The following is a 57,671-nucleotide window of genomic DNA, read 5'->3' as shown; positions in this document are numbered from 1 at the left end:
TGTGTCCCGGGTGAGTGCCCGCCGCTACCTGGAGCACTTCCACGGCACGGGCAGCGCGGAGGTGTCCCTGCGATACGGCGCCACCGGCCGGCCCGAACGCCGTTACGCCTGGCGGGCCTGAGCAGCCGCCCGCGACCCGGCGGCGGGGCCCGTCCCTTCGTGGTGGGCGTGCACGCGCCGCAGCAGGGAGGCGAGTTGCTCGCGTTCGGCCTCGTTCAGCGGCGTCAGGATGTCGTCGTCCGCGGAGGCGATGTCGGCGTTGAGGTGGTCGAGGGCACTCCTGCCCTCCGGGGTGATGCGGACGTCGACGCGGCGGCGGTCGGCGAGGCTGCGGACGCACTCGACCTGCCCGGCGTCGGCCAGATCCTTCACGATCCTCGCGAGGTCACTGGCGTTCATGTCCAGCCGGGCGGCCAGCACGCCCTTGGGCTGCGCACCGAGGTCGGCGACCAGGGTCAGGACGGTCAGATGCCACAACCGCAGCCCCCTCGCGGTGAGCTTCTCCGACAGGGTGCGGCGGGCGGCCTTTCCCGTCGCGTACATCAGGTACGCGCTGAGGTTCAGCACGCTGGGGGGCGTCATGCGTGAACGGTAGCCCGGCTGTGCCCACGCTGTGAACGCCGTTCGGAAATCGGCCACTTGGGAGCGGGAGGCGGGGGTATCGCGCGCGCGGTCACCGCCGCGCGGACCGGGTCCGCGCGGCGGTGACGTCGGCCGGCCCCGGGACCGTACCGGGGCCGGCACGTCAGGGGCGGTCGGTGAGGTAGCCGCCCATGGAGGTGAAGTACTCGGCCGCGGGCAACTCCCGGCCGTCCTCGGTGCGTACGCGCGTGATGGCGAGGCCGCGGTTGCGTCCGGTCCGGGCGTCGGCACCGGCGACGATCACCACACCGTCGCCCTCGCGGTAGAAGATGCGGCCGGGTGTGCCGCCGTAGCGGCCCTCGGAGACGAACGAGGCCAGGATCTCGAGCCGCTTGCCCCGGTGGAAGGTGTAGGCGCTGGGGTAGGGCTCGGACTGGGCGCGCACCAGGCGCTCCAGGTCCTCGGCCGGCCAGCTCCAGTCGATGCGGCTGTCCTCGTCGGCGCGCTTGTGGAAGAAGGACGCCTGGGAGCGGTCCTGCTTGGTGAACTCGGTCCGGCCGGAGGCGATGAGGCCGAGTGCGCCGATGGTGACGGGGGCGATGAGGTCGACGGTCTTGTGGAAGAGGTCGGTGGCCGTGTCCGTCGGACCGACCGGAACCGCCTCCTGCCGGACGATGTCGCCGGCGTCGAGCTCGTCGTTCATCATGTGCGCCGTGACGCCCACTTCGGGCTCGCCGTTGATGAGCGCCCAGATCAGCGGGGAGAATCCGGCGTACTTCGGCAGCAGGGAGTCGTGCACGTTCAGCGTGCCGTGCCGCGGCAGGCCGAAGATGCGCGGGGGGATCCAGGTGCGCCAGTTGTTGGCCACGATGATGTCCGGGTCGGCCTCCTTGAGGCGCTCGAACAGCTCGTCGTCGTCCGGGCGGTTGCGGATGAGCACCGGCACGCCGTGTTCCTCGGCGAGGTCGGCGACGGAGTCGCTCCAGATCTTCTCGTAGGCGTGCTCGCTCTTGGGGTGGGTGACGACCAGCACGACGTCGTGCTCGGACTCCAGGAGGGCTTGCAGGGTGCGATGCCCCCAGGTCTGGTAACCGAACATGACGACCCGCATGGGGTTCCTCCTCAGAGCAAGGTGTTGACCGACGCAAGTAAAGCAAGGCTTACCTTAGTCCGCAACGGGTGTGCAGGATGGCTCAGTTGACGGAACCCGATCCAAGGGGTGTCCGTTTTGCCCTGTCGACACCTCAACCCGTTTAGCTTAGGCTCACCTAAGTTCCTTGGCGTGCCGCCTCGTTGGCATGCCCGCCTTTCGTCCCCTCCACACCTGACACGCGGCTGCCCCGCACGATGGGAGTGACATGTCGCAGGTTCTTCCTGGTGACGCACCACCGGTCCACGACCTGATCGGTATCGGCTTCGGGCCGTCCAATGTGGCCATGGCGATCGCGCTCCGCGAGCACAACAACCGCGTCGGCAGGCACGAGGCGGTCACCGCTCACTTCTTCGAGCAGCAGCCCCGCTTCGGCTGGCACCGCGGCATGCTCATCGACGACGCCACCATGCAGGTCTCCTTCCTCAAGGACCTGGTGACGCTGCGGAACCCGGCCAGCGAGTACAGCTTCCTCTGCTACCTGCAGAGCAAGGGCCGGCTGATCGACTTCATCAACCACAAGAACCTGTTCCCGCTGCGCGTGGAGTTCCACGACTACTTCGAGTGGGCCGCGGCCCAGGTCGACGACATGGTCTCCTACGGCCACGAGGTCGTCGGCGTCGCGCCCGTCACCCGGGACGGCGTCGTGGAGCACCTGGAGGTGACCGTCCGCTCGGGCGGCGGCCTCGAGGTCCACCGCGCCCGCAACCTCGTCATCGGCACCGGCCTGCGCCCCCTGATGCCGGAGGGCGTGGAGCGCGGCGAACGCGTCTGGCACAACTCCGAACTGCTCGCCAGGGTAGATGAGTTGGAGGGTTCCTCGCCCTCCCGGTTCGTTGTCGTGGGCGCCGGTCAGAGCGCCGCCGAGAACGTCGCCTACCTGCATCGCCGCTTCCCCGAGGCCGAGGTCTGCGCCGTCTTCTCCCGGTACGGCTACAGCCCCGCAGACGACAGCAGCTTCGCCAACCGGATCTTCGACCCCCAGGCCGTCGACGAGTACTTCGCCGCCCCCGAGGACGTCAAGCGTCGGCTGATGGACTACCACGGCAACACCAACTACTCCGTGGTGGACATCGACCTGATCGACGACCTCTACCGGCAGTCGTACCGGGAGAAGGTGCTCGGCACCGAGCGCCTGCGGTTCCTCAACGTCTCCCGGCTCACCGGCGTCAAGGAGACGCCGTCGAGTGTCCGCGCCACGGTCACATCCCTCGTGACCGGCGAGGACACCCACCTCGAGGCGGACGTCGTCGTCTTCGCCACCGGATACAGCCCCGTCGACCCCACGAGCCTGCTCGGCGAGGTCGCCGACCGCTGCCTGCGCGACGACGAGGGCCGCGTCCGCGTGGAGCGCGACTGGAGCATCGCGACCGACCCCACCCTGCGCTGCGGTGTCTACCTCCAGGGCGGCACGGAGCACACGCACGGCATCACCTCGTCGCTGCTCTCCAACACCGCCATCAGGGTGGGCGAGATACTGGACTCGCTCCTCGGCCGCGTGGCCGGGCCCGCCGCGGACCAGGCGCGAACGCTCGCCGACGGTGGCAGCGCGGCCCGCTAGGCCGGAAGGAACCGTCCCGTCAAGTCGCCGACCGCGCAAGGGATAACGTACGTCGACATGGGCACGACTGCTGTAGTGGAGCGCCCCGCGACCAGGGGCTCGTCACCGGCCCGTCGGCGACGGGCCGTGGGTCTGGGCATCCTCGTGGCGCTCCTGGTGATCGCCGTGGTGATGTCACTGGCCGTCGGGGCACGCGCGTTGACTCCCACCGAGGTGTGGCACGGGCTGTTCGCGGACCCGGAGTCCGACCGGCGGCTCACCGAGATCCGGCTCATCGTGGAGACCGTACGGGTGCCCAGAACGGTGCTCGGGATCGTGGCGGGTGTCGCCCTGGGGGTCGGCGGGGCGCTGATCCAGGGATACACGCGCAACCCGATCGCCGACACGGGCCTGCTGGGGGTGAACACCGGCGCCTCGTTCGCCGTGGTGTCGGTGATCGCCGTGTTCGGGTTCTCCGACCCGTTCCAGTACGTCTGGTTCGCCTTCGCGGGCGCGGCGGTCGCCGGTGTCGTGGTGTTCGGTCTCGCGAGCATCGGCCGCGGCGCCGGCAACCCGTTGACGCTCGCCCTGGCCGGGCAGGGGATCACGGTGTTCCTCATGGCGATGACCACGGCGGTCGCGCTGTCGAACCAGGCGTCGCTGAACGCGCTGCGGTTCTGGAACGCGGGCTCCCTCGCCGGTGTCGGATTCGACGTCATCTGGCCGGTGAGCGCGTTCATCGGCGTCGGCCTGGTGCTGGCCCTGACCACGCTGCCCTCCCTCAACCTGCTCAACCTGGGCGACGACGTGGCCAGGGGCCTGGGCGTGAACATCGCGCTGAGCCGGACCGTCGGCATCACCGCCATCACCCTGCTGGCCGGCGCGGCGACGGCCGCGTGCGGCCCCATCGCCTTCCTCGGCCTGATGGTGGCCCACGTGGCCCGGTACCTGACCGGTCCCGACTACCGCTGGCTCGTGCCGTACGCCGGGCTGCTCGGGGCGGTCGTGCTGCTGCTCTGCGACATCGTCGGCCGACTGGTGGTGCGGCCGGGGGAGTTGGACGCGGGTGTCCTCGTGGCGCTGCTCGGTGCCCCCTTCTTCGCGGTTCTCGTCTGGCGCGGAAAGTTCAGGAACGCATGAACGTGACCGATGTGAAGCCGTCGCTGCCGTCCGGTGTGCGGCTCGGCCGGGTGTCGTTCGTCTGGCGGCCCTGGCTGCTGAGCGTCACACTGCTGCTCGCGGCGGCCACGTTCCTGCTGTTCTGCGTCTCCATCGCCGTCGGGGATTTCCCGATCGGCCTCCCGCAGGTGATCGCCACGATCCTCGGACGGGGCGAGCAGGTCGACCGGTTCATCATCATGGACCTGCGGATGCCGCGCGCCCTCGCCGGGCTCGTCGTGGGCGTCGCGCTCGGGGTGTCCGGAGCGCTCACGCAGTCCATCGCGCGCAACCCGCTGGCCAGCCCGGACGTCCTGGGCATCACCTCGGGCGCCAGCGCGGTCGCGGTGTTCCTGGTGACCGTCTCGGGCGGGACCGCCGCGGCGGTCGTCGACTCCGTGGGACTGCCGGCCGCGGCCCTCGCGGGCGGGCTCGGCACGGGCCTGCTGGTGTACTTCCTGGCGTGGCGGCGCGGCGTCGACGGCTTCCGGCTGATCCTCATCGGCATCTCGGTGAGCGCCGTGATGGAGGCCATCACGACCTGGCTGCTGGTCACGGCCGACATCCGGGACGTGGCCCGGGCCCAGGCGTGGCTGGTCGGCTCGCTGGAGGACCGTTCGTGGGGCGAGGTCTGGACGGCCCTGTGGTGCGGGCTCGCCCTCCTGCTCGTCGTCGCCTGCGTCGCCTTCCAGTTCAGGCCGATGCACTTCGGCGACGAGGTCGCCGCCGGGCTGGGCGTCCGGTACACGAGAGTGCGGGCGGTGCTGCTGCTGTGCGCGGTGCTGCTGGCCGGCGTGGCGGTGAGCGCGGCGGGGCCGGTGCCGTTCGTCGCGCTGGTGGCGCCGCAGGTGGCGATGCGTCTGGCGCGCTGCCCCACGCCGCCGATGGTGGCCTCGGGCCTGGTGGGCGCGCTGCTGCTGATCGGCTCCGACCTCGTCGCGCGCACGGCGCTGCCGGTCTCGCTCCCGGTCGGTGTGGTCACCGCCGCGATCGGCGGGCCCTTCCTCGTCTATCTGCTGGTGCGGGCGAACCTGCGGTAGATGTACAAGAGTCAGGTGAACCTAAGCAAGGGGGGACCCGTGGTCGCACAGTCCGTCACCGAGGCCGCGGTCGGCGGCACCTCGCGGCTGGCAGCCCGAGGCGTCACGGTCGGCTACGGCGCCCGGGCCGTCATCGACGAACTCGACGTGGCGATACCGCCTGGTGTGATCACCACGATCATCGGCCCCAACGGCTGTGGGAAGTCCACCCTGTTGAAGACCCTTTCGCGGCTGCTCAAGCCGGCCAGGGGGGCGGTGGTGCTGGACGGCGAGGACATCGGCAGGCTCCGGACGCGGGACGTGGCGAAGAAGCTTGGCCTGCTGCCGCAGGCGCCGGTCGCGCCGGAGGGGCTGACCGTGGCCGACCTGGTTGCCAGGGGTCGCCATCCGCACCAGAGCTGGCTGCGGCAGTGGTCGTCCGACGACGCCGAGGTGGTCGAGCGCGCCCTGGCCATGACGGGGGTCTCCGACCTGGCCGACCGCCCGGTCGACGCGCTGTCCGGCGGGCAGCGCCAGCGCGTCTGGATCTCGATGACCCTGGCCCAGGGCACCGATCTGCTGCTGCTGGACGAGCCGACGACCTATCTGGACCTGGCGCACGCCCTGGATGTCCTGGACCTCGTGGACGACCTGCACGAGTCGGGCTGCACCGTCGTCATGGTGCTGCACGACCTGAACCTGGCCACCCGCTACAGCGACAACCTCGTGGTGATGCGGGAGGGGTCGATCCTGGCGCAGGGGCATCCACGGGACGTCATCACCGCCGAACTGCTGTACGAGGCCTTCGGGTTGCGTGCCCGGGTGATCGACGACCCGGTCGGGGACCGGCCGCTCATCGTGCCGATCGGGCGCACTCATGTGCTGCCCGACCACCTCCCGGCAGCGGAGCTCTAGTAAGGCTAGGCTAACCTCATTCTCTCGCGATAAGGTTTGCCTGCCCTTAGGCGAGGGTGCAGCGAACTAGCGCGAAAGCAAGGGGATTTGGATGCTCCTCCATCGAACGACGCCCGGGAAGCCTTGGCGGCGGCTGGCGGCGATCCTGTCCGCGGCCACCCTCGGCGTCGGTCTCCTCGCGGGATGCGGTTCCGGCTCGTCGGACACCGCAGGCGACAAGGGCGAGGGCACTCAGGCCGCGGCCGCCGGTGACTTCCCGGTCACCGTGGAGCACGCCTTCGGCTCCACCACCGTCGAGAAGGCACCCCAGCGGGTCGTCTCCGTCGGCTACACCGACGACCAGACCGTCCTGGCCTTCGGCATCAAGCCCGTCGGCATGGTCGACCAGTACCCGAACCCGCCCGGCAAGAGCCCCGACATCAACACCCAGTGGCCCTGGGTGAAGGACAAGTGGGGCGACACCAAGCCCGAGGTCGTCATGAAGAACGGCGACTCCGGCCCCAACTACGAGAAGATCGCGGCCCTTCGCCCCGACCTGATCGTGGCGGTGTACTCCGAGATCGACCAGGCCGCCTACGACAAGCTCTCCAAGATCGCTCCCACGGTGGCCCGCACCAAGGGCGAGAAGGAGCCCTTCAGCGCCCCCTGGCAGGACAACGCCCTGCACATCGCCAAGGCCCTCGGCAAGGCCGATGAAGGCCAGAAGATGGTCGACGACATCCAGGGTCAGCTGGACACGGCAAAGAAGGACCACCCCGAGCTCGGCAAGGAGACCGCGGTCGCCCTGTCCTGGTACAAGGACTCGGTGGCGCCCTTCACCTCCACCGACGTGCGCGGCCGGCTCGTCACGGGCATCGGCTACAAGTACCAGACCGAGATCGACAAGGTCGCGGGCGGCAACTTCTACACCACGCTCTCGCCCGAGCGCATCGACCTCGTCGACGTCGACCACATCTTCGTCATCAACGACAAGGCCGACACCGAGGCGCTCAAGAAGTTCAAGCTGTTCGCCAACCTCGACGCGGTGAAGAAGGGCAACGTGTCCTACCTGCTCGACAGCGAGGGACCCGCGGTCGGCGCGGCCATCTCCCAGGGCACCCTGCTGTCCATGCCGTACGCGATCGACGAGCTCGTCAAGTCGGTCGAGTAGGGAAGTGAGCACCACCGACACGCGCGTCGCCCCGGCGACGCTGCGCACGACGACCGGCCGTGAGGCCGCCCGATGGGTCGCGGACCATTGCCGCGCGATGCCCGGCCTGACCGTCGCGACCGTGCTCACCACGGTCGCGGGGGCGGCGCTCCAGGTACTCCCGGTGCTCCTGCTCGGCCGGGTGGTCGACGGGGTAGTCGGGGGCGAGGACCGTTCGGTCCTGGTCACGATCGGGGTGCTGATCGGTGCCGCCGCGCTGCTCGGCGCGGCGGCCACCGCGGTGTCGACCTACCTGATCGGACGGCTGGGCGCGGATCTGCTGGCGCGGCTGCGCGAAGGCGCCGTCCGGGCGGTGCTCGGCATGCCGAGCGCACGGATCGAGCAGGTCGGCCGGGGGGACGTGCTCTCCCGGGTCGGTGACGACGTGGCCGTCATCTCCAAGGGCATCCGCACGGCCGTCCCCACGGTGTTCTCGGCGGGCGTGCTGGTCGTCATCGCGACCCTCGGCATGTTCGGGCTGGACTGGCGGCTCGGCCTGGCCGGCGCCGGCGCGCTGCCCGCGTACGCGCTGGCGCTGCGCTGGTACCTGCCCCGCTCCGCCCCGCTCTACCGGAAGCAGCGCGTGGCCCAGGCCGACCGCGCCCAGGCGTTCATCAGCGGCCTGAACGGCATCGACACGGTCCGCGCGTACCGTCTGGAGGGGGCCTTCCGCGAGAAGGTCACCACGGAGTCGTGGCGGGTGCGCGAACTCGGAATCGAGGTGTTCCGGTTCTTCGGCCGGTTCGTCGGCCGGGAGAACCGCGCCGAGTTCATCGGTCTGGTCCTGATCCTCGTGGTGGGATACGCCCTGCTGGAGGCCGACGCGGCCACCCTGGGCGAGGTGTCGGCGGCCCCGCTGCTGTTCCACCGGCTGTTCACCCCGCTGGGCGCCATCATGTTCACCTTCGACGAGGCACAGAAGTCGGGCGCGAGCCTGACCCGTCTGGTCGGGGTGCTGGGGGAGTCCGCCGGGGAGCGGCTGGTCGGCGACGAGTCCGTCACGGCGGCCCGGGCCGGTGCGTACCCGGTGACGGTCGAGGGGCTGACGTTCCGTTACCCCGGTTCCGAGGAGCCCGTGTTGCGCGACGTCGACCTGACGATCCCGGCCGGCGGATCGCTCGCCCTGGTGGGCGCCACGGGAGCGGGCAAGACGACACTGGCCGCGCTGATCGCCGGCATCGGCACCCCGCAGGCAGGGTCGGTGCGCATCGGTACGACCGATCTCGCCGACCTGGACGAGGCCGGGGCGCGGGCCCTGGTCAGCATCCTGACGCAGGAGACGCACGTCTTCTCCGGCCCGCTCGCCGACGACCTGCGGCTGTCCGCCCCGGGGACCACCGACGCCGAACTGCTTCACGCCCTGCGCACCGTCGGTGCCGAGAGCTGGGTCGCCACGCTGCCCGACGGGCTGAACACCCCGGTCGGGGAGGGCGGTGAGCGCCTGGACGGCACCAAGGTCGCCCAGATCGCCCTGGCGCGGCTGGTGCTGGGCCGGGCGCCGGTGGTGGTGCTCGACGAGTCGACCGCCGAGGCCGGCAGCGAGGGCGCCGCCGAACTGGAGCGGGCCGTGGTGGCCGCGTGCGCCGGCCGGACCACGCTGTTCGTGGCGCACCGGCTGACCCAGGCGATGGCGGCGGACCGGATCGCCGTGCTCGACGCGGGACGCGTCGTGGAGCAGGGGACGCACGAGGAACTCGTGGCTCTGGGCGGCCGGTACGCACGCCTGTGGCGAGCCTGGCGAGAGGGTAGTTAGGCAACCCTAATTTAGGTTAGCCTAACTCCACATTCTGGAAGGGACGCTGAGTCTTCGATGATGGAACCGCGCGCTCGTCACGCACTGCTTTCTCCCACGCGCCTGGCCGATGTGCGCCGACGGATCGGCGACTACCCGGACAGGACCATCACCGAGGCCTGCGCCATCGGCCTGTCGTACTGGGCGACGGGCCGGAGCCCCGAGGGCATCGACCTCACCCCCGGCACGCTCTTCGCCGACGTCCTCGGCTGGGTCGACAACGGCGGTACGGCGCCCGGCGGTTGGGACATCACCCCGGACGGCCGCGGCATCATCGTCCCCGACGGCGTCACGCCCGAGGACGCGCAGCTCGCCCTGGACGACCTGGCCGACTTCCCGGACCGCCCGCTCGGCACCATCGGCCCCTCCAGCGTGGCGGCCCGGCTGCGGACCCTGGCCGAGTGGAACGACAACCGGGCCGACCGGGACCGCCCCACCATCGTGGAGATGTTCCGCGCCCAGGCGAGCGCCAGGCCCGACGCCGTGGCCGTCGTCGACGAGCACCGGTCGCTGACCTACCGCCAAGCCGCCGAGCTCTCCAGCCAGTTGGCCCATCATCTCCTCGCCCGCGGGCTCGGCTCCGAACAGGTCGTCGGCATCTCCCTGAGCCGCTCCGCCGACATGGTCGTCGGGCTGCTCGCCGTCCTCCAGGCCGGGTGCGCCTTCGTACCGCTCGACCCGCAGTGGCCCGCGGCGCGCCGCGCCGTCGTCATCGAGGACGCCCGGGTCGTCGTCCAGCTGAACGCCTCGGGCGAGCACGACCCGGCCGAACCGGACGCCGTGGCGGTCGACCTCGGTGACTGGCGGTACGACGCGTACCCGAAGGACGGGACCGGCGTCACCGTCCTCGGCGACGCGCTGGCCTACGTGATCTTCACGTCCGGTTCCACCGGGCGGCCCAAGGGCGCGATGATCCGCCACGAGGCGATCAGCGAGCGCCTGCTGTGGCAGGTGAACGAGATCCTCGGCTTCGGCCACGACGACGCCTCGCTGTTCAAGGCGCCCCTGTCCTTCGACATCTCCATCAACGAGATCTTCCTGCCGCTGGTCTGCGGCGGCCGGCTCGTCGTCCTGCGGCCAGGCGGCGAACGCGACCCGCACCACCTGCTGAGCGTCATCGCCGAACAGCGCGTCACCTTCACCTATCTGGTGTCGTCCATGCTGGACGTGCTGCTGGAGATGACCGGCGACTCCGGTCGCCTGAACAGCCTGCGGCACGTGTGGTGCGGCGGGGAAGTACTCACCCCCGAGCTGTACGAGCGGTTCCGCACCAAGCTCGACGGCATCCCCATGTACCACGGCTACGGCCCCGCCGAGACGACCATCGGTGTCTCGCACGTCATCTACCGGGGCGCCGCGGAACGCCTGTCGACGTCCATCGGCAAGGCCAACCCCAACACCCAGCTCTACGTCCTGGACGACGAACTGCGCCCGGTCCCGGTCGGCGTCGGCGGTGAACTCTACGTCGGAGGCTTCCTCCTGGGCCGCGGCTACGTGGGCGCCCCCGGCCTCACCGCCGCCCGCTTCGTCGCCAACCCCTTCGCGAACGACGGCTCCCGTCTCTACCGCACCGGCGACCTCGCCCGCTTCGCCCCGGACGGATCACTGGACTTCCTGGGCCGCGCCGACAACCAGATCAAGATCCGCGGCATGCGGCTGGAGATCGAGGACGTCGAGGTCGGTCTCGCCGAGCACCCCCGGGTACGGCACACCTGCGTCGTCGCGAAGAAGAACGCGGCGGGCGGCACCTACCTGATCGGCTACGTCATACCCGCCGCCGGCAGTGCGGACCTGCGGGCCGACGAGGTCAGGGCCTGGGCCGGCGCGCACATGGTCGAGTACATGGTGCCCGCCCACATCGTCGTCATGGCGGAGTTCCCGCTCACCGCCAACGGCAAGCTCGACCGCAACGCGCTGCCCGAACCCACGATCGAGACCGGCTCGCTCCTGCGCCCCACCACCGACGACGAGCGGGCGGTGTGCGCAGCGGTCGCCGAGGTGCTGCGCCTCGAAGAGGTCGGCGTCGACCAGGACTTCTTCCAGCTCGGCGGCGACAGCATCCTCGCGATCTCCCTGCTGAGCGCGCTGCGCGAGCGGGGCCTGCACGTCACGGCACGGCAGATCTTCACCCACGGCACGCCGGGCGCACTGGCCGCGGTCGCGAGCCGCGAGGACGTCTCCACCGTCGACCACGCCGATGTCGCCACCGGCACCGTCGTGGGCTCACCCATCGTGCAATGGCTCGGCGAGACCACGGACGCCATCGACGGTTTCGTCCAGTCGGTCGTCCTGAACACCCCGTCGGACCTGACCGACGACGCCCTCGACGCCGTCCTCACCGCCCTCGTCACCCGGCACGACATGCTCCGCGCCAAGCTGATGCGCGGCGACCGCTGGAGCTTCGACATCCCCGAGGCGGAGCGGGCCGAGCCCCGCTGGCAGCGCAGCGACCTGCCCCTCGAGGAGTGCGTCGCCCTCGCCACCGCCGGACTTGACCCCACGAACGGCGTGATGCTCCGCGCCGTCTGGCGCCCCGAGGCACACCAACTCGTCCTCGTCGCCCACCACGTGATCGTCGACGGCGTCTCCTGGCGCGTCCTGATGGAGGACCTGGCCACCGCCTGGCGGCAGTTCAACTCGGGCGAGTCCATCGAACTCCCGCCGGTGGGCACGTCGTTCCGGCGCTGGACCCAGCTGCTGGAACGCGCCGCCTTCGACGCCGACAGCTCCTGCTACCGGCGGCCCCTGCCCGGCGAGGACCGGCCGCTGGCCCGCCGCGCCCTGGCCGGAACCGACACCGTCGCGAACGAACGCCTGCGGACCGTCACGGTCGGCCCCGAGGTCACGGCCGCGCTGCTGAACGAGATCCCCGCGACGTTCCACGCCGGCGTCAACGACGTCCTGCTCACCGCGCTCGCCGTCGCCCTCGCCCGGTACCGCCGCGACCTCGGGCAGGACCAGACCTTCGCCCACATCGAACTCGAAGGCCACGGCCGCGAAGGGCAGTTCGTCGCGGGCTCCGCCGGCTTCGAGCCGGAACTGTCACGGACCGTGGGCTGGTTCACCACCCTCTTCCCGGTGACCGTCGACCCCGGAACGGCAACCGACTTCACCACCCCCGAGTACCTGACCGCCGCCCTCAAGGCGGTCAAGGAGGACCTCGCCCGGGTACCGGACAACGGCGTCTCCTACGGGGCCCTGCGCTACCTCACCCACAGCGAGTTCGACGCCCCCGCACCCCAGGTGCTCTTCAACTACCTCGGCCGCTTCGCCGCCGGCGCCCCCGGCGACTGGCAACTCGCCGGCACCACCGGCCAGCTGGGCGAGAAGCGCGACCCCCGGATGCGCCTGCCGCGCGCCCTGGAGTTCAACGCGATCGCCGAACCCGACGCCTCCGGCGCCTACGAGCTCGTCACCACCGTCTCCTGGCCCGACGGCCTGTTCACCGACGCCGACATCACGACACTCGGCGACTACTTCCGCACGGCCCTGACCGGCCTCGCCGCGCTCGACCGGGGCGGCCACTCGCCCAGCGACTTTCCCCTCGTACCGCTCACCCAGGCCGACGTCGACGCCCTGGACGGCCCGGCGCTGCGAGACGTCCTGCCGCTGACCCCGCTCCAGGAAGGCCTCTACTTCCACTCGGTCTTCGACGACGACTCCGCGGGCGCCTACGTCGAGCAGCAACTGCTCACCCTCGACGGCGAGGTGGACACCGGCCGGCTCGCCGCGGCGGCCACCCGGCTGCTCACCCTGTTCCCGAACCTGGCCGCGCGCTTCACGGCCCTGGCCGACGGCCGCGTGGTCTCCGTCCTGGAGAACGGCGTCGAAGCCCCCTTCACCACACTGGACCGCCCCGGCATCACCGACGAGGAGATACGCGACCTCGCCGAACGGGACCGCCGCACCGGCTTCGACCTGGCCACCGGCCCGCTCATGCGGTACACGCTCATCCGCACCGGCTCCGGCCGGAACGTCCTGGTGCAGACCGTGCACCACATCATCGCCGACGGCTGGTCCGTGCCGCCGATGCTCCGCGCGCTGCTCGCCGAGTACCACGCACCGGGCACCGTCCACCCGCTCGGCGGCTTCGCCGACTACGTGCACTGGCTCGCCGGGCGCGACGCCGACGAGAGCGACCGCGTCTGGCGCGAGGAACTCGCCGACCTGCCCGGCCCGTCGCTGGTGGCCGAGGGACACACCCCCTCCGACCGCTTCGACGACACCTCCGTGGAACCCGAGTCCGACATCGACACCGCCGTCCGCGAGGCCGGAGTGCCGCTGAGCGTCGCCGTGCACAGCGCTTGGGCCGTCACCCTCGGCGGCATCCTCCAGGGCCGGGACGTGGTCTTCGGCTCCACGGTCTCCGGCCGCGACGCCGAGGTGCCCGGCATCGGAGACATGGTGGGGCTCTTCATCAACACCATCCCCGTACGGGCCCGTTGGACCCCCGGGGCCACCGCCGCCGACCTGCTCACCTCGGTGCGTGACCACCAGAGCGCGGTCCTGCCGCACCAGCACGTCTCCCTGGCACGCATCGGCCGCCAGGCCGGCTCCGGTCCGCTCTTCGACACGCTCGTGGTCTTCGACGTGGCCACCGACCCGACCTCGCTCCGCAGGCCCGGCGACACACTGACCATCACGGCCCTCGTCAACGAGGGCGCCCCGCACTACCCGCTGACTCTCGTGGTCGAGCGCGCACCCGACGGCCGACCGCGCTTCAACCTCATCTACGACGGTGACCTGCTGCGCGAGACGACCGCCCGGACGATCCTGCACACGTTCAGCCGCACCCTGACCGGCCTGCTCGCGCACCCGGACACCCTGGTCGACGATCTGGCGGCGGGAGCCGAACGACGCCCCGCCCCCATCACCCCGACCACCCTGGGCGAACTGTTCGACACCGCGGCCCGCCGCGACCCGGCGGCAACCGCCGTCACCCAGTGCGGCCTGGACGGCGCCACCCGCTCCCTGACCTACGGCGAACTGTCCGACGCGAAGAACGACCTGGTCTCCGCCCTGCGCGCGGCAGGGGTCGGCCCGGGCAAGCGGGTCGCCGTCGCCGTCCCGCGCTCCCTGGAGCAGGTCGTCGCCCTCGTCGCCATCGTCGGCGCCGGCGGCGCGTACGTCCCCCTCGACCTGGCGTACCCGGACGAGCGGCTGGAGTACATCCTCGCCGACGCGGCCCCGCAGGTCGTCCTCGTGGACCGGGACCAGCGCGACCGCTTCACCGGCCTCCTGGCCCGGTCGGGGGTGCCGGCCCGGGTGCTGGTCCAGGGCGAGGAGCCCCCGGCCGCCCGCACGGAGCCCGCCCCCGCGCCCGACTGGCACACCCCCGCCTACGTGATCTACACCTCCGGATCCACGGGCCGCCCCAAGGGCGTCGTCGTCCCGCACTCCAGCGTCGTGTCGCTGCTCGCGAACACCAGGCCGGACATGGACTTCGGCCCACGGGACGTCTGGGTCCAGTTCCACTCCTTCTCCTTCGACTTCGCCGTCTGGGAGCTGTGGGGCGCGCTGGCGCACGGCGGTGAGCTGCTGGTGCCCGAGTACGGGCTGACGCGCTCCCCGGTCGACTTCCACCGGCTGGTCCGCGAACGCGGCGTCACCGTGCTCAACCAGACCCCGTCCGCCTTCTACCAGTTCATCGAGGCCGACCGGCTCGCCGGCGAACCGCTGCCCGCACTGCGCCGAATCGTCTTCGGCGGCGAGGCACTGGACCTCGGGCGGCTGCGCGGCTGGGTCGAACGGCACGGCACGGCCGCCCCCGAGCTGGTCAACATGTACGGCATCACCGAGACCACCGTCCATGTCACCCACCGGGTCCTCACCGACGAAGACTTCGGCCCCGGCGACGACGTCAGCCCCATCGGCGGCCCCATCCCCGGCCTGGTCACCCACCTGCTCGACGACCGGCTCCGCCCGGTGCCGCCGGGCCGCGAGGGCGCCATCTACGTCGCCGGCGACCAGGTGTCCCTCGGCTACCTGAGCCGGCCCGGCCTCACCGCGGGCCGCTTCGTGGCGAACCCGTTCACGGCCGACGGCTCCCGCATGTACCACACGGGCGACCTCGCCGTCCGCACCCTCGACGGCGAGCTGGTCTTCACCGGCCGCGCGGACGACCAGGTCCAACTCAAGGGATTCCGCATTGAGTTGGGGGAGGTGGAGTCTGCGATCAGGGATTTCGACGGCGTGACCGACGTGGCGGTGACGGTTGCGGACACCGGTGACCACTTGGTCGCACATGTGGTGGGCAGCGCGCCGACCGACCTGACGGCCCGTCTGTCGTCCAGTCTTCCCGTTCATATGGTGCCGGGCAGGGTGCTGAAGATCGATGCCCTGCCGCTGACGGTGAACGGCAAGTTGGACCGAACGGCCTTGGTGGAGCGCTCCCTAAGGGGCGCGGGGAACGGCGCGACAAGCCACAACGCACCCGCAGACGAAACCACCGCGGTAGCCGCACTCACCAAGATCTTCACCGAGACGCTGCCCGGCACGGAAGTGACCGCCGACACCGACTTCTTCCGCGCCGGAGGCGACAGCATCATCGCCATCACGGTCGTCAACAGGGCCCGCACCCTCGGCCTGCCCATCGCGCCGAAGGACGTCTTCCTGCTCAAGACCCCCCGCGCACTGGCGGAACACCTGGGCACGAGCACACACCGGGCCACCCCGGCGGACGCCCCACGCGAGGACGGCCCCCTCCTCCCCACCCCGATCATCCTCCGCCAGCGCCAACTCGGCGGCTCCCTCACCCGTTTCGCCCAGGCCAGGACACTCCGGGCCCCCGAGGGCACCGGCTTCACGGACGCCGTACGCGCCGCGAACGCCGTGGTCGCCGCGCACCCGACCCTCCGGCTGCGCCTCGACACCGCACACGGCGTGTGGACCCTCCGCACCGAACCCGCCCGCGAGATCACCGTCGTACGCCCGGACACCACCGACGCGACGGCCGTCGCGGACGAGGCCGCCGGACAACTCGACCCCGAGTCGGGCGAGGTGATCGCGTTCGCATGGCTGGAGGCGAGTCACACCCTCGTCGTCACCGTGCACCACCTCGCCGTCGACGCGGTCTCCTGGCTGATCCTGCTCGACGACCTGGCCACGGCCCTGCGCGGCGAGCCCCTCGCCCCGCCCACCACCTCGTACGCCGAGTACGCCGAAGCCCTGACGCTCCGGGCGGCCCAGGACGTCCACGACCTGGGCCGCTGGATCACCACCCTCCAGGCTCCCGAACTGCTCCCGGTCACGGGGGCGTTGCGCAAGACGACGGTGGTGGTCGCCCCGGACGTGAGCGACAGCGTCACCCGCACCGCCCCCGCCGCACTCGGCGTCGGCCTCACCGAACTGCTCTGCGGCGCCCTGCGCACCGCGCTCACCCGCATCCAGCCGTCGCCCACCGACCTCGCGATCGACCTGGAGCGGCACGGCCGCGTCCCGGCCCTCCAGCAGCACGACTACACCCGAACCGTCGGCTGGTTCACCGCCATCGCGCCCGTACGGCTCACCCCGCACACCGACCCCGTCGCCGCCGCCCGCGAGGTCGCCGAGCGCCAGCCGGACGAGGACGGGCACGTCGCCTACGGCCGGCTCAGGTACCTCGACCCGCAGACGGCGCCGCTGCTCACCGCCCGCCCGCAGGTGCTGTTCAACTACCTCGGCCGGGGCAGCGAGTCCCAGGCGCTGCACCTCACCGGCGGCGACCAGGGCAGCCCCTACGCCGTCGAGGTCAACGCGTGGACCGACGAGGCCACCGGCAGCCTGCTCGCCGAGTTCGTCCTCGCCGAGGGCATCCCCGATGCGATCACCGAGCACTGGCGCGGCGCGCTGAAGCACCTCGCGGACGCCGCGACGACGGCCGAGCGCACCGCACCGGTCACCCCGCTCCAGCGCGGCCTGTTCTTCCAGGCCCAGATGGCGGGCTCGGCCGGACACTACGTCGCACAGAACTGGTTCACCTTCGACCGGCGCCTGGACACCGGCGCGCTGGCCGAGGCGATGGCCCACGTGATCGCGCGGCACCCGGTCGTCGGCGCCGGCTTCGGCACCGACGAGGACGGGAACCCGGTCCAGGTCCTCAAGGCCGGGCGACGGGTCGACGTCCGTACGATCGCGCTGTCGACGGACGCGGAGGTCGACGCCCTGCGGGCCCGGGACCGGGACACCGGCTTCGACCCGGGCGAGCCGCCGCTGATCCGGCTGACCGTCGTGCACCTGCCCGACGAGCGGGACGGCCTGCTGCTCAGCTACCACCTGCTGCTGTGGGACGGCTGGTCCCGCGAGATCGTCCTGCGGGACCTCTTCGACGCCTACCGCGCCGTCCTCGTGGGCGAGACGCTCGACCCGACGCCCGCCACGCCGAGCTTCGAGGAGTACGCCCGGGAGCTCGACGCCAGGGACCCGGCGGTGTCGGAGCGCTTCTGGGCGGACCACCTGGCCGCTCTCCCCGGTCCGACGCTGCTCGCCGGACCGGCGCCGTCCTTCTCGGACGACCTGCCGAGCGCGCTCGTGCACACCCTGTCCACCGAGCAGTCCGCGCTGGTGCGCGAGGCGGCCCGGGTGCACGGCGTCACCCTGAACTCCGTGCTGACCGGCGCGTTCGGCCTGCTCCTCGGCGCGCACACCGGCCGCGCCGACGCCGTGTTCGGCGTGACCGTCTCCGGCCGGGACGGCGAGGGGCGCTCCGACATCGTCGGCGTGCTGCTCAACACCGTGCCGATGTGGACCCGGGCCCGACCCGACGACACGGTCGGCGCCTACCTGTCGGCCGTCCAGGCCGCCCGGGTCGAGGCGATGGAGCACGAGCACCTCGGGCTCGGCGAGATCCAGCGGGCCAGCGGGCACGACACCCTGTTCGACAACCTCTTCGTGCTCCAGAACTTCCTGGACATGGACGCGTTCGCCGAGATGAACGCCCGGCACGGCATCACCTCGGTGAAGGCCGACGACTCCACCCACTACCCGTTCACCTGGGTCGTCACGCCCGGGGACCGGCTCACGGTCAAGCTGGAGTACCGCGACGGCGACACCGGCAACGCCCGCCGTCTCCTCGACGACTACCTGGGCGTGCTCGAAGACCTGGCCCGTGCCACCGGGCCGGTCGGCGCGCTGCGGGGCCCGGGCCCGGTGCCCGGACCGGCCGCACGCACCGACGTCGGCACGGACACCGTCGTCGACCGCTTCGACCGGGCGGCGGACCGCGACCCGCAACGGGTGGCACTCGTCGCCCACGGCTCGACGATGACGTTCGCCGAACTCCGCGACCGCAGCCGGGCCGTGGCGGGCGTGCTCGCCGCGCGAGGCATCGGACCGGAGACGACCGTCGGGCTCGCGATCCCGCGCTCCCTCGACTGGATCGCGGCCCTGTTCGCCGTCCTGCGGGTCGGCGCCGCGTATGTGCCACTGGAGCTCGACCACCCGGACGAGCGGATCGCCGCGATCGTCGACGACGCCCGCCCGGACGTGATCCTCACCGTGAGCAGGGTCTCGCCCCGGCTGACCGGCGACCTGATCGAACTGGACCGGCCGCTTCCGGAGGCAGAGCCGTACGTGTCGTTCGCGCCGGACGACCCGGACCGGCTGCGCCACCCCGCGTACACGATCTACACCTCCGGCTCCACCGGGAAGCCCAAGGGCGTGGTGACCGAGTACGCCGGTCTCACCAACATGCTGATCAACCATCAGCGCAGGATCTTCGAGCCGGTGCTGGCCGAGCACGGACACCGCGTCTTCCGGATCGCGCACACCGTGTCGTTCGCGTTCGACATGTCGTGGGAGGAGCTGCTGTGGCTCGCCGACGGCCATGAAGTGCACATCTGCGACGAGGAGTTGCGCCGGGACGCGCCCCGGCTGGTCGCGTACTGCCTGGAGCACGGGATCGACGTCGTCAACGTGACGCCGACCTACGCGCAGCAGTTGGTGGCCGAGGGCCTGCTCGACAACCCGGAGCGGCGGCCGGCGCTGGTGCTGCTCGGCGGCGAGGCCGTCACGCCGACGCTGTGGCAGCGGCTCGCCGAGACCGAGGGCACGGTCGGCTACAACCTGTACGGGCCCACCGAGTACACCATCAACACCTTGGGCGTCGGCACCTTCGAGTGCGAGGACCCGGTGGTGGGCGTCGCCATCGACAACACGGACGTGTACGTCCTGGACCCGTGGCTGCGGCCGCTGCCGGACGGTGTGCCCGGCGAGCTGTACGTGTCGGGCATCGGCATCGCTCGCGGCTACCTCGGCCAGCAGGCCCAGACCGCGCACCGCTTCGTGGCCTGCCCGTTCGGCGAGCCCGGCGAGCGCATGTACCGCACCGGCGACCTGGTGGTCCGCCGCCCGGACGGCAACCTGATGTACCTGGGCCGCACCGACCAGCAGGTCAAGATCCGCGGTCACCGGGTCGAACTCGGCGAGGTCGAGGCGGCGTTCGCGGCGCACCCGGCGGTGCGGTTCGTCGCCGCGGTCGCCCAGCCCGACCCGCAGGTCGACGGGGCCCACAGGCTCGCCGCCTACCTGGTCCTCGAAAGCGCGGAACTCGCCGCCGTCGCCACCGAAGTGGGCGCCGGACTGCCGGACTTCCTGCGGCCCACGCACTACGCCCAGGTCGACGGCATCCCGCTGACGGTGAACGGGAAGGCTGACACCAAGGCACTGCCCGAGGCCAAGCCGCTGGGCGCGCTGACCACGGCGGGGGAGCGGGGCCCGCAGACCGAGACCGAGACCGTGGTGTGCGAGTACTTCGCCGAGGCACTGGATCTCGACGACGACGAGGTGAGCGCGGTGAGCGACTTCGTGTCCCTGGGAGGACACTCCATGCTGGCGGTGCGGCTCGTCGGGCTGCTCCGCCGCGAGTACGGTCCCGTGATCACCATCCGCGATCTGTTCACCCTGCGAACCCCGGAAGCGATTGCCCGCCACCTCGATGACAACTGACACCCAGCGGCCCCGCCACGGGACCGCCATCCTCCGGACCGCCCTGCGCCGCAACCTCGGCGCCATGGCCTGGGGCACCCTCCTCATGGGCCTCTACCAGGCCGGCGAGACGGCCTTCCCCATCGCACTCGGCCTGATCGTCGAGCACACGATGCGTGACGGCCGCAGCCTCCAGGCGCTCGCCGTGTCGATCGGGGCCCTGGCCGTGATCATCACGACGGTGTCGCTGTCGTGGCGGTTCGGCATGCGGATCCTGCAGAAGGCCAACACGACCGAGGCGCACCGCTGGCGGGTGAAGGTCGCGGCCTGCGGTCTGCAGCCCGTCGCACGGGACGTCGACCTCAAGTCCGGCGAGGTGCTGACCATCGCCACCGAGGACGCCGACCAGACCGCCGACATCATCGAGGTGGTGCCGCTGCTCATCAGCTCGCTCGTCGCGGTGCTGGTCGCGGCGGTCGCCCTGGGCCTGGCGGACGTCCGGCTGGGGCTGCTGGTGATCGTGGGCACCGTCGCGATCCTGTCGATCCTCAGCGTGATGTCCAAGCGGATCGGCAGCAGCACCCAGGAGCAGCAGGCCCGGGTGGCGCGGGCGGGTGCGAAGGTCGCCGACCTGATCACCGGCCTGCGCCCGCTGCACGGCTTCGGCGGCAACCACGCCGCGTTCCGGTCCTACCGCGAGGTCAGCACGGAGGCGAAGCGCCAGTCGATCACCGTCGCCAAGGTGAACGGCGCCTACGCGGGCACCGCCCTGGCTCTCAACGCGGTCCTCGCCGGCGCCGTCACCCTGATGGCGGGCTGGCTGGCGTTCGAGGGCCGGATCACCATCGGTGAACTCGTCATGGCCGTGGGCCTGGCGCAGTTCATCATGGAACCTCTCAAGCTGTTCTCGGAGATGCCCAAGTACGTGATGATCGCGCGTGCCTCGGCCGAGCGGATGGCTCTGGTGCTGTCGGCCCCGCCGGTGATGACCCCGGGCTCCGAACGCCCCTCCGAGGGCGGCGACCTGGAGATCGACCGCGTCCGCCACGGCACGCTGACCGACCTGTCCTTCCAGGTGAAGGCGGGCGAGTTCGTCGCCATCGCCTCGTACCAGCCCCGCGCGGCGGCCGACCTCGCCGCCGTCCTGGCCGTGCGCGTCCCGCCCACCGCGTACGAGGGAACGGTCCGGATCGGCGACAAGGACCTGGCGGACCTCCCCGTCGAGGCGGTCCGCGAGCACCTGCTGGTCAACCCCTACGACGGGGAGATCTTCGCGGGCACCCTGCGCACGAACATCGACCCGTCGGGCACCAGCCGGACGGTCCCCGAGGCGGTCGAGGCCTCCATGCTGACCGACGTCGTGGCCCTGCACCGCGAGGGCCTCGACTACGGCGTCCGCGACCGGGGCGCCAACCTCTCCGGAGGCCAGCGCCAACGCCTCTCCCTGGCGCGCGCCCTGGCCGCCGACACCGACATCCTCGTCCTGCACGACCCGACGACGGCGGTGGACGCGGTCACCGAACAACTCGTCGCCCGCAACGTGGCGAAGCTGCGCCGGAGCCGCACGACGATCGTCATCACCAGCAGCCCGGCCTTCCTGGACGCGGCGGACCGGGTCCTGATCCTGGACGCCGGAACAATCACAGCAGAGGACACCCACCGCAACCTCCTGGCAAGAGACCAGAACTACTGCTCGGCGGTGGCACGCTGACCCTTCAACGGGGCCCGGGGGAGATGCCTTCAGGGGAGCGGGGAACTGCGCGACGGGCCCCACGCACCCGCACCCGACGACGGCGCTGGGCGCGCTGCGCCGAGGCCGCGTGTGCATGTTCAGGGGGCCCGGGGGAGATGCCTTCAGGGGCGCGGGGAACTGCGCGATGGCCCCCATGCACCCGCACTCGACGACGGCGCTGGGCGCGCTGCGCCGAGGCCGCGTGTGCATGTTCAGGGGGCCCGGGGGAGATGCCTTCAGGGGCGCGGGGAACTGCGCGATGGCCCCCACGCACCCGCACCCGACGACGGCGCTACGCCCGAAGCGCCCACCCCACATCCCTCAGCAGCGCATGACGCCACCCGACCCGGTCATGCCCCGACGCCGACCGTGACACCCGCACGGCCGCCCCGGCCCGCTCCACCAAACCCTCGATCACCTCACAATGGGGCAGCATCCGCTCCTCGTGCTCCCCGACATCGAACGCGACCCGCAGCCCCGACAGATCAACACCGCCCCGCAACCGCTCGGCGATGACACCCCCCACCGAACCCCCCAACGGATCGGCCGCCCGCAGGGCACCCGGCGTCCACCAGAACGACCCCGACTGACACGCCACCCGCGACACCAGCTCCGGAAACTCCAGCGCCGCGTACACCGCACTCAGCCCCCCGAGACTCTGCCCGGCGACCACCAGCCGCTCCGGATCGGCGGGCACGCCCGACTCCGCCACCAGCGGCAGCAGTTCGTCCCGCACCGCCTTCCACAGCTCGGGCCGGCACGTGAACTCGGCGGCCCGGTCCTTGGCGGGCAGGAAGACCAGGGTGACCGGCGGCATGTCCCCCGCCGCCACCGCCGAGTCGAACGCGGTCACGGCCGGATGCAGATGCAGCCAGTCGTCGCCGTCGAGCAGCAACACCACCGGCCCACCGCCCCCCGCCGGATGAACCCGCACGGTCCGCCGCCCGCCCAGCCGCTCACTCGCCCACCGGACTCGGGTCCGCGGCAGGGGCAGCACCGCGTCCGCCCCGAGAATGGGCCAGTGCGGCTGCTCCGGGGCGTCCGGCGTCGCGGCGATGGACCGTTCGCCGCCCGCCCCGGCCGGGTTGAAGGGGTCGGCATGGGCGTCGTCCCCCGCCACGAACCGGTACGTCACCCGCAGCCGCTCGGGCATGCGCACCTCGGCGTACCAGCAGTCGGTGTCCTCCCAGCGCCGCAGGGCGACCGGATCCGACCAGCTCTCGAACTCGATGGTCACCGGCGACGACCCGCGCCACAGAAACAGGGTCACCCAGCCGCCGCCCTCGGCGGGCACCGAAGAGGGCGCCCCGACGGCGGCCCAGAACGCGGCACCGCCGGGCGCCCCCGGCAGCCCGAACCCGGCGAACACGTCCTGACTGTCGGCCGCGGCCACGCGCATGAACGTCTCCTTGTGAGAGGGAAGGGCAAAAGGCTAAGCTCCGTCAATTAGGCGAGCCTAACCTAATCTTGGCCTTCCGAGGAGGCACGACGCATGAGCACCAACCCCTTCGACGACCCCGAAGGCCGGTTCCTCGTCCTGGTGAACGACGAGGGCCAGCACTCCCTCTGGCCGTCCTTCGCCGAAGTGCCCGGGGGGTGGGCGATCGCCTTCGCCGAGAACACCCGCGAGGCATGCCTGGAGTACGTCGAGACCCACTGGACGGACCTGCGCCCCCGGTCCCTCGCCGCATCCCAGGACGCCTGATCCCGCCGATGCTGTGCACCAGGCTGACCAACGCCCGTTTCCTCACCATGGATCCGGACCACCCGGTCGCTCACGACCTGGGCATCTGGCAGGGCCGGATCGCGGGCCTCGACGAGGCCGTGACCTCCCTGCCCGCCCGGGAGGTCGTCGACCTCCAGGGCGCCACGGTGCTGCCGGGATTCATCGACGCCCATGTCCACCTCGCCTGGACCGGGTTCAAGCAGAACACCCCGAGCATCGCGGGCCGCACCCGCGTCGACGACGTGCTCGCGGCCGTGGCCGAGGCCGTCGCCCGCACTCGCGCACCCGGCGACTGGGTGAGCATCGCCGGCTACGACCAGCGCGCCCTGGGCCGCCACCTGACCGCCGCCGAACTCGACCGGGTCAGCGACGGACGCAAGCTCTACCTGCTGCACGACTCCGGACACGGCTGCGTCGTCAACACCGCCGTCCTGGACCTGCTTCCCGCGGACATCCCGCACGAGAACGGCTTCCTGGCCGAGCAGGCCATGGGCGCCGCCCGCGCCCTGCGCCTGCCGCACGCCCAGGAGGACCTGGCCGAGGCGATCGGCCGGGCGGCCCGTACCTGCCTCACCGAGGGCGTCACCGCCTGCGCCGAAGCGGGCATCGGCGGCACCCTCTTCGGTCACAGCCCCGTCGAACTCGGCGCCTATCAACTCGCCCGGGAAAAAGGCCTGTTGCCGCTGCGGGTGCAGCTCATGGTGTCCGCGGACCGGCTGCGCCCGGTCACCGCGCACGAGACCGACGGCATCCCGCGCGCCCTCGACCTCGGCCTGCGCACCGGGTTCGGCGACGACCGGCTCTCCGTGGGCGCGCTGAAGGTGTACACCGACGGCGGCATGATGGCCCGTACGGCCGCACTGACCCGCCCGTACGAAGGGCTCGACCACACCGGGCAGTTGCAGGACGCCCCGGACGTGCTCACGGACCTCATCGTGGACGGCCACCTCGCCGGCTGGCAGCTCGCCGTGCACGCCATCGGCGACCGGGCGGCCGACATCGCCCTGGACGCGATCGAGCGCGCCCAGCGGATCCGGCCCCGCCCCGAGGCACGCCACCGCATCGAACACGCCGGGCTGATCCGGCCCGACCAGCTCCCGCGCATGGCGCGACTCGGCGTCAGCGCGGTCGTCCAGCCCAACTTCCTGCGCTGCTTCGGCGACGACTACGCCGCGATCATGGGCGAGGAACGGGCGCCCTGGATGTACCGGGGCCGGGCCTTCCTGGACCACGGCATTCCCCTGGTGGGCAGCTCCGACCGGCCCGTCGCCGACGGATCGCCCTTGCGTGCCGTCCAGTTCATGGCCGAACGTGCCTCCGTCTCCGGGCAGCTCATCGGCCCGGACGAGGCCGTCACCGTCGACCAGGCCCTGCACGCGTACACCGTCGCCGGCGCCCACGCCTGCCACTGGGAGGACCGCCTGGGCTCTCTCACCCCGGGCAAACACGCCGACCTGGCCGTCCTCGCCGACGACCCTCGGAGCGTCGACATCTCGCGTATCGGCGACATCGAGGTCGTGGAGACGTACGTGGGCGGCCGTCCGAGTCGTCCGCGCGCTTGATCCCCGGTCCGCAACCGAGGAAGGAACCCCTTGCCCACGGCTTCGCCACGCCCTGCCGTGCTCCCGCACGCCCTTGCCGCACCGACCCCCGCGGTGCGTACCGCCCGTCCCGACGAGGCCGCCGCCCTCGCCGCGCTGTCCCGGCCCTTCGTGCGCTCGGGCGCACTGCGCGAACGCCCCGTCTCCCTCTACGCCGCCCACGCGGCCGACTTCCTGGTGCTCCGGGCTCCCGACGGCACTCTCGACGGCTGCGTGGGCCTGCGCGCCTACCCGGCGGACCCGGAGGAGGGCCGCGAACGCGCGGGCGTCGTCTACAACTTCTGCGTCGCCGCGCACCGGCAGGGGAGCGGGGCGGGCGCCGGGCTGTTACGCGCGGTGCTCGCCACGGCACACGCGCAGTCGCTCGACGCCCTGTTCACGGCGACCACCGGAGGCGCCGGACTGTTCCTGCGCTACGGCTTCACACCCACGACCGCGCACCGTGCGCCGCGGCCCTGGGCGGAGTCCCTGGACCCGAGGCGCGGCGCGCGCGTTCTCGTCAGGACGTGGTGACCGGGTCGGGAACCACGGTGGTCCCGGGGCCGGTCCCGGCAAGCACACTGCGCAGCACCGCGTGCGGCACGCGCCCGTCCACCACATGCGCCTTGCGTACCCCGCCGCGGACGGCCCGCAGACAGCCCTCCATCTTCGGCAGCATCCCGCTCGCCAGCCCGGGCAGCAGCCCGTCCAGCGCACGGGCCGTCAGATGCCCGATCACCTCGGTGCTGTGCGGCCAGTCCGCGTACAGCCCTTCGACGTCGGTGAGCATCACCAGCCGCTCGGCATCGAGCGCGACGGCGAGGGCGGCCGCGGCGAGATCGGCGTTCACGTTGTAGACCTGCCCGTCCGCGCCGCGTGCCACGGGGGAGACGACGGGGATGTGGTCCTGCTCCAACAGGGCGCGCACCATGGCCGGATTGACGTCCACGACGTCGCCGACGAGGCCGATGTCCACCGCCCTGCCGTCCACCCGGGCCGGCCGCCGCACGGCCGTCATCGTGTGCGCGTCCTCCCCGGTCAGACCCACGGCGAAGGGACCGTGGGCGTTGATGTGCCCGACCAGCTCCCGCTGCACGCGACCCGTCAGCACCATGCGCACCACGTCCATGGTCTCGGGCGTGGTCACCCGCAGCCCCGCCTCGAAGCGGGTCTCCAGGCCGAGCTGGTCCAGCATCGCGCTGATCTGCGGCCCACCGCCGTGCACGACGACCGGGCGCAGGCCCGCGTGCCGCAACTCGACGACGTCCTGGGCGAAGGTGAGTTGAAGCCCTGGGTCCACCATGGCGTTGCCGCCGAACTTGACGACGACCACACTGCCCCGCAGTTCCTCCGGCCAGGGAAGTGCCTGGACGGACGGATCCCCTTCTCGGGCGGCTGTCACGGTCACGGGGGCACTCCGTTTCGCAGCGAGGCCGGGCAGGCCCGCACCAGGGGAGTTCAATTCAGCTTAGCCTAGCCTAAGTTGTAGCGGTGTGTGATTCATTCCGGGACGGGCTACGGCAAGCGGAACGGGAAGGCGTCGCCGACGCCGCCGGTGAGCCGGGGCCGGACGACGGTGTACGGCCCGCCGAGGTCATGGCGGACTCGCGGCCCACGGGTTGAGCTGCCCGGCCGGGCGGACCGGAGGAGCGCGACGCGGCCGGAACCGGACGCGCGTGAGGGCCGCATCCCGGGAGTCTCCGGGGGTGCGGCCCTCACGCGTGCCTCTGGCGAGCCCCTTCGTTCCGGCGGATCCGGCCGAGCCGACCCGGTTGGAACCGAGCCCTTGACCCTCGGCGCACTCCTCCGCGATGCTCGGTTGCGTATAGCGGTGCGTGTATCGAATAAGGCAACGCACTCGCGAGGGTTTCCCGCTTGAGGAGCAGCTCATGGCCCACGAGGTTCGTGCCGTCGTCGCCCGTAAGAAGGGCGCTCCGGTCTCCGTCGAAACGATCGTCGTCCCCGACCCGGGCCCGGGTGAGGCGCTGGTCAAGGTCGAGGCGTGCGGCGTCTGTCATACCGATCTCCACTACCGCGAGGGCGGGATCAACGACGACTTCCCCTTTCTTCTGGGGCACGAGGCGGCAGGTCGCGTCGAGGCGGTCGGAGAGGGAGTCACCGGCCTCGAGCCTGGTGACTTCGTCATCCTCAACTGGCGTGCGGTGTGCGGCCAGTGCCGGGCTTGCAGCAAGGGCAGGCCCTGGTACTGCTTCGCCACCCACAACGCGACACAACCCATGACGCTGCTCGACGGCACCCCGCTCTCGCCGGCACTCGGGATCGGCGCGTTCGCGGAGAAGACGCTGGTCGCCGCCGGGCAGTGCACCAAGGTGGACCCGGCGGCCTCGGCTGCGGCAGCCGGTCTGCTCGGGTGCGGCGTCATGGCGGGATTCGGCGCGGCCGTGAACACCGGTACCGTCGGCCGGGGCGACTCCGTCGCCGTCATCGGCTGCGGCGGCGTGGGCATGGCCGCCGTCGCGGGGGCGAGGCTGGCCGGGGCGAGCAAGATCATTGCCGTCGACATCGACCAGCGCAAGCTCGACCGGGCCATGACCATGGGAGCCACCCACACGGTCGACGGAGCGAAGGGCGACGTCGTGGCAGCGGTGCGTGAGCTGACCGGCGGCTTCGGCGCGGACGTCGTCGTGGAGGCGGTCGGCCGCCCCGAGACGTACCGGCAGGCCTTCTACGCCCGCGACCTGGCCGGCACGGTCGTGCTGGTCGGCGTGCCCACCCCGGAGATGAAGGTGGAGCTGCCCCTGCTCGACGTCTTCGGACGGGGCGGCTCGCTGAAGTCCAGCTGGTACGGCGACTGCCTGCCCTCGCGCGACTTCCCGGCCCTCATCGACCTGTATCTGGGCGGCCGTTTCGACCTGGACGCGTTCGTCTCCGAGACCATCGGCCTCGGCGACGTGGAGGAGGCGTTCGAGAAGATGCACCGCGGCGACGTGCTGCGATCGGTGGTGGTGCTGTGATGGCCGGCGCGCCGCGCATCGAACACCTCGTCACCAGCGGGACCTTCAGCCTCGACGGCGGGACCTGGGACGTCGACAACAACGTCTGGATCATCGGTGACGACGACGAGGTGGTCGTCATCGACGCGGCGCACGATTCCGACGCCGTCCTGGAGGCCGTCGGTGACCGCCGCCTCTCGGCCATCGTGTGCACCCACGCCCACGACGACCATGTGCGCGCCGCGCCGGACCTCGCTCTGGCCACGGGGGCGCCCATCCTCCTGCACCCTGATGACCAGGTGCTGTGGAAGATGGTGCACCCCGGCCGGCGGCCCGACGGCCCGCTCGCCGACGGTGACGAACTCATGGTGGCGGGCATCGGCCTGCGTGTCCTCCACACGCCCGGACACGCTCCGGGTGCCGTGTGCCTGTACGCCCCCGACCTGGGCGCGCTGTTCAGCGGTGACACGCTGTTCGCCGGAGGCCCCGGCGCGACCGGGCGCTCGTACAGCGACTTCGGCACGATCATCGGCTCGATCGGTGACCGGCTCCTGACCCTCCCCGGCGGCACGGTCGTCCACACCGGGCACGGCGGGACGACGACCGTCGAGGCGGAGGCACCGCACCTGGAGGAGTGGGCCGCCCGCGGCTGGTGACGAGGCGCCGCCAGGCCGGCCGGGACGAGCGGATGCGTGTCTCCTCGCCCGAGACCCGCGAACGAGAGCCCGCCCCGGCCGGCATGCCCGCGACCCCGTCGGAACGCCCGCGTACCTGGCCGGCCTGCCGGTCGCCCGGCGGTTGAGGCCGGGCCTCCATTGTGGGTGGCCGTGCCGCCGGTCGTGGTGGCCCTGCCCCGGACCGTCGGGGCCGTGCCTTTGGCCGCCGTGGACAGGAACGACCGTCAAGACAAGGACCATCCGCCCCGTCGGCCCCCCTGGACGAACCGCCTTGTACGCTCCCGCCCCGATGGCCCGCTTCGGCGGCCTCGTCGCCACTGATCTGCGCGAGGTGACCAGTGATCCCGCCGCCCTGGACTCCTCCGGCTTCTGGGCGGTCGTCGCGGACTTCGAAGGCCGCCTGGTCTGTGCGCGGTTCGGCCGGCTGCGTCGCGCGCGGGTGCCCGCTCCGCGGGCCGGCGCCTGGCCGGGGCCGGCCGCTGGCGACTGGACCTCGTCACTGGACCGCGTCGCCTACACCGCCGGCGTGCGCCGCATCCGCGAGCACATCGCGGCGGGCGACGTCTACCAGGCCAATCTCTGCCGCGTGCTCACCGGACCCCTTCCCGACCCGGGCGCCACCGACATCGACGCGCTGACCGCGGTGCTCGCCCGTGGCAACCCCGCGCCCTACGCCGGTACGGTCCGGCTTCCCGCGCACGGCGTCGAAGTGGCCACCGCCTCGCCCGAACTCTTCCTGCGCCGCACCGGCCGGACCGTGGAGTCCGGGCCGATCAAGGGCACCGGCCGTACCGTGGGCGACCTGCTGCCCAAGGACCACGCCGAGAACGTGATGATCGTGGATCTGGTCCGCAACGACCTGGGGCGGGTCTGCGCCACCGGATCCGTGACCGTTCCGGCCCTGTGCGCCCTCGAGCGGCACCCGGGGCTGGTCCACCTCGTCTCCACCGTGCGCGGGGAGCTGGCACAGGGCGCGGGCTGGCCCGAGCTGATGGCCGGGACCTTCCCACCGGGTTCCGTGACCGGCGCGCCCAAATCCAGTGCACTGCGCATCATCCACACCCTGGAGACCACGCCCCGCGGCCCGTACTGCGGTGCCGTCGGCTGGGTCGACGCCGACCGGGGGGACCGGTGAACTGGCCGTGGGCATCCGCACCTTCTGGATCGACCGTACCGCCCCCGCGGGGCCGGTTTTGCGCTTCGGTACGGGCGCCGGCATCACCTGGGGGTCCGAGCCCGAGAGGGAATGGGACGAGACCGAACTCAAGGCCTCTCGGCTGCTCGCTCTGGCGTCGATGCCGCATCGCGGGGCCGAGGCCTTCCACCTGCCTTGACAGCGCCGCACGGCCGTCCTCAGACTCGTTGCTCACATCGCACGGTGTTCCTCTATATGCAACGAGGTCGACTGGTCCCATGATGAGCCCCGCACACCCCATAGCCGACCCGCCCCGAGTCGCATGAGCACCGCCGCCCGGCCCGGCCGGGCCGCTTTCGTGCTCCATCCGCGAGGTCTTCCCCGTCGCGGCCGGACGCTCGTGATGGGCATCGTGAACGTCACCCCCGACTCGTTCTCCGACGGCGGGCGGTGGTTCGACCCGGCACGGGCCGTCGCGCACGGCCTCGCGCTGCTCGGCGAGGGCGCGGACATCCTGGACGTGGGTGGTGAATCGACCCGGCCCGGTGCCGCCCGCCCGACTGTCGAGGAGGAGCTGCGGCGCGTGCTGCCGGTCGTCGGTGAACTCGCCGCCGCGGGCGCGACGGTCAGCGTCGACACCATGCGGGCCGAGGTCGCCGCCCATGCCATGGAGGCCGGCGCCGCCCTGGTCAACGACGTCTCCGGCGGACTCGCCGACCCGGCGATGCTGCCGTTGATGGCGCGGGCCGGAAAGCCCTACGTGCTCATGCACTGGCGCGGGCACTCCGCGGGGATGCAGGCGAACGCCGTGTACGACGACGTCGTCACCGACGTGGTCGACGAGTTGCGGGCGAGAGTCGACGCGGCCCTGCGCGCCGGAGTCCCGGCGGACTGTCTCGTCGTCGACCCGGGGCTCGGGTTCGCCAAGCACGCCGAGCACAACTGGCGGCTGCTGGGCCGTCTCCGGGAGGTCGTCGCGCTCGGTCGGCCGGTCCTGGTGGGGGCGGCGCGGAAGTCCTTTCTGGGCCACCTGCTGACGGACCCGGAGACGGGGCGGCCCCGGCCGGCCCACCTGCGAGACGCGGCCACGTCCGCGGTGTCGGTTCTGGCCGCCGCGCAGGGTGCCTGGTGCGTGCGCGTCCACGACGTCGCCTCGACGGCCGACGCGGTGCGAGTGACCGCTCGGTGGGGCCTCGAGTCCGCGGTGTCGCCGCTGCCCGTGCCCCGGTTCTGAGAGGCGCCCCGCTCCGACCTGCGTTTCTCATGATGCGGGGCGTTGCGCATCAGGCAACGAAGATTTGGCGTATCAGCCGTCTCGCGAACTTCTTGACAAGGATTCGCGAGCGCCCTCAAACTGGCGTTGCGTTCACCGCAATCCGTTTCGCTATACGCACCGAGGTGTCATGATGATTGCCGCGTGCCGTCTCGTGGATCTGCCCCGAGGCGAGGCCCACAGGCTCGACATCGACCCGCCGGTCTCGGTGTTCCACACCGATGACGGCGAACTCTTCGCCATCGACGACACATGCACCCACCAGGACGCCTCGCTCGCCGACGGCTGGCTGGAGGGTTGCGAGGTCGAATGCCCGCTGCACGCCTCGAAGTTCAACCTCAAGACCGGAGCCGTCGACGCCCCGCCGGCCAAGCTCCCGGTGCGCACGCACGAGGTCTTCGTCGAGGACGGCATGATCTACGTCCGGCTGTCCACGGCAGCCCCGAACCTGCCTCCCTGCATCGCCGCCCGGCTCGCCGGGGGCGTCGCGTGAGGACCGTGGCCGTGGTGGGCGCGTCGCTGGCCGGTCTGTCGGCGGCGCGTTCGTTGCGCAAACAGGGCTACGACGGACGGCTGGTCGTCATCGGCGACGAGGTCCATCGCCCGTACGACAGGCCTCCCCTGTCCAAGGAGTTCCTGGCCGGCGGCATCGGCGAGGCCGAACTCGCGCTGGAACCGGACGGCGAGGACCTGCAAGCGGAGTGGCTGCTCGGGGCCCGCGCCGCCGGACTCGACGCCACGCCCCGCGCGGTGCGGCTCACCGACGGCAGGGAGGTGCGGGCCGACGGCATCGTCATCGCCACCGGCGCCGCCGCCCGGGCCCTGCCCGGCATGGACGGACTCGCCGGTGTGCACACTCTGCGCACCCTGGACGACGCCCGCGCCCTGCGGGACGAACTGTCCCGGGGCGGACGCCTGGTCGTGATCGGCGGCGGCTTCATCGGTGCCGAGGTCGCCTCCACCGCCCGCGCCCTCGGCCTGGACGTGACCATCGTCGAGGCGGCGCCCACACCACTGGCCGGACCGCTCGGCCCGGCCATGGGGCGCATCGTCTCCGCCCTCCACGCGGACCACGGCGTACGCCTGTTGTGCGGCGTGGGCGTCAAGGGGCTGAGCGGCGAGAACCGCGTCGACGCGGTCCTGATGGAGGACGGCCGGAGCATCCCCGCCGACATCGTGGTCGTGGGTGTCGGGGCCCGTCCCTGCGTCGACTGGCTGGCAGGCTCCGGCGTCGAACTCGACGACGGTGTCAAGTGCGGTGCGGACGGCCGTACCAGCCTGGCCGGGGTGGTCGCGGTCGGAGACTGCGCCTCCTGGTACGACCCGCGCGCAGGCACCCACCGTCGCGTCGAGCACTGGACCGGCGCCCGGGAGCGCCCGGACGCGGCCATCGCCGCCCTGCTGTCCTGGGGCGAGTCCGAACCCGGCCTGCCCCGGCCGCCGTACTTCTGGTCCGACCAGTACGGCGTGAAGATCCAGTTCGTCGGCAACGCGGCCCGCGCCGACAGCGTGACGATCGAGGAAGGCACCGCGGACGATCGCAACGTCCTGGCTGTCTACCGACGCGCCGGACACCCGGTCGCCGTCCTCGGGATGAACCAGCCGAAGCTGTTCATGCGCTGGCGCAAGCACCTCGCGGTCGCGACGCCCTGACAGGGTCGCAGACCTCGCTCTCACAGCCTCCGCTGCGCACAAAGCGCCGCTGCTCCTTCCCCCCCCCGACGACGTCCGGTGTCGCTCGTCCCGGCGCGTGCATGCCCCGATCCCCGACGTTTCCCCGAGGAGTGCACTGTGACCTCGACCGGCCTGCCGGAAAGCCTCATCACCACCCTCCCCGGCTCCTCCTACACGGATCCCGGGATCTTCGCCCAGGAGCTGGAACACATATTCGAGGCGATGTGGTTCTGCGCCGTGCGCTCCTCCGACCTCGCCGTGCCCGGTGCCTTCCGGACCGTCGAGGTGGGCCGCGAGAGCATCCTGATCACCCGCGCACGGGACAACTCCATACGCGCCTTCCTCAACGTCTGCCGTCACCGCGGAGCCAAGCTCTGCACGGCGGAGAGCGGCGAGGTCAAGCGCGCCTTCCAATGCCCCTATCACGCCTGGACGTACGACCTGACGGGCAAACTGGTCGCGGCACCCAACCTCACCAAGATGCCCGACGTCAGCCGCACCGAATACGGCCTGGCGGCAGTGACCACGCGGGAATGGCTGGGTTACGTGTGGGTGTGCCTCGCGGAGAACCCGCCCCCCTTCGACGAGGTCGTGGGGGATGTGGTCGCGCGCCTGGGCGACACGGAGTCGATCGAGCACTACGACCTCGACAACCTCGAAGTCGGTAAGCGCATCGTCTACGACGTGAAGGCGAACTGGAAGCTCATCGTCGAGAACTTCATGGAGTGCTATCACTGCGCGACGATCCACCCCGAACTGACCGAGGTGCTCCCCGAGTTCGCCGACGGGTACGCCGCCCAGTACTACGTGGGACACGGCGCGGAGTTCGGCTCCGAGGTCAAGGGCTTCACCGTCGACGGCTCCGAGGGCCTCGACCGCATTCCAGGCATCACCGAGGACCAGGATCGCCGTTACTACGCGATCACCGTCCGGCCGCAGGTCTTCATCAACCTCGTGCCCGACCATGTGATCTTCCACCGGATGTACCCGGTCGCCGTGGATCGCACCATCGTCGAGTGCGACTGGCTCTACCTCAAGCACGTCGTGGAGAGCGGCAAGGACGTCAGCCGGTCGGTGGAGCTCTTCGACCGAGTCAACCGGCAGGACTTCGACGCCTGCGAGCGCTGCCAGCCCGCGATGAGCTCCCGGCTCTACGCCAAGGGCGGAGTCCTCGTGCCCAGCGAGCATCACATCGGCGATTTCCACGCCTTCGTCCAGGAGCGGCTGGACGTGGGGCGGCCACAGTAGCGGCGGTCCACGGGCGGGCCGGCACCCGGTGTGTGGGGCGCCCGTCGAAGGTGGCGCGGCGGGGTCAGCCCAGATAGCCCATGCGATGGCTGATCTCGTCCGCGCCCTTGACCAGCACCGGAGCGAGGGCGTGCATACGGTCCTCGGTGAGCCGGTACGCCGGTCCGGAGGCGCTGATCGCAGCGATGACCTCTCCGTCCCTGTTGCGGACCGGGGCGGCCATGGCGTGCAGCCCGATCTCGAACTCCTCCAGGGTCCAGGAGTAGCCGCGCTCGAGCGCTTCGGCGAGGTTCTTCTCGAGCTTGGTCTTGGCCGTCAGGGTGCGGGGGGTCACCTTCTTCAGACCGGCCGCCGACAGCAGCGCGGCACGCTCCTTCGCCGGCATGTGGGCCAGCAGGATCTTGCCGCTGGAGGTGGCGTGCAGCGGCGTCAGCTGGCCGACCCAGTTGAACGCCGTGACAGCACCGGGACCGCGCACCTGGTACAGGTTGATCGCGTACTGCTCCTGCATCACGGCGAGGTTCACGGTCTCGCCGATCTCCTCGGCGAGACGCTCGCAGACCGGACGGCTCTGCTGGGTGATGTCGATGCGGCCGGTGACTGCGCCGGCGAGGCGGACGAGGCCGAAACCCAGGCGGTACTTGCCGCGCTCGCCGGCCTGCTCCACCAAACCGCGCACCTCCAGGGCGCCGAGCAGCCGGAACGCGGTGGACTTGTGGACATCGATCTCGGCGGCCACCTCGCTGACCCCGGCCTCGCCGCGCCGGGCCAGAATCTCCAGCACGGTGATGGCGCGGTCGACGGACTGCACCCCACCGGTCGGCGCAGTCGTCGTTTCGGTATCTGGATGGTAGTTGCTCACAACGCAACTATACGGGCGTTAAACATAGGCGACAGCGGTGCAGGTCACGGGCCTGGTGCCAACCTTGTGCAAGTTGCGTTGTCCGCAACCTGGTGCGCATAGAGATACAGGTACTAGCATGCCGCGCATTCTCAACGGCGCGAGCGAGACGAGGCCTCATGGCTCACTTGCAGTACGACTTCGTCATCGTCGGTGGTGGATCGGCCGGCAGTGCACTGGCCAACCGGCTCTCCGCGGACCCCGGCAACCGGGTGCTGGTTCTGGAGGCGGGCAGGCCCGACTATCCCTGGGATGTCTTCATCCACATGCCCGCGGCTCTGACCTACCCGATCGGCAGCCGGTTCTACGACTGGAAGTACGAATCCGAACCGGAGCCCCACATGGGCGGTCGGCGCGTCTACCACGCGCGAGGCAAGGTGCTGGGCGGTTCCAGCAGCATCAACGGCATGATCTTCCAGCGCGGCAACCCCATGGACTACGAGCGCTGGGCGGCCGACCCCGGCATGAAGACCTGGGACTATGCGCACTGCCTGCCGTACTTCCGGCGGATGGAGAACTGCCTCGCCGCCGACGCGGACGACGAGTTCCGCGGCCACGACGGACCTCTCGTCCTGGAACGCGGCCCTGGGGCCAACCCGCTCTTCAAGGCCTTCCTGAAGGCCACCGAGGAGGCGGGCCACGCCCCCACCGAGGACGTGAACGGCTACCGGCAGGAAGGTTTCGCCAGGTTCGACCGCAATGTCCACCGCGGCCGCCGCCTGTCGGCCTCCAAGGCCTACCTCAAGCCCGTGCGAAAGCGCCCCAACCTCACGGTCAGGACGCGCACCCTGGTCACCCGCATCCTCTTCGAAGGCAAGCGGGCCGTCGGCGTCGAGTACCGGCGTGGCCGCGGCAGACCCCAGCGGGTGTACGCCCGCGAAATCATCCTCTGCGGAGGCGCGATCAACTCCCCGCAACTGCTCCAGCTCTCGGGCGTCGGCAACGCCGAGGAACTGCGTGCGCTCGGCATCGACGTCGTACACGATCTGCCGGGTGTCGGCGAGAACCTCCAGGACCACCTGGAGGTGTACATCCAGTACGCCTGCAAGCAACCCGTCTCCATGCAGCCGTACCTCGCGAAGTGGCGCGCCCCCTTCATCGGCCTGCAGTGGCTCTTCCGCACCGGCCCCGCCGCGACCAACCACTTCGAGGCGGGCGGCTTCGTCCGCGGCAACGAGGACGTGCCCTACCCCAACCTGATGTTCCACTTCCTGCCCATCGCGGTCCGCTACGACGGCTCCGTGCCCGCCGGCGGACACGGATACCAGGTGCACGTCGGGCCCATGTACTCCGATGCCATCGGCTCGGTGAAGATCAAGAGCAAGGACCCGGCCGAGCACCCCGCGCTGCGCTTCAACTACCTGTCCACCGAGCAGGACCGCCGCGAGTGGGTCGAGGCCGTCAGGGTCGCCCGCGAGCTGCTCAACCAGCCCGCCATGGCCCCGTACAACGCCGGGGAGGTCTCGCCGGGACCCTCCGTCGAGACCGACGAGGAGATCCTCGCCTGGGTCGCCGAGGACGGCGAGACCGCGCTGCATCCGTCCTGCACCTGCAAGATGGGCACCGACGAGATGGCTGTCGTGGACCCGGCCAGCATGCGGGTGCACGGGGTGGAGGGGCTGCGTGTCGTCGACGCGTCGGTGATGCCCTACATCACCAACGGCAACATCTACGCGCCCGTCATGATGATCGCGGAGAAGGCGGCCGACCTCATCCTCGGCAAGGACCCCCTGCCGCCGTCCACCGCCGCGTATTACCGGCACCGCTCCCTGCCGTAACCAGCGGTTTTCAGACAGTGGGCCGGCCCGGAGGTGATGCGTTCCGGGCCGGCCGGCGTAGCCTCTCCGCAGCTGTCTCCTTGGCGAAACCGTCATCGGTCACCCCCTTGACGTGGGGTGCGGCCTTCTACAGAGTGTTCCACCACAAGCAATACGGTGCGCGATGCGCAACGCGATTCGCTCGAAGGGCCCTCGACGTGGCAGACCTGTACGTGGATGGAAAATGGCGGGATCCCATGGCCGGCGGCCACCGGGACATCCGCTGCCCCGCCGACGGCACGGTCTCCGTGACCGTCTCCGAAGGTACACGCCCCGACGCGGAGGCGGCCATCGCCGCGGCCCGCAGGGCCTTCGACGAAGGGCCCTGGCCGCGCACCTCCGAGCGCGAGCGCGGCGCCCTGCTCCTGCGCACCGCCGACCTCCTCGAACGCGACGCGGACGTGTTCGCCCGCGCCGAATCGCTGGACACCGGCAAGCGGCTGGTGGAGAGCGAGTACGACGTCGCCGACGTCGTCTCCTGCTTCCGCTACTACGGAGGGCTCGGCGGGACCGACGCCGGCCGGGTGATCGACACCGGCCGTGACGACGCGGTCAGCCGCGTCGTGTACGAGCCGATCGGAGTGTGCGGGCTGATCACCCCGTGGAACTACCCGCTGCTCCAGGCGAGTTGGAAGGTGGCGCCCGCTCTCCTCGCGGGCAACGCGATCGTCCTCAAGCCCAGTGAGCTCACCCCCTCGACGTCCATCCTGCTGATGAAGGCACTGGAGGAGGCCGGGCTCCCGGCCGGTGCCGCCAACCTCGTCCTGGGGACCGGGCCCGAGGTGGGCGCACCCCTCGCCGAGGACCCCGCCGTCGACATGGTCTCCTTCACCGGCGGCCTGGACACCGGCAGACGCATCATGGCCACCGCGGCCGCGACCGTGAAGAAGGTCGCGCTGGAACTCGGCGGCAAGAACCCCAATGTCGTCTTCGCCGACGCCGACTTCGAGACGGCCGTGGACTTCGCGCTCACGGCCGTCTTCCTGCATTCGGGCCAGGTCTGCTCGGCCGGCGCCCGGCTGATCGTCGAGGACGCCCTGCACGACCGGTTCGTCGACGAGGTCGTCCGCCGTGCCCGGCGGATCCGGCTCGGCGGGCCCTTCGACCAGCGTGCCGAGACCGGCCCGCTGATCTCCGCGCAGCACCTGGCGAAGGTCGAGGCGTACGTCGCGGCCGGACTTGCCGAGGGCGCCGTCCTGCGCTGCGGTGGCGAACGCCCCGTCGACCCGGCGCTGACCGACGGCCACTACTACCCGCCCACCGTGCTCGACGAGTGCGGTCAGGACATGCGGGTGGTGCACGAGGAGTCCTTCGGGCCCGTGCTCACCGTGGAGCGCTTCACCGACGAGGACGACGCCGTACGCATCGCCAACGACACCGAGTACGGACTCGCCGGCGCCGTCTGGACGCAGGACGCCGGGAAGGCCCAGCGCGTCGCCCGCCGGCTCCGCCACGGAACGGTGTGGATCAACGACTACCATCCCTATGTGCCGCAGGCGGAATGGGGCGGGTTCGGGCACTCCGGGGTGGGCCGGGAACTGGGGCCGACCGGCCTGAACGAGTACCGGGAGCCCAAACACATCTGGCAGAACATCCAACCCCGGCCGCAGCACTGGTTCCGCGGCTGAACGCCGAAAAGAGGTCGAACATGACCCCAGCAACGACCGAGGTTCCGCAGCAGCGCGGCACGCCCCAGGACTCGGTACCCGACCCGGTCATATCCGTACGCGAGTTGTGGAAGGTGTTCGGGCCGAAGGCGGACCGGGTGCCGGGTTCCGAGGAGCTTCGCGGGCTCACCCGCCGCGAACTGATGGACCGCACCGGCTGCACCGCCGCCGTGCGCGACGTGGACTTCGAGGTCGCGCCCGGCGAGGTGTTCGTCGTCATGGGCCTGTCCGGCTCCGGCAAGTCGACCTTGGTGCGCTGTCTGACCCGGCTCATCGAACCCACCGCGGGAGAGATCCTCTTCGAGGGCGAGAACATCCGCGACGCGGACGCGGGTCGCCTGCGCGAGCTGCGACGCAGCAAGTTCTCCATGGTCTTCCAGCACTTCGGGCTGCTGCCGCACCGCCGGGTCGTCGACAACGTGGCGTTCGGGCTGGAGATCCGCGGCATGAGCCGGGCCGAGCGCACCAAGAGGGCGCTGGAGGTCGTCGAACTCGTCGGCCTCTCCGGGTACGAGAACTCCTACCCGGACCAGCTCTCCGGCGGCATGCAGCAACGTGTGGGTCTCGCCCGCGCACTGGCCGGCGACCCGGACGTACTCCTCTTCGACGAGCCGTTCTCCGCGCTCGACCCGCTGATCCGCCGTGACATGCAGAACGAGGTCGTCCGGCTGCACCACGAGGTCGGAAAGACGATGGTGTTCATCACGCACGATCTGTCGGAGGCGCTGCGGCTGGGCGACCGCATCCTCATCATGCGCGACGGCAGGATGGTCCAGTGCGGTACCGGCGACGAACTGGTCGGGGCCCCCGCCGACGACTACGTGCGTGACTTCGTCAGGGACGTGCCCCGCGGTGACGTACTGACCCTGCGGTGGATCATGCGCCCGGCGGAGCCCGACGACCCGCTGGACGGTCCCGAGCTCGGCCCGGACGTGGTGGTGAAGGAGGCCACCAGGGCGGTGCTCGCGGCTGAGAAGCCGGTCAAGGTCGTGGAGGACGGCAAGCTGCTCGGCATCGTCGGTGACGAGGAGATCCTCGCTGTGGTCGCCGGGCAGGAAGGCGACGCGTGATGACCGTCGCGATCGAGAAGCCGGAGAAGACAGGGGCCGTGGAGCCGCCCGCTCCCGCCCGGCGCGTGCGCACGGTCAACCGCGGCGTGGTGGTGGCCGGGATCCTGCTCGTCTGGCTGGTGCTCTTCGCCGTGCTGCGCGGCAAGCAGACCCTGTCCCTGGCCGCGGCCGACCTGACCGATCTGCACCGGTGGTTCAACGACGTCAACGACTCGATCGGGGCCAACCGCAACTCCAACCCGCTCTTCCTCTACTTCTTCAACGAGATCCGCCTGGTCATCGACTCCCTGGTGACCTTCGTGCAGGATCTGATCTCGCAGCCGACGCCGGGCCGCCCGGTTCCGCAAGTCGGCTGGCTCGGTGTCGTCGGCGTCGTCGGCTACGTCTCCTGGGCCGTGGGCAACTGGCGGGTCGCGCTGCTGTCCGTGGCCGGCTTCACCTTCCTCGGCCTGCAAGGGCTCTGGCAGGAGAGCATGGACACCCTGGCGCTGACCCTCTCCGCGGTCTGCGTGGCACTGCTGTTCGCCATCCCCCTGGGCGTGTGGGCCGGGTTGTCGGACCGGGTCAACCGGATCGTGACGCCGTTCCTGGACTTCATGCAGACGATGCCGACCTTCGTCTATCTGGCGCCGCTGACCCTGTTCTTCCTGATCGGCCCCGCCTCCGCCACGATCGCCACCACGATCTACGCGGCACCCCCGGCGATCCGCATCACCGCGCACGCCATCCGCTCCGTGCCACAGGCCACGGTCGAGGCGGCGGACTCGATGGGCGCGACGCGGCGGCAGGCGCTGCTGAAGGTTTTGCTGCCGATGTCCAAGCGGACCGTGGTGATGGGCATCAACCAGACCATCATGGCCGCCCTGGCCATGGTGACCATCGCGGCCCTGATCAACGCGCCCGGCCTCGGCGCGACCGTCATCCAGGCCCTGCAGTCGCTGGACGTCGGCACGGCCTTCAACGCCGGTCTGGCCATCGTCGTCCTGGCCATCGTGCTGGACCGGGTCACCACCGCGGCGAGCGGCCGGGCGGAGACCGCCCGGGGCTCGGACAGCCCGTTCCTGAAGTGGCGGCGGCAGCTGCTCGCGGCAGGCGCGGTGGTGGCGGCGGTGCTGGTGTATCTGTCGCACACCTACATATGGGCGGCCGAGTTCCCCGGCGAGGGCGGCGTCGGCAGCGGCATCGCCAGGACGGCGGCCGATGTGACCACCTGGGCACAGGACAACCTGTCGGGCCTGACCAACGCCTTCCGTGACGTCCTCACCAACGGCCTGCTCAATCCGTTCCAGAGCCTGCTGACCGACTCCCCGTGGTGGCTCGTCGGCGCCGCCCTCGTCGCGGTCGGCACGGTGCTCGGCAGCTGGCGCGCCGGGGCCACCACCCTCGTGTGCGTGGGCCTGCTGGTCGCCACCGGTGTCTGGTCGGACGCCATGACGACACTGGCCTCCACGGCGGTGGCGACGGTGCTGGTGATGCTGCTCGGCGTCGTGGTCGGGGTGTGGATGGGACGCAGCGCCCTGGTGGACCGGCTGATCCGGCCCTCCCTGGACGCGGCACAGGTCATGCCGCCGTTCGTCTATCTCGTGCCGTTCCTCGCGCTGTTCGGCGCGACACGGTTCACGGCCATCGTCGCCGCCGTCGTCTACGCGGCGCCGGTCGCCATCAAGATCATCGCCGACGGGGTGCGGGCCGTGCCCGAGACCACCGTCGAGGCGGCGACGTCCACCGGGTGCAACACCTGGCAGATCATCACCAAGGTTCAACTGCCCATGTCGAAGGGCGCCCTGACCCTCGCGACCAACCAGGGCCTGATCTACGTGCTGTCCATGGTCGTCGTGGGCGGCCTGGTGGGCGCGGGTGCCCTGGGCTACGACGTCGTGGCCGGGTTCTCGCAGGGACAGCTGTACGGCAAGGGACTCGCGGCCGGGCTGGCCATCGTCCTGCTCGGAGTCATGTTCGACCGGATCACTCAGGCAGCGGCTCGCCGCGCCGGCGCATAAGGAGCAACCACACCATGGCACGACACTGGAGAGCCGGCGCGGCCGGCCTGGCCGTCCTCGGCCTCACCCTCACGGCCTGCGGCGGCGCGAAGGTCGGCGACGACAGCGCGGGCGGCTCGGGCAGCTCGGGCGGCTCGGGCAAGTGCAGCACCTTCAATCTCGCGATCAACCCGTGGGTGGGCTACGAGGCGAACGCGGCTGTCCTCGCGTACGTCGCCGAGCACGACCTCGGCTGCAAGGTCGAGAAGAAGAACCTGAAGGAGGAGATCGCCTGGCAGGGCTTCGGGACGGGCGAGGTCGACGCCGTCGTCGAGAACTGGGGCCACGACGATCTGAAGAAGAAGTACATAACCCAGCAGAAGACCGCCGTCGACGCGGGCCCGACCGGCAACGAGGGCCTCATCGGCTGGTACGTGCCGCCGTGGCTGGCCAAGGCGCACCCGGACATCCTGGACTGGAAGAACCTGAACAAGTACGCGTCGAAGTTCAAGACCTCGGAGTCGGGCGGCAAGGGGCAGCTCCTCGACGGCGACCCCTCGTACGTCACCAACGACGAGGCACTGGTGAAGAACCTCAAGCTGGACTTCAAGGTGGTGTACGCGGGCAGCGAGACCGCGCTCATCCAGGCGTACCGCAACGCCGAGAAGAACAAGGAATGGGTGATCGGCTACTTCTACGAGCCGCAGTGGTTCCTTTCCGAGGTGCCGTTGAAGAAGGTCAGCCTGCCGGAGTACAAGGAAGGCTGCGACGCCGACGCCGAGAAGGTCGCCTGCGACTACCCGGTGTACAAGCTCGACAAGATCGTCAGCGCCAAGTTCGCCAAGTCCGGCAGCCCGGCCTATGACCTGGTGAAGAACTTCACCTGGACGAACGACGACCAGAACACCGTCGCCAAGTACATCGCGGTGGACAAGATGTCGCCCGACGCGGCCGCGAAGAAGTGGGTCGAGGCCAACCGCGACAAGGTCGACGCCTGGATCAAGTAGGGCGCACGACCGCCCTGGTGAACCCCGCCGGAAAGGCCCGGCAGGCTGTGTCCTCAGCCTGCCGGGCCTCGTCGTTTTCCGGTGATTCCTCCCTGCCGCTCCCAGGGGCTTTTCCGGCGTCGCGGACCCCTTGACACGCCTGTCCGCGGCGGGCACATTGAGTTGCGCAACCTGAACCATGTTGCGCACAAAGCAACTGGATCGCTTTCAACGTCGGAGGTGCGGCGATGGCGGGACCCCGGGTGGTCATCATCGGAGCGGGCGTCGTGGGAGCAGCGCTCGCCGATGAGATCTCCGCGCGAGGCTGGACCGAAGTGACCGTGGTCGACCAGGGCCCGCTGCCCGCCACCGGGGGATCGTCGTCGCACGCCCCGGGCCTGGTCTTCCAGACCAACCCCTCCAAGACCATGACGGAGATGGCCCGTTACACCGTCGAGAAGTTCTGCTCGCTCGACGTGGACGGCCAGCCCTGCTTCCTCCAGGTCGGCGGCCTGGAGGTGGCGACCAGCCCGGAGCGCGTCACCGAACTCCAGCGGCGCCACGGCTGGCTGGCCTCCTGGGGCATCGAGTCCCGGCTGCTGAGCACCGAGGAGTGCCTCGAACAGCACCCGCTCGTCAACCCGGACAAGGTCCTCGCCGGCCTCCTCGTGCCCACGGACGGCCTCGCGAAGGCGGTCCTCGCCGTCGAGGCGCAGATCCGCCGGGCCACCGAGCGTGGCGTGCGCTTCCTCGCCCGCCATGAAGTCCTCGACGTCCAGCGGGCCGACGGCAAGGTGACGGGCGTCGTCACCGACCAGGGCGAGATCCCCGCGGACATCGTCGTGTGCTGCGCCGGCATCTGGGGCCCGAAGATCGCCCGCATGGTCGGCATGAACCTCCCGCTCACGCCGCTCGGCCACCAGCTCGCCTGGACGGGCCCGGTACCGGCCCTGGCGGGCCAGACGCAGGAGGCGGTCCGCCCGATCCTGCGCCACCAGGACGCCGACCTCTACTACCGCGACCGCTTCGACGGCCTGGGCATCGGCTACTACGGCCACCGCCCGATGCCGATCTCGGCCGACGACATCCTCTCCGTGGACGAGGCCGACGAGATGCCGTCCGTCCTGAAGTTCACCGAGGAGGACTTCGAGGAGGCCTGGAGCGAGACCCAGTCGCTGCTCCCCACGACCAAGGACGCCAAGGTCGAAGAGGGCATCAACGGCCTGTTCTCCTTCACCACCGACGGCCTGCCCCTGCTCGGGGAGTCCCCGGACGTCAAGGGATTCTGGGTCGCCGAGGCCGTCTGGGTCACCCACTCCGCGGGCGTCGGACGGGCCATGGCCGAATGGCTGGTCGACGGCTACTGCTCCTCGTTCGACCTGCACGAGTGCGACGTCAACCGCTTCGAGCCGCACCAGCTCTCGCCGGAGTACGTACTGGCCCGCGACTGCCAGAACTTCGTCGAGGTCTACGACATCCTCCACCCCCTCCAGCCGTCGGGCGACCCGCGCCCGATCCGCACCAGCCCGTTCCACACCCGCCAGCAGGAGCTGGGCGCCTTCTTCCTGGAGGCGAACGGCTGGGAGCGCCCCCAGTGGTACGAGGCCAACGCGGGCCTGGTCGAAGGCCGTTCCATCGTCACCCCCAACGACTGGGCCGCGCGGTACTGGTCGCCCATCGTCGCCGCCGAGGCCCAGACCACTCGCGAGACCGTCGCGATGTACGACATGACGGCCCTCAAGCGACTCGAGGTCAGCGGGCGCGGCGCCGGGGAGTTCCTGGAGCGGCTGTGCACCGGCAAGGTCGCCAAGTCCGTCGGCTCGGTGACGTACACCCTGCTCCTCGACCACGACGGCGGCATCCGCAGCGACGTCACCGTCGCCCGGCTGGCCCCCGACCTCTTCCAGGTCGGCGCCAACGGCAACCTGGACCTCGACTGGTTCACCCGCCACCTCCCCGCCGACGGCACGGTCCAGGTCCGCGACATCACCCCCGGCACCTGCTGCATCGGCCTGTGGGGCCCGCGCGCCCGCGAGGTCCTCCAGCCGCTCACCGACGCCGACTTCTCGGCCACCGGCCTGAAGTACTTCCGTGCCCAGCGCGCCCACATCGGCTCCGTTCCCGTCACCGCGATGCGCCTGTCGTACGTCGGCGAGCTCGGCTGGGAGCTGTACACCACCGCCGACCTGGGCGGGAAACTGTGGGACACCCTCTGGCGGGCGGCCGAGCCGCTCGGCGGCATCGCGGCCGGCCGCGGCGCCTTCAACAGCCTGCGCCTGGAGAAGGGCTACCGCTCCTTCGGCACGGACATGACCTACGAGCACGACCCCTACGAGGCCGGTGTCGGATTCGCCGTCAAGCTCGACAAGGACGATTTCATCGGCAAGGCGGCGCTGGAGCGGCGCAAGGCGAAGGTGCGGCGCAAGCTCACCTGTCTCACCATCGACGACCCGACGGCGGTCGTCATGGGCAAGGAGCCGGTGTACGACTGCGACTGTGCGGTCGGGTACGTCACGAGTGCCGCGTACGGCTACACCATCGGCAAGGGCATCGCCTATGCGTGGCTGCCCACGGAACTCACCACCCCCGGCACGACTGTGCACATCGGCTACTTCGACCAGTCCGTCGAAGCCATGGTCGCCGAGGAGCCCCTGTTCGACCCGACCATGTCCCGCCTCCGTGGCTGACCGCAGGGAAGGAACACCGCCGGTGACCACCGCACAACTGCTCGACGGCAAGGCCACTGCCGCCGCCATACGCCACGAACTCGCCGAGCGGGTATCCAAGTTGGTCGCCACCACGGGCCGTGCACCGGGCCTCGGCACCGTCCTGGTCGGCGACGACCCCGGCAGCCACGCCTACGTCGGCGGCAAGCACCGCGACTGCGCCCAGGTGGGCATCGCCTCCATCCGCCGGGAGTTGCCCTCCGACGCCTCGCAGCAGCAGGTCGAGGAGACGATCGACGAACTCAACGCCGACCCCGCCTGCACCGGCTACATCGTCCAGCTGCCGCTGCCGCGCCACCTCGACGCGGGCGCCGTACTGGAGCGCATGGACCCGGCCAAGGACGCCGACGGACTGCACCCCGTCAACCTCGGCCGGCTCGTCCTCGGCGCCGAGGCCCCGCTGCCGTGCACCCCGCGCGGCATCGTCGAACTGCTCCGCCGCCATGGCGTCCCCCTCGCCGGAGCGCGGGTGTGCGTGATCGGCCGGGGCATCACCGTCGGACGGCCCATCGGACTCCTCCTCACCCGCCGGTCCGAGAACGCCACCGTCACCCTGTGCCACACCGGCACCAAGGGCCTGGCCTGGCACGTACGCGAGGCGGACATCGTCGTCGCTGCCGCCGGATCGCCCGGACTGATCACCAAGGACATGCTGCGCCCCGGCGCGGCCGTCCTCGATGTCGGTATCACCCGCACCGACCAGGGGCTGGTGGGTGACATCCACCCGGACGCCGACCAGGTCGCCGGATGGCTGGCCCCGATGCCCGGGGGCGTGGGCCCCATGACCCGGGCCATGCTGCTCGCCAATGTCGTCGAGGCCGCCGAGAGGAACGCGAACACCGTATGAACGCGCTGAACACCCCCCTGGCGGAGCTGGACCCCGAGGTCCACGCCGCGCTCCGCGCCGAACTGCACCGCCAGCAGTCCACCCTGGAGATGATCGCCTCCGAGAACTTCGCGCCCTCCGCCGTGATGGAGGCCCAGGGCTCGGTCGCGACCAACAAGTACGCCGAGGGCTACCCGGGCCGCCGCTACTACGGCGGCTGCGAACACGTCGACGTCACCGAGCGGCTGGCCATCGAGCGGATCAAGTCCCTCTTCGGCGCGGGCTTCGCCAACGTGCAGCCGCACTCGGGGGCCCAGGCGAACACCGCCGTCTTCTTCGCCCTGCTCCAGCCCGGCGACACCGTCCTCGGCCTGGACCTCGCGCACGGCGGGCACCTCACGCACGGCATGCGCATCAACTACAGCGGCAAGATGCTCAACGTCGTGCCGTACCACGTGTCCGAGGCGGACAACCTCGTCGACATGGACGAGGTCGAGCACCTCGCCAAGGAACACCGCCCCAAGATGATCATCGCGGGCTGGTCGGCGTACCCGAGGCAGCTCGACTTCGCGGCCTTCCGCCGGATCGCCGACGAGGTGGGCGCCCTGCTGATGGTCGACATGGCGCACTTCGCCGGCCTGGTGGCGGCGGGACTGCACCCCAGCCCCGTACCGCACGCCCACGTCACGACCACCACGACCCACAAGACGCTCGGCGGCCCGCGAGGCGGCGTCATCCTCACCAACGAGGCCGACCTCGCCAAAAAGATCAACTCAGCGGTCTTCCCCGGCATGCAGGGCGGCCCCCTGGAGCACGTCATCGCCGCGAAGGCGGTGTCGTTCAAGGTCGCCGCGTCACCGGAGTTCGCCGAACGCCAGGCCCGCACGCTCGCCGGCTCCCGCATCCTCGCCGAACGCCTCACCCGGGCGGACGCGGCGGCCGCCGGGGTGAAGGTTCTGACCGGAGGCACGGACGTCCACCTCGTCCTGGTCGACCTGCGCGACTCGGAGCTGGACGGCCGGCAGGCCGAGGACCTGCTCCACGAGATCGGCATCACCGTCAACCGCAACGCCGTGCCCTTCGACCCGCGCCCGCCCATGGTCACCTCGGGCCTGCGCATCGGCACCCCGGCCCTGGCCACCCGCGGCTTCACCGAGGAGGACTTCGCCGAGGTCGCGGACGTGATCGCGCTCGCCCTCCAGCCGGAGCCGGACGTGCCCGCCCTGCGCGCCCGCACGGAGGGCCTGGCCGCCAAGCACCCGCTCTACCCGCACCTGTCCGAGGACGGAGACGCCCGATGAGCCCCCGCACCCCCGGCGCCGAACTCCCCGAGCACCCCGACTGGCTGTGGCGCAACCCCGAGCCGAAGCGCTCGTACGACGTCGTCATCGTGGGCGGCGGCGGCCACGGTCTGGCCACCGCCCATTACCTGGCGAAGAACCACGGCATCACCAACGTCGCCGTGCTCGAGAAGGGCTGGCTGGCGGGCGGCAACATGGCCCGCAACACCACGATCATCCGCTCCAACTACCTGTGGGACGAGAGCGCCGGCATCTACGAGCACGCGCTCAAGCTGTGGGAGGGGCTGGCGGACGAGCTCGACTACCCGATCCTGTTCTCCCAGCGTGGCGTCCTGAACCTCGCCCACAGCCTCCAGGACGTCCGCGACAGTGTGCGCCGCGTCGAGGCCAACCGCCTCAACGGCGTGGACGCCGAGTGGCTCGACGCGGACGGCGTCAAGGACGTCTGCCCGATCGTCAACATCTCCCCGGACGTGCGCTATCCGGTCCTGGGCGCGACGTACCAGCCGCGCGCGGGCATCGCCAAGCACGACCACGTGGCGTGGGGCCTGGCCCGCTCCGCCGACGCCGCCGGGATCGACATCATCCAGAACTGCGAGGTGACCGGCCTCGACGTCGTCGGCAACCGGGTGGTGGGAGTCCGGACCACCCGCGGCCCTATCGCGGCGGGCAAGGTCGCGCTCTGCTCGGCGGGCCACACCTCGGTCCTGGCAGCCATGGCGGGCGTCGAACTCCCCGTCCAGAGCCACCCCTTGCAGGCCCTGGTATCGGAGCTGCTGGAGCCGGTGCACCCGACGGTCGTCATGTCCAACGCGGTCCACGTGTACGTCAGCCAGGCCCACAAGGGCGAGCTGGTGATGGGCGCGGGCATCGACGCGTACAACTCCTACACTCAGCGCGGCGCCTTCCACATCATCGAAGAGCAGATGTCGGCGGCCCTGGAACTCTTCCCGGTCTTCGCCCGCGCCCACGTCCTGCGCACCTGGGGCGGCATCGTCGACGTCAGCCCCGACGCCTCACCGATCATCGGCCTGAGTCCGGTCGACAACCTCTACCTCAACTGCGGCTGGGGGACCGGGGGTTTCAAGGCCACCCCGGGCGTCGGCTGGGTCTACGCCCACACCATCGCCCACGACACACCGCATCCGCTGAACGCCCCCTTCTCGCTCGACCGTTTCACCACCGGCGCGCTCGTCGACGAGCACGGCGCAGCCGCGGTGGCCCACTAGGACCACTGGAAGTATTGGGAGCCGATCCATGCTGCTGATCCCCTGCCCGTGGTGCGGGCCCCGCGACGAGGCCGAGTTCCACTATGGCGGCCAGGCCCACGTGCCGTACCCGCAGGACCCGTCCTCCCTCACCGACGAGGAGTGGGCCCGCTACCTCTTCTTCCGCGACAACCCGAGGGGCCCCTTCGCCGAGCGCTGGAGCCATGCGGCGGGCTGCCGCCGCTGGTTCAACGCGGTGCGGGACACGTCGACCAACGAGATCCTGACGGTGTACCGGGCGGGGGAGGAGCGCCCTGCCACCTTCGAGTCCCGTTCGGTGTATCCAGCCCGTCCGGCGCTTGATGACGAGGCCGTTCAGGCCGAAGCGGGGTCCGGGGCGGCAGCCCCGGTGGGGGTGCAGGGGGCGAAGCCCCCGCGGGGGTCTGGGGGCGCAGCCCCCAGCGGGGTCGAAGGGGCGGAGCCCCTGGAGGATGGGACGGGTAGGGGCGGCGGGGGCGAAACAACCCAGCCGTTCCGCCACCCCACCCGCGGCCGAATCCACCGCGACACCCCGGTCACCTTCACCTTCGACGGCACCGAATACGAGGGCTACAAGGGCGACACCCTCGCCTCCGCCCTCCTCGCCAACGGCGTCATCCAGACCGGCACCAGCATCAAGCTGGGCCGTCCACGCGGCATCTTCTCGGCCGGCGTCGAGGAACCCAACGCGGTCGTCCAGATCGAGGCCCCGTTCCCCGAGCCGATGCTCCCCGCCACCACCGTCGAGCTCTACGACGGCCTCGTCGCGACCAGTCTCCCCGGCCAGGGCCGCCTCGCCACCGACCCGGACCCGGCCCGCTACGACGCCGTGCACACCCACTGCGACCTCCTGGTCGTGGGCGCCGGCCCGGCCGGACTCGCCGCAGCGGCGGCCGCCGCCCGCTCAGGTGCCCGCGTCATCCTCGCCGACGACCAGCCGGAACCCGGCGGCAGCCTCCTCGGCACCGGCGAACACCTCGACTGGGTGAGCGAGACGACAGCCCGGCTCGACGCCGCCCCCGACGTACACGTCCTGCGCCGCACGACCGTCTTCGGCTACTACGACGACAACCACCTGCTCGCCGTGGAGCGCCGTACCAACCACCTGGGCGCCCAGGCCCCCGAGCACGTCTCCCGCGAACGCGTCTGGCGCATCCGCGCCCGCCGCGTCGTCCTCGCCACCGGCGCGCACGAACGCTCGCTGGCTTTCGCTGACAACGACCGTCCGGGCGTGATGCTGGCCACCTCGGCCCGCGCCTACGTCAACAAGTACGGGACCCTGCCCGGTCGCCACGCGGTCGTCCTCACCACCAACGACAGCGCCTACGCGGCGGCCCTGGACCTCACCGCGGCGGGCGTGGCCATCGAGGCCGTCGTCGACACGCGCACCGAGCCGGGGGAGTGGGCGACCCGTGCCCGGCAGGCCGGCATCGAGGTGCTGACGGGCCATGCCGTCACTGCCACGGAAGGCGCCCCCCGGCTCACCTCCGTGACCGTCGCCCCGTACGGGCAGTCCGTGGGACAGCGGGAGTTCGCCGCCGACCTGCTCCTGGTCTCCGGCGGCTGGAACCCGGTGGCGCACCTGTTCAGCCAGGCGGGAGGCAAGCTCCGCTACGACGAGGAGCTCGGCACGTTCGTCCCCGACGCCTCCCGGCAGGCCGTCGAGGTCGCGGGCGGCGCGAGCGGTGTCTACGACCTGGCGAGCGTTCTCGCACAGGGGACCGCCGCCGGTACCCGCGCGATCGAGGCCGAGGGCTACTCCCCAGGGGAGGTCCAGCTGCCCCAGGTGGCCACACCGCCGCAGACGCCGCCCATGCTCGTCTTCACCGTCCCGGGCCGGGACGGAGCCCCGCGCTTCGTCGACCTGCAACGCGACGTCACCGTCGACGACCTGGCCCGGGCCACCGGCGCCGGCATGCGCTCCGTCGAGCACACCAAGCGCTACACCACGGCCGGTACGGCGAACGACCAGGGCAAGACCTCCGGAGTCCTGGCCAGTGGCGTCGTCGCCGAACTGCTCGGCGTGGACATCTCCGCGCTCGGCACGACCACGTTCCGCCCGCCGTACACCCCCGTCTCCTTCGCTGCCCTCGCCGGCCGCGACCGTGGTCTCCTGCTCGACCCGATCCGCACCACCGCCCTGCACGAGTGGCATGTCACGCACGGCGCCCTGTTCGAGAACGTCGGCCAGTGGAAGCGGCCCTGGTACTACCCGCAGGAGGGCGAGGACATGGAGACGGCCGTGCTGCGCGAGTGCGCCGCGGCCCGCGAGGGCGTCGCCTTCATGGACGCCTCCACCCTCGGCAAGATCGACGTCCAGGGCCCGGACGCCGGCGTCTTCCTCGACCTGCTCTACACCAACATGATGAGCACCCTGAAGGTCGGCATGATCCGCTACGGCGTGATGTGCCGCCCGGACGGAATGGTCTTCGACGACGGCACGGTGATCCGCCTCGACCAGGACCGCTACCTGGTCACCACCACGACGGGCAACGCCGCCGCCGTGCTGGACTGGATGGAGGAGTGGCTCCAGACGGAGTGGCCCGAACTGCGCGTCCACTGCACGTCGGTGACCGAGCAGTGGGCCACCGTCGCCCTGGTCGGGCCCCGCTCCCGTGAGGTCCTCGGCTCGCTCGCGCCCCGACTCGCCGTCGCGAACGAGGACTTCCCGTTCATGGCGTGGCGCGAGACGTCCGTCGCCGGCATCGACGCGCGCGTGTGCCGGATCAGCTTCTCCGGTGAACTCGCCTACGAGATCAACGTGTCACCATGGGAGGCCCTCGCCCTGTGGGAGGCACTGTACGAGGCCGGCGCCCCGTACGGCATCACCCCGTACGGCACGGAGACCATGCACGTCCTGCGCGCGGAGAAGGGCTATCCGATCGTCGGCCAGGACACCGACGGCACCGTTACGCCGCAGGACCTCGGCATGGGCTGGGTGGTGTCGAAGAAGAAGCGGGACTTCATCGGCAAGCGGTCCCACGCCCGTGCCGACACCGCCCGCCCCGACCGCAAGCACCTGGTCGGGCTGCTTCCCGAGGACCCGGCCACGTTCCTCCCCGAAGGCACGCACCTGGTCGCCGGCAGTGTGCTGCCGGAGCCGCCCGTGCCGATGCTCGGCCACGTCACGTCCAGCTACCGCAGTGCGGCCCTCGGCCGGACCTTCGCCCTCGCCCTGGTCAAGGGCGGCCGGGACCGTATCGGTGAGCGACTCTATGCCCCCGTGGGCGACCGGCTGGTCCCGGTGACCGTCGCGAGCCCCGTCCTCTACGACCCCGAGGGAGCCCGCCGCGATGGCTGACACCGCCGTTACCACCCCGCTCCGCAGCCCCCTGTCGCATGCCGTCGACCGGCTGGCCGCCGCGACCCGCGCCTCCGGGGGCACGATCCGGCTGGCGGAACTGCCCTTCCTGACCCAGATCAATGTGCGTCTCGACCCCAAGGGAGCGGCGGCGGACGCCGTGGGGCTGGCGCTGGGCCTCCCACTGCCCGTCGAACCCGACACCGTGGTCCGCGCCGGGGAGCTGACCGCGCTGTGGCTCGGCCCCGACGAGTGGCTCGTGGTGGGCCCGCCGGGCGGTCAGAAGGACCTGGAGAGCAGGATCCGTGAGGCCGCGGGCGACGAGCCCGTGTCCGTCATCGATGTCTCGGCTCAGCGCACCACGCTCCTCGTCGCGGGTCCCCGGTCCCGCGCCCTGCTGGCCCACGGCTGCTCGCTGGATCTTCACCCGCGGGCCTTCGGGCCGGGCCGCTGCGCCCAGACGAACCTGGGCCGCACCCAGGTCGTCCTCGTAGCCCGTGACGACCCCAGGGCAGGGTTCTGGGTGCTGGTCCGTTCGTCCTTCGCCGGCCACCTGACGGACTGGCTGCTGGACGCGGCTGTGGAGTGGACGGGCTGACGCGGTCAGCACGAAAGTGCGGTCGGTGATCCGGTGTCCGGATCGCCGACCGCCACTTGTCGTGGGGGTTCTCTCCTCGTCAGCGACCGGACCGGGCCGCTCGGGCCTCAGCCGGCATAGCCGAGACGGCGGCTGAGCTCGTCCGCTCCCGCGACCAGCAGCGGCGCGAGTTCGCGCAGCCGCTTGTCGGTCAGCCGGAACGCCGGTCCCGACGCGCTGAGGGCGGCGATGACCTCGCCGTCTTCCGAACGCACGGGAGCGGACAGGGCGTTGAGCCCCTCCTCGTATTCCTCCACCGTGATGGCATAGCCCTGCTCACGGGCTTGGGACAGGTCCGCCTCCAGCTTCTTCCTGGAGGTCACCGTGTGCGGTGTCAGACGGGGGAGGCCGGTCTCCGCGAGGAGCGCGTCTCGGGCCTCGCGGTCGATGTGGGCCAGGAGGATTTTGCCGCTCGACGTGCAGTGCAGCGGCGTCAGCCGTCCCACCCAGTTCTGCGCGGCGATGGCCGAAGAGCCGCGCACCTGGTAGAGGTTGATCGCGTGAGGGGATTCGAGCACGGCGATGTTCAGGGTCTCGCCCACATCGTCGACGAGACGCTCGCAGATCCCGCGCCCGTGCCTGGTGACGGCGATGCGGCCCGTCACGGCGCCGGCCAGGCGCACGACGCCGAAGCCGAGACGGTACTTTCCGCGTTCGCTCTCCTGCTCGACCATCCCATGCGCTTCCAGCGCGCCGAGCAGACGGAAGGCGGTCGACTTGTGGACGTCGATCGCCGCGGCCACCTCACTCACGCCCGCCTCGCCGTGCTGGGCGAGGATCTCCAGCACGGCGACAGCACGGTCAACGGATTGCACTCCGCCACTGGGAGCGCCTGCGGACTCAGCACCGAGGTTGCTCATGGCGAAACCCTAAGCGAAATAGTCAACAGGTGTGAGGGGGTGGAGGTCATTTTCCTCAGCGGAAGACGACCGTACGGTTGCCGTTGACCATGATGCGGCTCTGGCTGTGCCATTCCACCGCCCGCGCCAGGACTTGCGCTTCGACGTCGCGCCCCAGGGCGACCATGCTGTCGGGTCCCTGTGAGTGGTTCACGCGGATGACGTCCTGTTCGATGATGGGTCCCTCGTCGAGGTCCGGCGTGACGTAGTGGGCCGTCGCTCCGACGAGCTTGACGCCGCGGTCGTACGCCTGGAGGTACGGGCGGGCGCCCTTGAAGCTCGGCAGGAACGAGTGGTGGATGTTGATCGCCCGGCCCTCGAGCTGCTTGCACAGGTCGTTCGACAGGATCTGCATGTAGCGGGCGAGGACCACCAGGTCGATGTCCAGCTCGTCGACGAGCTCCAGCAGCCGCGCCTCCGCCTCGGGCTTCGTCTCCCGGGTGACAGGCACGTGGTGGAAGGGGATCCCGTAGCTCTCGGCGAGCGGCTCGAAGTCCCGGTGGTTGGAGACGATCGCCGGCACCTCGATGTTCAGCGCGCCGGTGCGCCAGCGGAAGAGCAGGTCGTTCAGGCAGTGCCCGAACTTCGACACCATGATCAGCGTGCGCGTCGGCGTCGACGCCTCGTACAGCTGCCAGGAGATCCGGTACGCCTCCGCCACCTGGGCGAAGCCGGACTTCAGGTCCTCCAGCGACGTGCCCGGCTCCGAGACGTCGAAGTGCACCCGCATGAAGAAGCGGTCCTGCAGCCGGTCGTCGAACTGCTGGCTCTCCTGGATGTTCCCGGAGTGCCGGACCAGGAAGCCGGTGACGGCGTGGACGAGGCCCGAGCGGTCGGGGCACGACAGGGTGAGGACGAACTCGCGGCCGGTTGTGGGTCCAAGTGACACGGAGCCCTCCCAGAGAGGTGCGTATTACGCAACAGCCTGACTGATGCGCAACATGGTCCAGGCAGCGACGGTCTGCGGTCAAGGGCTTGACAGTGCTTCGGCCGGGCTGCACCGTGAGTTGCGTAGCAAGAAGCTCGTTGCACATGAGGCAACCACTCGCCCGCCCGGGGCGCTTCACTCCGAGGTGAACCATGACTACGACCGGCCTGCCGGAGAGCCTGATCGCGACCCTCCCCGGTGACCACTACACGGACCCGGAGATCTTCCGCCTGGAGCAGGAACACATCTTTGAATCCATGTGGTTCTGCGCGGCACGCTCGTCGGAACTGTCGAAGCCGGGCGCCTTCCGGACCGTGGACGTCGGGCGGGAGAGCGTCCTGCTGACCCGGTCGCGGGACGGCTCCGTCCGGGCCTTCTTCAACGTGTGCCGGCACCGGGGCGCGAAGCTGTGCACGCAGGAGTCCGGTGAGGTGAAGCGGGCCTTCCAGTGCCCGTACCACGCCTGGACGTACGACCTGAACGGCAAGCTCGTGGCGGCCCCGAACCTGACGAAGATGCCGGACATCGGCCGCACGGAGTACGGCCTGGCGAGCGTGGCGGTGCGCGAGTGGCTGGGCTATGTGTGGGTGTGCCTGGCCGAGAACCCGCCCGAGTTCGAACAGTCGGTGATCGCGGACGTGGTCGCGCGCCTGGGCGACGCGGAGTCCATCGAGCGGTACGACGTCGAGAGCCTGGAGGTCGGCAGGCGGATCGTCTACGACGTCAAGGCCAACTGGAAGCTGATCATCGAGAACTTCATGGAGTGTTACCACTGCGCGACCATCCACCCCGAGCTGACCGACGTACTGCCGGAATTCGCCGACGGGTTCGCGGCGCAGTACTACGTGGGGCACGGCGCCGAGTTCGGCTCGGACGTCCAGGGCTTCACCGTGGACGGCTCGGAGGGGCTGGACCGCATCCCAACGGTCTCCGAGGAGCAGGACCGACGGTACTACGCGATCACGGTGCGCCCGCAGGTGTTCATCAACCTGGTCCCCGACCACGTGATCTTCCACCGGATGTTCCCGGTGGCGGTCGACCGCACGATCGTGGAGTGCGACTGGCTGTACCTGAAGGACGTGGTGGCAAGCGGCCGGGACGTGAGCCGGTCGGTCGAGCTGTTCGACCGCGTCAACCGGCAGGACTTCGACGCCTGTGAGCGCTGCCAGCCCGCCATGAGCTCCCGGCTGTACGCCAAGGGCGGCGTCCTGGTGCCCAGCGAGCACCACATCGGCGAGTTCCACGACTGGGTCCAGGACCGCCTCGGCACCCGCGCGAACCTCGCGGAGCGCTAGGCGATGACCCGCAAGGCACCTGCCGAGGACCCCGGTGACTCCCGTCTGCGGGTGGGCCCGCCGAAGGACTACGCCGCGGGCCTTCCCGCGGTCACGTCCTCGCTGCGCCACGCCCACGCGCAGATGGGCGTCCGCCGCAGCCTGCTGACCCTGCTGAGCGTCAACCAGAAGACGGGATTCGACTGCCCGGGATGCGCCTGGCCCGAGCCCGAGCACCGGCACCGTGCCGAGTTCTGCGAGAACGGCGCCAAAGCGGTGGCCGAGGAGGCGACCCTGCGCCGGGTCGGCCCCGGCTTCTTCGCCGAGCACACCCTGGCGGAGCTGGCCGGACGCAGCGACTACTGGCTCGGTCAGCAGGGCCGCCTCACCCACCCCATGTACCGCCCCGCGGGCGGCGACCGGTACCGGCAGATCTCCTGGGACGAGGCGTTCGCCGTCATCGCCCGGGAACTGGGCGCTCTCGACTCTCCCGACCAGGCCGCCTTCTACACCTCCGGCCGTGCGAGCAACGAGGCCGCGTTCCTCTACCAGCTGTTCGTCCGGCTCCTCGGCACCAACAACCTGCCGGACTGCTCCAACATGTGCCACGAGTCGAGCGGCTCCGCCCTGACCGAGACCATCGGCATCGGCAAGGGCAGCGTCCGCCTGGAGGACCTGTACGAGGCCGACCTGATCCTCGTCGTCGGGCAGAACCCGGGCACCAACCACCCCCGGATGCTCTCGGCGCTCGAGACAGCCAAGGACAAGGGGGCCCGCGTCATCTCGGTCAACCCCCTTCCCGAAGCGGGCCTGCTGCGTTTCAGGAACCCCCAGCGGCCCTCCGGCGGGGGCGGGAACCCAACTCTCCGACCTGTTCCTGCAGATCAGGCTCGGCGGCGACCAGGCCCTCTTCCAGGCCTTCAACCGCCTGCTCCTGGAGGCGGAGGACGACGCCCCCGGCACGGTCCTCGACCATGACTTCATCGCCTCGCACACCCACGGCTTCGAGGAGTACGCCGAGCAGGCCCGCAAGACGTCCTGGGACGACGTCCTGGAGGCGACCGGCCTGTCGGCGCGGGAGATCCGGGAGGGTTTCCAGGAGGTGCTGTCCGCCCGGAAGATCGTCGTGTGCTGGGCCATGGGCCTCACCCAGCACCGCCACTCGGTGCCGACGATCCGCGAGGTCGTCAACTTCCTTCTGCTGCGCGGCAACATCGGGCGCCCCGGTGCCGGCCTGTGTCCCGTGCGCGGGCACTCCAACGTCCAGGGCGACCGGACCATGGGCATCCACGAGAAACCGGACGCCGCCTTCCTCGACGCGCTCGGCGCGGAGTTCGGCTTCGTGCCGCCCCGCCACCACGGCCACGACGCGGTGGAGGCCATCCGTGCCATGCGGGACGGACAGGTACGGATCTTCGTCGCGCTCGGCGGCAACTTCGTCTCCGCCGCCCCGGACACCGAACTCACCGAGCGAGCCCTGCGCAACTGCGAGCTCACGGTGCAGATCTCCACCAAGCCCAACCGGTCCCACGCGGTGGCCGGCAGACAGGCGCTCATCCTGCCCTGCCTGGGCCGCACCGAAGCCGACCTGCGGGCCGGCGGGGAGCAACGGGTGACGGTGGAGGACTCCATGGGCATGGTCCACCTCTCGCGTGGCAGCCTTGCGCCCGCCTCCGACACCCTGCTGAGCGAGGTCGCGATCATCTGCCGCATGGCGAACGCGGCCCTCGACAGCGGCGGTCCGCAAGTGCCCTGGGCCGACTTCGAAGCGGACTACGACCGCATCCGGGACAGGATCGCCCGGGTGATCCCCGGCTTCGAGGACTTCTACGCCCGCGTGCGCCGGCCGGGAGGCTTCGCCCTGCC

General features: G+C 71.0%; 37 protein-coding genes and 2 pseudogenes (2 of these 39 only partly in view). 32 read left to right on the top strand and 7 right to left on the bottom strand.

The annotated features are described in order from the left end of the window. A protein-coding gene (locus BJ965_RS04155) for a response regulator (protein WP_184907404.1) crosses the window boundary here: on the top strand, positions 1-121 show its final stretch. 581 nt of this gene lie to the left of the window's left edge; 121 of the gene's 702 nt are visible here — the last part of the coding sequence; its start codon lies off the left edge, out of view; it ends in the stop codon at positions 119-121. Here BJ965_RS04155 and BJ965_RS04150 read toward each other — a convergent pair. Further along, complete coding sequence (locus tag BJ965_RS04150; RefSeq protein ID WP_184907403.1) at positions 103-582, bottom strand: MarR family winged helix-turn-helix transcriptional regulator; 480 nt, start codon at positions 580-582, stop codon at positions 103-105. The genes BJ965_RS04155 and BJ965_RS04150 overlap by 19 nt on opposite strands. Before the next feature lie 163 nt (positions 583-745). Then, positions 746-1,693: a methionyl-tRNA formyltransferase gene (locus BJ965_RS04145; protein ID WP_184907402.1), complete on the bottom strand. Its 948-nt coding sequence runs from the start codon at positions 1,691-1,693 to the stop codon at positions 746-748. 247 nt (positions 1,694-1,940) lie between these two features. Between BJ965_RS04145 and BJ965_RS04140 the strand changes: the two genes are divergently transcribed. The 8 genes from BJ965_RS04140 to BJ965_RS04105 all read left to right on the top strand — a co-directional run bounded on the left by BJ965_RS04140 (position 1,941) and on the right by BJ965_RS04105 (position 21,958). Beyond that, the gene (locus BJ965_RS04140) at positions 1,941-3,293 is read left to right on the top strand and encodes a lysine N(6)-hydroxylase/L-ornithine N(5)-oxygenase family protein (RefSeq protein WP_184907401.1); all 1,353 of its coding nucleotides are present in this window, start codon (positions 1,941-1,943) and stop codon (positions 3,291-3,293) included. A gap of 57 nt (positions 3,294-3,350) precedes the next feature. Further along, positions 3,351-4,412, top strand: a complete 1,062-nt coding sequence (locus BJ965_RS04135; protein WP_184907400.1) for a FecCD family ABC transporter permease — start codon at positions 3,351-3,353, stop codon at positions 4,410-4,412. Further along, positions 4,409-5,470, top strand: a complete 1,062-nt coding sequence (locus BJ965_RS04130) for a FecCD family ABC transporter permease (protein ID WP_184907399.1) — start codon at positions 4,409-4,411, stop codon at positions 5,468-5,470. The genes BJ965_RS04135 and BJ965_RS04130 overlap by 4 nt, the downstream gene beginning before the upstream one ends. Positions 5,471-5,509: 39 nt before the next feature. Further along, positions 5,510-6,364 carry an ABC transporter ATP-binding protein gene (locus BJ965_RS04125; RefSeq protein WP_184907398.1) on the top strand — a complete coding sequence of 285 codons (855 nt, stop codon included), beginning with the start codon at positions 5,510-5,512 and terminating at the stop codon, positions 6,362-6,364. Between the two features lie 91 nt (positions 6,365-6,455). Continuing rightward, positions 6,456-7,514, top strand: coding sequence for an iron-siderophore ABC transporter substrate-binding protein (locus BJ965_RS04120; RefSeq protein WP_184907397.1), 1,059 nt, complete (start codon positions 6,456-6,458; stop codon positions 7,512-7,514). A 4-nt stretch (positions 7,515-7,518) separates the two neighbouring features. Further along, the gene (locus tag BJ965_RS04115) at positions 7,519-9,306 is read left to right on the top strand and encodes an ABC transporter ATP-binding protein (RefSeq protein WP_184907396.1); all 1,788 of its coding nucleotides are present in this window, start codon (positions 7,519-7,521) and stop codon (positions 9,304-9,306) included. 57 nt (positions 9,307-9,363) lie between these two features. Continuing rightward, on the top strand, positions 9,364-20,268 hold the full coding sequence (locus tag BJ965_RS04110; protein WP_184907395.1) for a non-ribosomal peptide synthetase: 10,905 nt from the start codon (positions 9,364-9,366) through the stop codon (positions 20,266-20,268). Beyond that, a complete protein-coding gene (locus BJ965_RS04105) occupies positions 20,258-21,958 on the top strand; it encodes an ABC transporter ATP-binding protein (RefSeq protein WP_184907394.1) in 1,701 nt (566 codons plus the stop codon). The genes BJ965_RS04110 and BJ965_RS04105 overlap by 11 nt, the downstream gene beginning before the upstream one ends. 313 nt (positions 21,959-22,271) lie before the next feature. Here BJ965_RS04105 and BJ965_RS04100 read toward each other — a convergent pair whose 3' ends face one another. After that, positions 22,272-23,378, bottom strand: coding sequence for an alpha/beta hydrolase-fold protein (locus tag BJ965_RS04100; protein ID WP_184907393.1), 1,107 nt, complete (start codon positions 23,376-23,378; stop codon positions 22,272-22,274). A 93-nt stretch (positions 23,379-23,471) separates the two neighbouring features. Here BJ965_RS04100 and BJ965_RS04095 point away from each other — a divergent pair, with 93 nt between their 5' ends. From BJ965_RS04095 to BJ965_RS04085, 3 genes are all read left to right on the top strand, one after another. Next, positions 23,472-23,684 (top strand): MbtH family protein, encoded by a 213-nt coding sequence (locus tag BJ965_RS04095; protein ID WP_030840555.1) that lies wholly within the window; start codon positions 23,472-23,474, stop codon positions 23,682-23,684. Between the two features lie 8 nt (positions 23,685-23,692). Continuing rightward, positions 23,693-25,267 (top strand): amidohydrolase, encoded by a 1,575-nt coding sequence (locus BJ965_RS04090; protein ID WP_184907392.1) that lies wholly within the window; start codon positions 23,693-23,695, stop codon positions 25,265-25,267. A gap of 93 nt (positions 25,268-25,360) precedes the next feature. Next, complete coding sequence (locus BJ965_RS04085) at positions 25,361-25,819, top strand: GNAT family N-acetyltransferase (RefSeq protein WP_313666707.1); 459 nt, start codon at positions 25,361-25,363, stop codon at positions 25,817-25,819. Here BJ965_RS04085 and argB read toward each other — a convergent pair. Further along, positions 25,806-26,687, bottom strand: coding sequence for an acetylglutamate kinase (argB, locus tag BJ965_RS04080; protein WP_184916741.1), 882 nt, complete (start codon positions 26,685-26,687; stop codon positions 25,806-25,808). The genes BJ965_RS04085 and argB overlap by 14 nt on opposite strands. A 487-nt stretch (positions 26,688-27,174) precedes the next feature. Between argB and BJ965_RS04075 the strand changes: the two genes are divergently transcribed. The 7 genes and pseudogenes from BJ965_RS04075 to BJ965_RS04045 all read left to right on the top strand — a co-directional run bounded on the left by BJ965_RS04075 (position 27,175) and on the right by BJ965_RS04045 (position 34,246). Next, positions 27,175-28,260: an S-(hydroxymethyl)mycothiol dehydrogenase gene (locus tag BJ965_RS04075; RefSeq protein ID WP_184907390.1), complete on the top strand. Its 1,086-nt coding sequence runs from the start codon at positions 27,175-27,177 to the stop codon at positions 28,258-28,260. Beyond that, positions 28,260-28,895: an MBL fold metallo-hydrolase gene (locus BJ965_RS04070; protein WP_184907389.1), complete on the top strand. Its 636-nt coding sequence runs from the start codon at positions 28,260-28,262 to the stop codon at positions 28,893-28,895. The genes BJ965_RS04075 and BJ965_RS04070 overlap by 1 nt, the downstream gene beginning before the upstream one ends. Positions 28,896-29,205: 310 nt before the next feature. Continuing rightward, positions 29,206-30,250 (top strand): annotated as a pseudogene (locus BJ965_RS04065) (chorismate-binding protein). A gap of 123 nt (positions 30,251-30,373) precedes the next feature. Then, positions 30,374-31,285 carry a dihydropteroate synthase gene (folP, locus tag BJ965_RS04060; protein ID WP_246545835.1) on the top strand — a complete coding sequence of 304 codons (912 nt, stop codon included), beginning with the start codon at positions 30,374-30,376 and terminating at the stop codon, positions 31,283-31,285. Between the two features lie 169 nt (positions 31,286-31,454). Beyond that, entirely contained in the window at positions 31,455-31,817 is a 363-nt protein-coding gene (locus tag BJ965_RS04055) for a bifunctional 3-phenylpropionate/cinnamic acid dioxygenase ferredoxin subunit (protein ID WP_037673830.1), read from the top strand. Beyond that, the gene (locus tag BJ965_RS04050) at positions 31,814-32,977 is read left to right on the top strand and encodes an NAD(P)/FAD-dependent oxidoreductase (RefSeq protein WP_184907387.1); all 1,164 of its coding nucleotides are present in this window, start codon (positions 31,814-31,816) and stop codon (positions 32,975-32,977) included. The genes BJ965_RS04055 and BJ965_RS04050 overlap by 4 nt, the downstream gene beginning before the upstream one ends. Before the next feature lie 138 nt (positions 32,978-33,115). Continuing rightward, a complete protein-coding gene (locus tag BJ965_RS04045) occupies positions 33,116-34,246 on the top strand; it encodes an aromatic ring-hydroxylating oxygenase subunit alpha (protein WP_184907386.1) in 1,131 nt (376 codons plus the stop codon). A gap of 64 nt (positions 34,247-34,310) precedes the next feature. Here the strand turns inward: BJ965_RS04045 and BJ965_RS04040 are convergent, their stop codons facing one another. Next, complete coding sequence (locus tag BJ965_RS04040) at positions 34,311-35,057, bottom strand: IclR family transcriptional regulator (RefSeq protein WP_184916738.1); 747 nt, start codon at positions 35,055-35,057, stop codon at positions 34,311-34,313. Positions 35,058-35,266: 209 nt separating this feature from the next. On the opposite strand from BJ965_RS04040, the gene betA reads away from it, so the two are divergent. The 11 genes from betA (at position 35,267) to BJ965_RS03985 (ending at position 52,665) form a co-directional block, all read left to right on the top strand. Further along, positions 35,267-36,925 (top strand): choline dehydrogenase, encoded by a 1,659-nt coding sequence (gene betA / locus BJ965_RS04035; RefSeq protein ID WP_184907385.1) that lies wholly within the window; start codon positions 35,267-35,269, stop codon positions 36,923-36,925. 197 nt (positions 36,926-37,122) lie between these two features. Next, on the top strand, positions 37,123-38,592 hold the full coding sequence (locus tag BJ965_RS04030; protein ID WP_184907384.1) for an aldehyde dehydrogenase family protein: 1,470 nt from the start codon (positions 37,123-37,125) through the stop codon (positions 38,590-38,592). Between the two features lie 20 nt (positions 38,593-38,612). Next, entirely contained in the window at positions 38,613-39,701 is a 1,089-nt protein-coding gene (locus BJ965_RS04025; protein ID WP_184907383.1) for a quaternary amine ABC transporter ATP-binding protein, read from the top strand. Next, positions 39,701-41,701 (top strand): ABC transporter permease, encoded by a 2,001-nt coding sequence (locus tag BJ965_RS04020; protein WP_184907382.1) that lies wholly within the window; start codon positions 39,701-39,703, stop codon positions 41,699-41,701. The genes BJ965_RS04025 and BJ965_RS04020 overlap by 1 nt, the downstream gene beginning before the upstream one ends. Before the next feature lie 14 nt (positions 41,702-41,715). Further along, positions 41,716-42,687 carry an ABC transporter substrate-binding protein gene (locus BJ965_RS04015; RefSeq protein ID WP_184907381.1) on the top strand — a complete coding sequence of 324 codons (972 nt, stop codon included), beginning with the start codon at positions 41,716-41,718 and terminating at the stop codon, positions 42,685-42,687. Positions 42,688-42,914: 227 nt separating this feature from the next. Beyond that, complete coding sequence (locus BJ965_RS04010) at positions 42,915-45,353, top strand: GcvT family protein (protein ID WP_184907380.1); 2,439 nt, start codon at positions 42,915-42,917, stop codon at positions 45,351-45,353. 22 nt (positions 45,354-45,375) lie between these two features. Beyond that, the gene (locus BJ965_RS04005) at positions 45,376-46,239 is read left to right on the top strand and encodes a bifunctional methylenetetrahydrofolate dehydrogenase/methenyltetrahydrofolate cyclohydrolase (protein WP_184907379.1); all 864 of its coding nucleotides are present in this window, start codon (positions 45,376-45,378) and stop codon (positions 46,237-46,239) included. Continuing rightward, positions 46,236-47,519 carry a serine hydroxymethyltransferase gene (glyA, locus tag BJ965_RS04000; RefSeq protein ID WP_184907378.1) on the top strand — a complete coding sequence of 428 codons (1,284 nt, stop codon included), beginning with the start codon at positions 46,236-46,238 and terminating at the stop codon, positions 47,517-47,519. Before BJ965_RS04005 ends, glyA begins: the two co-directional genes overlap by 4 nt. Beyond that, positions 47,516-48,748 carry a sarcosine oxidase subunit beta family protein gene (locus tag BJ965_RS03995; protein ID WP_184907377.1) on the top strand — a complete coding sequence of 411 codons (1,233 nt, stop codon included), beginning with the start codon at positions 47,516-47,518 and terminating at the stop codon, positions 48,746-48,748. Before glyA ends, BJ965_RS03995 begins: the two co-directional genes overlap by 4 nt. Before the next feature lie 28 nt (positions 48,749-48,776). After that, the gene (locus BJ965_RS03990; RefSeq protein ID WP_184907376.1) at positions 48,777-52,067 is read left to right on the top strand and encodes a sarcosine oxidase subunit alpha family protein; all 3,291 of its coding nucleotides are present in this window, start codon (positions 48,777-48,779) and stop codon (positions 52,065-52,067) included. Further along, positions 52,060-52,665: a sarcosine oxidase subunit gamma gene (locus tag BJ965_RS03985; RefSeq protein ID WP_184907375.1), complete on the top strand. Its 606-nt coding sequence runs from the start codon at positions 52,060-52,062 to the stop codon at positions 52,663-52,665. Before BJ965_RS03990 ends, BJ965_RS03985 begins: the two co-directional genes overlap by 8 nt. Before the next feature lie 107 nt (positions 52,666-52,772). Here BJ965_RS03985 and BJ965_RS03980 read toward each other — a convergent pair whose 3' ends face one another. Together BJ965_RS03980 and purU are read right to left on the bottom strand one after the other, a co-directional pair. After that, positions 52,773-53,564 (bottom strand): IclR family transcriptional regulator, encoded by a 792-nt coding sequence (locus tag BJ965_RS03980; RefSeq protein ID WP_221513045.1) that lies wholly within the window; start codon positions 53,562-53,564, stop codon positions 52,773-52,775. Positions 53,565-53,619: 55 nt separating this feature from the next. Then, entirely contained in the window at positions 53,620-54,492 is an 873-nt protein-coding gene (purU, locus tag BJ965_RS03975; RefSeq protein ID WP_184907374.1) for a formyltetrahydrofolate deformylase, read from the bottom strand. Positions 54,493-54,683: 191 nt separating this feature from the next. Here purU and BJ965_RS03970 point away from each other — a divergent pair, with 191 nt between their 5' ends. Together BJ965_RS03970 and BJ965_RS03965 are read left to right on the top strand one after the other, a co-directional pair. Next, positions 54,684-55,826, top strand: a complete 1,143-nt coding sequence (locus tag BJ965_RS03970; protein WP_184907373.1) for an aromatic ring-hydroxylating oxygenase subunit alpha — start codon at positions 54,684-54,686, stop codon at positions 55,824-55,826. 3 nt (positions 55,827-55,829) lie between these two features. Continuing rightward, a pseudogene (locus BJ965_RS03965) lies at positions 55,830-57,671 on the top strand (FdhF/YdeP family oxidoreductase); it runs 448 nt beyond the window's last position.

Source organism: Streptomyces luteogriseus (genome assembly GCF_014205055.1).
In the GTDB taxonomy this organism is placed as follows: domain Bacteria; phylum Actinomycetota; class Actinomycetes; order Streptomycetales; family Streptomycetaceae; genus Streptomyces; species Streptomyces luteogriseus.
Note: the sequence above shows the minus strand (reverse complement) of the source record. Positions and strands in the feature narration are given on the sequence as shown.

Coding starts and splice junctions, on each gene's coding strand:
- BJ965_RS04130 (WP_184907399.1), top strand. CDS start 4,409: ATGAACGTGACCGATGTGAAGCCGTCGCTGCCGTCCGGTGTGCGGCTC.
- BJ965_RS03985 (WP_184907375.1), top strand. CDS start 52,060: ATGGCTGACACCGCCGTTACCACCCCGCTCCGCAGCCCCCTGTCGCAT.
- BJ965_RS04150 (WP_184907403.1), bottom strand. CDS start 582: ATGACGCCCCCCAGCGTGCTGAACCTCAGCGCGTACCTGATGTACGCG.
- BJ965_RS04135 (WP_184907400.1), top strand. CDS start 3,351: ATGGGCACGACTGCTGTAGTGGAGCGCCCCGCGACCAGGGGCTCGTCA.
- BJ965_RS04020 (WP_184907382.1), top strand. CDS start 39,701: ATGACCGTCGCGATCGAGAAGCCGGAGAAGACAGGGGCCGTGGAGCCG.
- BJ965_RS04100 (WP_184907393.1), bottom strand. CDS start 23,378: ATGCGCGTGGCCGCGGCCGACAGTCAGGACGTGTTCGCCGGGTTCGGG.
- BJ965_RS03980 (WP_221513045.1), bottom strand. CDS start 53,564: ATGAGCAACCTCGGTGCTGAGTCCGCAGGCGCTCCCAGTGGCGGAGTG.
- glyA (WP_184907378.1), top strand. CDS start 46,236: ATGAACGCGCTGAACACCCCCCTGGCGGAGCTGGACCCCGAGGTCCAC.
- BJ965_RS04015 (WP_184907381.1), top strand. CDS start 41,716: ATGGCACGACACTGGAGAGCCGGCGCGGCCGGCCTGGCCGTCCTCGGC.
- BJ965_RS04110 (WP_184907395.1), top strand. CDS start 9,364: ATGATGGAACCGCGCGCTCGTCACGCACTGCTTTCTCCCACGCGCCTG.
- BJ965_RS04140 (WP_184907401.1), top strand. CDS start 1,941: ATGTCGCAGGTTCTTCCTGGTGACGCACCACCGGTCCACGACCTGATC.
- BJ965_RS04070 (WP_184907389.1), top strand. CDS start 28,260: ATGGCCGGCGCGCCGCGCATCGAACACCTCGTCACCAGCGGGACCTTC.
- BJ965_RS04105 (WP_184907394.1), top strand. CDS start 20,258: ATGACAACTGACACCCAGCGGCCCCGCCACGGGACCGCCATCCTCCGG.
- betA (WP_184907385.1), top strand. CDS start 35,267: ATGGCTCACTTGCAGTACGACTTCGTCATCGTCGGTGGTGGATCGGCC.
- BJ965_RS03970 (WP_184907373.1), top strand. CDS start 54,684: ATGACTACGACCGGCCTGCCGGAGAGCCTGATCGCGACCCTCCCCGGT.
- BJ965_RS04075 (WP_184907390.1), top strand. CDS start 27,175: ATGGCCCACGAGGTTCGTGCCGTCGTCGCCCGTAAGAAGGGCGCTCCG.
- BJ965_RS04010 (WP_184907380.1), top strand. CDS start 42,915: ATGGCGGGACCCCGGGTGGTCATCATCGGAGCGGGCGTCGTGGGAGCA.
- BJ965_RS04090 (WP_184907392.1), top strand. CDS start 23,693: ATGCTGTGCACCAGGCTGACCAACGCCCGTTTCCTCACCATGGATCCG.
- BJ965_RS03990 (WP_184907376.1), top strand. CDS start 48,777: ATGCTGCTGATCCCCTGCCCGTGGTGCGGGCCCCGCGACGAGGCCGAG.
- BJ965_RS04055 (WP_037673830.1), top strand. CDS start 31,455: ATGATGATTGCCGCGTGCCGTCTCGTGGATCTGCCCCGAGGCGAGGCC.
- BJ965_RS03995 (WP_184907377.1), top strand. CDS start 47,516: ATGAGCCCCCGCACCCCCGGCGCCGAACTCCCCGAGCACCCCGACTGG.
- BJ965_RS04095 (WP_030840555.1), top strand. CDS start 23,472: ATGAGCACCAACCCCTTCGACGACCCCGAAGGCCGGTTCCTCGTCCTG.
- folP (WP_246545835.1), top strand. CDS start 30,374: ATGAGCACCGCCGCCCGGCCCGGCCGGGCCGCTTTCGTGCTCCATCCG.
- BJ965_RS04145 (WP_184907402.1), bottom strand. CDS start 1,693: ATGCGGGTCGTCATGTTCGGTTACCAGACCTGGGGGCATCGCACCCTG.
- BJ965_RS04025 (WP_184907383.1), top strand. CDS start 38,613: ATGACCCCAGCAACGACCGAGGTTCCGCAGCAGCGCGGCACGCCCCAG.
- BJ965_RS04120 (WP_184907397.1), top strand. CDS start 6,456: ATGCTCCTCCATCGAACGACGCCCGGGAAGCCTTGGCGGCGGCTGGCG.